Annotated in this window: 57 protein-coding genes, 2 tRNA genes and 1 pseudogene (2 of these 60 running past the window's edge); 45 read left to right on the forward strand and 15 right to left on the reverse strand. The window is 34.6% G+C overall.

The genetic code is table 11. The features are described from left to right. The 26 genes from ACFPVY_RS06680 to ACFPVY_RS06805 form a co-directional block, all read left to right on the forward strand. On the forward strand, positions 1-41 hold the end of the coding sequence (locus ACFPVY_RS06680; protein WP_379791196.1) for a hypothetical protein. Its footprint begins 1,021 nt before the window's first position; the window shows 41 of its 1,062 coding nt (coding positions 1,022-1,062); its start codon lies beyond the left edge, outside the window; the stop codon is at positions 39-41. A gap of 188 nt (positions 42-229) precedes the next feature. Then, positions 230-748, forward strand: coding sequence for a hypothetical protein (locus ACFPVY_RS06685; RefSeq protein WP_379791197.1), 519 nt, complete (start codon positions 230-232; stop codon positions 746-748). 160 nt (positions 749-908) lie between these two features. Continuing rightward, entirely contained in the window at positions 909-1,505 is a 597-nt protein-coding gene (locus tag ACFPVY_RS06690) for a hypothetical protein (RefSeq protein WP_379791198.1), read from the forward strand. Positions 1,506-1,682: 177 nt separating this feature from the next. Continuing rightward, the gene (locus ACFPVY_RS06695; RefSeq protein ID WP_379791199.1) at positions 1,683-2,294 is read left to right on the forward strand and encodes a hypothetical protein; all 612 of its coding nucleotides are present in this window, start codon (positions 1,683-1,685) and stop codon (positions 2,292-2,294) included. Positions 2,295-2,487: 193 nt separating this feature from the next. Next, positions 2,488-2,560, forward strand: a tRNA-OTHER gene (locus ACFPVY_RS06700). 55 nt (positions 2,561-2,615) lie between these two features. After that, the gene (locus ACFPVY_RS06705) at positions 2,616-3,308 is read left to right on the forward strand and encodes a hypothetical protein (protein WP_379791200.1); all 693 of its coding nucleotides are present in this window, start codon (positions 2,616-2,618) and stop codon (positions 3,306-3,308) included. Between the two features lie 168 nt (positions 3,309-3,476). After that, on the forward strand, positions 3,477-3,947 hold the full coding sequence (locus ACFPVY_RS06710) for a hypothetical protein (protein ID WP_379791201.1): 471 nt from the start codon (positions 3,477-3,479) through the stop codon (positions 3,945-3,947). A gap of 341 nt (positions 3,948-4,288) precedes the next feature. Further along, on the forward strand, positions 4,289-4,708 hold the full coding sequence (locus ACFPVY_RS06715; RefSeq protein WP_379791202.1) for a hypothetical protein: 420 nt from the start codon (positions 4,289-4,291) through the stop codon (positions 4,706-4,708). Between the two features lie 160 nt (positions 4,709-4,868). Further along, complete coding sequence (locus ACFPVY_RS06720) at positions 4,869-5,126, forward strand: DUF7660 family protein (RefSeq protein WP_379791203.1); 258 nt, start codon at positions 4,869-4,871, stop codon at positions 5,124-5,126. Then, complete coding sequence (locus ACFPVY_RS06725; protein ID WP_379791204.1) at positions 5,119-5,466, forward strand: hypothetical protein; 348 nt, start codon at positions 5,119-5,121, stop codon at positions 5,464-5,466. Before ACFPVY_RS06720 ends, ACFPVY_RS06725 begins: the two co-directional genes overlap by 8 nt. 147 nt (positions 5,467-5,613) lie before the next feature. Beyond that, positions 5,614-6,729 (forward strand): DUF6794 domain-containing protein, encoded by a 1,116-nt coding sequence (locus ACFPVY_RS06730; RefSeq protein WP_379791205.1) that lies wholly within the window; start codon positions 5,614-5,616, stop codon positions 6,727-6,729. Positions 6,730-7,949: 1,220 nt separating this feature from the next. Continuing rightward, positions 7,950-8,405 carry a hypothetical protein gene (locus tag ACFPVY_RS06735; protein ID WP_379791206.1) on the forward strand — a complete coding sequence of 152 codons (456 nt, stop codon included), beginning with the start codon at positions 7,950-7,952 and terminating at the stop codon, positions 8,403-8,405. Positions 8,406-8,595: 190 nt separating this feature from the next. Further along, positions 8,596-9,129: a hypothetical protein gene (locus tag ACFPVY_RS06740; protein WP_379791207.1), complete on the forward strand. Its 534-nt coding sequence runs from the start codon at positions 8,596-8,598 to the stop codon at positions 9,127-9,129. A 259-nt stretch (positions 9,130-9,388) separates the two neighbouring features. Beyond that, entirely contained in the window at positions 9,389-9,829 is a 441-nt protein-coding gene (locus tag ACFPVY_RS06745; protein WP_379791208.1) for a hypothetical protein, read from the forward strand. A 179-nt stretch (positions 9,830-10,008) separates the two neighbouring features. After that, positions 10,009-11,103, forward strand: coding sequence for a hypothetical protein (locus tag ACFPVY_RS06750; RefSeq protein WP_379791209.1), 1,095 nt, complete (start codon positions 10,009-10,011; stop codon positions 11,101-11,103). A 514-nt stretch (positions 11,104-11,617) separates the two neighbouring features. After that, positions 11,618-11,980 carry a zinc-ribbon domain-containing protein gene (locus tag ACFPVY_RS06755; protein WP_379791210.1) on the forward strand — a complete coding sequence of 121 codons (363 nt, stop codon included), beginning with the start codon at positions 11,618-11,620 and terminating at the stop codon, positions 11,978-11,980. Between the two features lie 34 nt (positions 11,981-12,014). Continuing rightward, positions 12,015-12,458 carry a hypothetical protein gene (locus ACFPVY_RS06760; protein WP_379791211.1) on the forward strand — a complete coding sequence of 148 codons (444 nt, stop codon included), beginning with the start codon at positions 12,015-12,017 and terminating at the stop codon, positions 12,456-12,458. Positions 12,459-12,698: 240 nt separating this feature from the next. Beyond that, entirely contained in the window at positions 12,699-13,013 is a 315-nt protein-coding gene (locus tag ACFPVY_RS06765; protein WP_379791212.1) for a hypothetical protein, read from the forward strand. Between the two features lie 122 nt (positions 13,014-13,135). Next, positions 13,136-13,831 (forward strand): DUF1826 domain-containing protein, encoded by a 696-nt coding sequence (locus ACFPVY_RS06770; RefSeq protein WP_379791213.1) that lies wholly within the window; start codon positions 13,136-13,138, stop codon positions 13,829-13,831. Between the two features lie 243 nt (positions 13,832-14,074). Beyond that, on the forward strand, positions 14,075-14,887 hold the full coding sequence (locus ACFPVY_RS06775) for a hypothetical protein (protein ID WP_379791214.1): 813 nt from the start codon (positions 14,075-14,077) through the stop codon (positions 14,885-14,887). 108 nt (positions 14,888-14,995) lie between these two features. Further along, the gene (locus tag ACFPVY_RS06780; RefSeq protein ID WP_379791215.1) at positions 14,996-15,700 is read left to right on the forward strand and encodes a hypothetical protein; all 705 of its coding nucleotides are present in this window, start codon (positions 14,996-14,998) and stop codon (positions 15,698-15,700) included. 96 nt (positions 15,701-15,796) lie between these two features. Beyond that, positions 15,797-16,819, forward strand: coding sequence for a hypothetical protein (locus tag ACFPVY_RS06785; protein WP_379791216.1), 1,023 nt, complete (start codon positions 15,797-15,799; stop codon positions 16,817-16,819). Between the two features lie 58 nt (positions 16,820-16,877). After that, the gene (locus ACFPVY_RS06790) at positions 16,878-17,909 is read left to right on the forward strand and encodes a leucine-rich repeat domain-containing protein (RefSeq protein ID WP_379791217.1); all 1,032 of its coding nucleotides are present in this window, start codon (positions 16,878-16,880) and stop codon (positions 17,907-17,909) included. Positions 17,910-17,970: 61 nt separating this feature from the next. Beyond that, positions 17,971-18,369: a VOC family protein gene (locus ACFPVY_RS06795; protein WP_379791218.1), complete on the forward strand. Its 399-nt coding sequence runs from the start codon at positions 17,971-17,973 to the stop codon at positions 18,367-18,369. 245 nt (positions 18,370-18,614) lie between these two features. Next, complete coding sequence (locus ACFPVY_RS06800; protein WP_379791219.1) at positions 18,615-19,283, forward strand: suppressor of fused domain protein; 669 nt, start codon at positions 18,615-18,617, stop codon at positions 19,281-19,283. Between the two features lie 113 nt (positions 19,284-19,396). Further along, positions 19,397-20,041: a hypothetical protein gene (locus ACFPVY_RS06805; protein WP_379791220.1), complete on the forward strand. Its 645-nt coding sequence runs from the start codon at positions 19,397-19,399 to the stop codon at positions 20,039-20,041. A gap of 65 nt (positions 20,042-20,106) precedes the next feature. On the opposite strand, the gene ACFPVY_RS06810 is transcribed toward ACFPVY_RS06805, so the two are convergent. Further along, entirely contained in the window at positions 20,107-21,861 is a 1,755-nt protein-coding gene (locus tag ACFPVY_RS06810; protein WP_379791221.1) for a mechanosensitive ion channel family protein, read from the reverse strand. 1,033 nt (positions 21,862-22,894) lie between these two features. Here ACFPVY_RS06810 and ACFPVY_RS06815 point away from each other — a divergent pair. Together ACFPVY_RS06815 and ACFPVY_RS06820 are read left to right on the forward strand one after the other, a co-directional pair. Next, a complete protein-coding gene (locus ACFPVY_RS06815) occupies positions 22,895-23,215 on the forward strand; it encodes a hypothetical protein (RefSeq protein ID WP_379791222.1) in 321 nt (106 codons plus the stop codon). 615 nt (positions 23,216-23,830) lie between these two features. Next, a complete protein-coding gene (locus ACFPVY_RS06820) occupies positions 23,831-24,928 on the forward strand; it encodes a slipin family protein (RefSeq protein WP_379791223.1) in 1,098 nt (365 codons plus the stop codon). Positions 24,929-24,964: 36 nt separating this feature from the next. Here ACFPVY_RS06820 and ACFPVY_RS06825 read toward each other — a convergent pair whose 3' ends face one another. Then, positions 24,965-26,740 carry an AMP-dependent synthetase/ligase gene (locus ACFPVY_RS06825; RefSeq protein ID WP_379791224.1) on the reverse strand — a complete coding sequence of 592 codons (1,776 nt, stop codon included), beginning with the start codon at positions 26,738-26,740 and terminating at the stop codon, positions 24,965-24,967. Between the two features lie 230 nt (positions 26,741-26,970). Between ACFPVY_RS06825 and ACFPVY_RS06830 the strand changes: the two genes are divergently transcribed. The 3 genes from ACFPVY_RS06830 to ACFPVY_RS06840 all read left to right on the forward strand — a co-directional run bounded on the left by ACFPVY_RS06830 (position 26,971) and on the right by ACFPVY_RS06840 (position 29,377). Further along, positions 26,971-27,276: a GNAT family N-acetyltransferase gene (locus ACFPVY_RS06830; protein ID WP_379791225.1), complete on the forward strand. Its 306-nt coding sequence runs from the start codon at positions 26,971-26,973 to the stop codon at positions 27,274-27,276. 152 nt (positions 27,277-27,428) lie between these two features. After that, a complete protein-coding gene (locus tag ACFPVY_RS06835) occupies positions 27,429-28,934 on the forward strand; it encodes an aldehyde dehydrogenase family protein (protein ID WP_379791226.1) in 1,506 nt (501 codons plus the stop codon). Between the two features lie 68 nt (positions 28,935-29,002). Then, positions 29,003-29,377, forward strand: a complete 375-nt coding sequence (locus ACFPVY_RS06840) for a DUF779 domain-containing protein (protein WP_379791227.1) — start codon at positions 29,003-29,005, stop codon at positions 29,375-29,377. Between the two features lie 4 nt (positions 29,378-29,381). On the opposite strand, the gene ACFPVY_RS06845 is transcribed toward ACFPVY_RS06840, so the two are convergent. Beyond that, a complete protein-coding gene (locus tag ACFPVY_RS06845) occupies positions 29,382-30,305 on the reverse strand; it encodes an AraC family transcriptional regulator (RefSeq protein WP_379791228.1) in 924 nt (307 codons plus the stop codon). A 283-nt stretch (positions 30,306-30,588) separates the two neighbouring features. On the opposite strand from ACFPVY_RS06845, the gene lpxD reads away from it, so the two are divergent. Beyond that, entirely contained in the window at positions 30,589-31,581 is a 993-nt protein-coding gene (lpxD, locus tag ACFPVY_RS06850) for a UDP-3-O-(3-hydroxymyristoyl)glucosamine N-acyltransferase (RefSeq protein WP_379791229.1), read from the forward strand. Here lpxD and ACFPVY_RS06855 read toward each other — a convergent pair. The 6 genes from ACFPVY_RS06855 to ACFPVY_RS06880 all read right to left on the reverse strand — a co-directional run bounded on the left by ACFPVY_RS06855 (position 31,578) and on the right by ACFPVY_RS06880 (position 39,829). Next, on the reverse strand, positions 31,578-32,348 hold the full coding sequence (locus ACFPVY_RS06855; RefSeq protein ID WP_379791230.1) for a DUF3667 domain-containing protein: 771 nt from the start codon (positions 32,346-32,348) through the stop codon (positions 31,578-31,580). The two genes, lpxD and ACFPVY_RS06855, sit on opposite strands and share 4 nt — an antisense overlap. 10 nt (positions 32,349-32,358) lie before the next feature. Beyond that, positions 32,359-33,111, reverse strand: a complete 753-nt coding sequence (locus ACFPVY_RS06860) for a DUF3667 domain-containing protein (RefSeq protein WP_379791231.1) — start codon at positions 33,109-33,111, stop codon at positions 32,359-32,361. Positions 33,112-33,162: 51 nt separating this feature from the next. After that, complete coding sequence (locus ACFPVY_RS06865; protein ID WP_379791232.1) at positions 33,163-33,552, reverse strand: ribosomal maturation YjgA family protein; 390 nt, start codon at positions 33,550-33,552, stop codon at positions 33,163-33,165. A gap of 52 nt (positions 33,553-33,604) precedes the next feature. Further along, positions 33,605-37,330 carry a phosphoribosylformylglycinamidine synthase gene (gene purL, locus ACFPVY_RS06870; RefSeq protein WP_379791233.1) on the reverse strand — a complete coding sequence of 1,242 codons (3,726 nt, stop codon included), beginning with the start codon at positions 37,328-37,330 and terminating at the stop codon, positions 33,605-33,607. 231 nt (positions 37,331-37,561) lie between these two features. Continuing rightward, the gene (locus ACFPVY_RS06875) at positions 37,562-38,221 is read right to left on the reverse strand and encodes a DUF1579 domain-containing protein (RefSeq protein WP_379791234.1); all 660 of its coding nucleotides are present in this window, start codon (positions 38,219-38,221) and stop codon (positions 37,562-37,564) included. A 75-nt stretch (positions 38,222-38,296) separates the two neighbouring features. After that, a complete protein-coding gene (locus ACFPVY_RS06880) occupies positions 38,297-39,829 on the reverse strand; it encodes a hypothetical protein (RefSeq protein ID WP_379791235.1) in 1,533 nt (510 codons plus the stop codon). Between the two features lie 188 nt (positions 39,830-40,017). Between ACFPVY_RS06880 and ACFPVY_RS06885 the strand changes: the two genes are divergently transcribed. From ACFPVY_RS06885 to ACFPVY_RS06910, 6 genes are all read left to right on the forward strand, one after another. Next, positions 40,018-40,443 carry a PaaI family thioesterase gene (locus ACFPVY_RS06885; protein ID WP_379791236.1) on the forward strand — a complete coding sequence of 142 codons (426 nt, stop codon included), beginning with the start codon at positions 40,018-40,020 and terminating at the stop codon, positions 40,441-40,443. 1 nt (position 40,444) lies between these two features. Continuing rightward, the gene (locus ACFPVY_RS06890) at positions 40,445-41,506 is read left to right on the forward strand and encodes an isochorismate synthase (RefSeq protein ID WP_379791237.1); all 1,062 of its coding nucleotides are present in this window, start codon (positions 40,445-40,447) and stop codon (positions 41,504-41,506) included. 41 nt (positions 41,507-41,547) lie between these two features. After that, positions 41,548-42,264 carry a bacillithiol biosynthesis deacetylase BshB1 gene (bshB1, locus tag ACFPVY_RS06895; RefSeq protein WP_379791238.1) on the forward strand — a complete coding sequence of 239 codons (717 nt, stop codon included), beginning with the start codon at positions 41,548-41,550 and terminating at the stop codon, positions 42,262-42,264. Between the two features lie 64 nt (positions 42,265-42,328). Beyond that, positions 42,329-42,402, forward strand: a tRNA-His gene (locus ACFPVY_RS06900). 122 nt (positions 42,403-42,524) lie between these two features. Continuing rightward, entirely contained in the window at positions 42,525-42,779 is a 255-nt protein-coding gene (locus tag ACFPVY_RS06905; protein WP_379791239.1) for a hypothetical protein, read from the forward strand. A gap of 107 nt (positions 42,780-42,886) precedes the next feature. Beyond that, a complete protein-coding gene (locus tag ACFPVY_RS06910) occupies positions 42,887-43,216 on the forward strand; it encodes a YegP family protein (protein WP_379791240.1) in 330 nt (109 codons plus the stop codon). 46 nt (positions 43,217-43,262) lie between these two features. Here the strand turns inward: ACFPVY_RS06910 and ACFPVY_RS06915 are convergent, their stop codons facing one another. The 4 genes and pseudogenes from ACFPVY_RS06915 to ACFPVY_RS06930 all read right to left on the reverse strand — a co-directional run bounded on the left by ACFPVY_RS06915 (position 43,263) and on the right by ACFPVY_RS06930 (position 45,917). Further along, on the reverse strand, positions 43,263-44,264 hold the full coding sequence (locus tag ACFPVY_RS06915) for a M28 family metallopeptidase (RefSeq protein ID WP_379791241.1): 1,002 nt from the start codon (positions 44,262-44,264) through the stop codon (positions 43,263-43,265). Positions 44,265-44,273: 9 nt separating this feature from the next. After that, a complete protein-coding gene (locus tag ACFPVY_RS06920) occupies positions 44,274-44,936 on the reverse strand; it encodes a hypothetical protein (protein WP_379791319.1) in 663 nt (220 codons plus the stop codon). Positions 44,937-44,996: 60 nt separating this feature from the next. Then, positions 44,997-45,227 (reverse strand): annotated as a pseudogene (locus ACFPVY_RS06925) (DUF3667 domain-containing protein); the annotation flags it as partial. A 141-nt stretch (positions 45,228-45,368) separates the two neighbouring features. Then, positions 45,369-45,917, reverse strand: coding sequence for a type 1 glutamine amidotransferase domain-containing protein (locus ACFPVY_RS06930; RefSeq protein ID WP_379791242.1), 549 nt, complete (start codon positions 45,915-45,917; stop codon positions 45,369-45,371). Between the two features lie 153 nt (positions 45,918-46,070). Between ACFPVY_RS06930 and ACFPVY_RS06935 the strand changes: the two genes are divergently transcribed. From ACFPVY_RS06935 to ACFPVY_RS06965, 7 genes are all read left to right on the forward strand, one after another. Next, positions 46,071-46,763, forward strand: coding sequence for a DUF421 domain-containing protein (locus tag ACFPVY_RS06935; RefSeq protein WP_379791243.1), 693 nt, complete (start codon positions 46,071-46,073; stop codon positions 46,761-46,763). Continuing rightward, complete coding sequence (locus tag ACFPVY_RS06940) at positions 46,764-47,255, forward strand: GNAT family N-acetyltransferase (RefSeq protein WP_379791244.1); 492 nt, start codon at positions 46,764-46,766, stop codon at positions 47,253-47,255. It abuts the gene before it with no gap. Between the two features lie 224 nt (positions 47,256-47,479). Further along, positions 47,480-47,857 (forward strand): SpoIIAA family protein, encoded by a 378-nt coding sequence (locus ACFPVY_RS06945; protein ID WP_379791245.1) that lies wholly within the window; start codon positions 47,480-47,482, stop codon positions 47,855-47,857. Positions 47,858-47,874: 17 nt separating this feature from the next. Further along, positions 47,875-48,381: a pyridoxamine 5'-phosphate oxidase family protein gene (locus ACFPVY_RS06950; RefSeq protein WP_379791246.1), complete on the forward strand. Its 507-nt coding sequence runs from the start codon at positions 47,875-47,877 to the stop codon at positions 48,379-48,381. 145 nt (positions 48,382-48,526) lie between these two features. Further along, positions 48,527-51,028 (forward strand): AsmA family protein, encoded by a 2,502-nt coding sequence (locus ACFPVY_RS06955; RefSeq protein WP_379791247.1) that lies wholly within the window; start codon positions 48,527-48,529, stop codon positions 51,026-51,028. Positions 51,029-51,596: 568 nt separating this feature from the next. Further along, entirely contained in the window at positions 51,597-52,550 is a 954-nt protein-coding gene (locus ACFPVY_RS06960; RefSeq protein ID WP_379791248.1) for a tetratricopeptide repeat protein, read from the forward strand. 145 nt (positions 52,551-52,695) lie between these two features. Then, complete coding sequence (locus ACFPVY_RS06965) at positions 52,696-53,094, forward strand: hypothetical protein (RefSeq protein WP_379791249.1); 399 nt, start codon at positions 52,696-52,698, stop codon at positions 53,092-53,094. Positions 53,095-53,155: 61 nt separating this feature from the next. Here the strand turns inward: ACFPVY_RS06965 and tamL are convergent, their stop codons facing one another. Continuing rightward, entirely contained in the window at positions 53,156-55,480 is a 2,325-nt protein-coding gene (tamL, locus tag ACFPVY_RS06970; RefSeq protein WP_379791250.1) for a translocation and assembly module lipoprotein TamL, read from the reverse strand. Next, positions 55,473-57,671: the end of a translocation/assembly module TamB domain-containing protein gene (locus tag ACFPVY_RS06975; RefSeq protein WP_379791251.1), read on the reverse strand. The gene runs 2,919 nt beyond the window's last position; only the last 2,199 of its 5,118 coding nucleotides appear in the window; its start codon lies beyond the right edge, outside the window; it ends in the stop codon at positions 55,473-55,475. Before ACFPVY_RS06975 ends, tamL begins: the two co-directional genes overlap by 8 nt.

Below are 57,671 nucleotides of genomic sequence, written 5' to 3' on the forward strand. Positions count from 1 at the left end.
AAAAACAACTTGAAAAATGGAAACAATTTGGTGGAAAATAACTGCCACTAACACACGCTACAAGCGATTTGGGCAATTGGTTTAACGGGAAAATTGGTTTGTATTTGGAAGTTTTGGCTTATCCGAAAATTAACGCTAATTTAGACCCAAACCGCGTGTAGCGCGAGAACGTTGTGCGTCACCTTTGACCGACAGAACTAAACCGAAACGAACTGACAAATATTAAGAAATGAAAAATATCCAAACGCATCTTGACAATTCTTCTGACAAAAAATATTACGAACATATTATCTCAAAACTTACGGACGAACAAAAAGAGGAATTTGAAAGTTTGGTAATTAGGCTTGACAATTCGGGAGCAAAAAATCCTTTGCAATGGGCATCAAGTGAAGTAAGAGAAAAAATTCCACAATTTGGACGTTTTTTGGTACTAAAATCTCTATTTGACATTGCAAAATCGACAAAAGATAATATTTCTATGGCAGATGATTTTGACGAAGATTTTAACGAAAAATATACCGAAATCGAAAACATTCTTGGACAAGAAAAATTATCAGACTTTCTTAAATCTTACTCAAAAGGTATTATTTACAGTGTAATTGGACTTTTAGACGAGGGAAATATTAACTCTGACCGAGATAAAATAAGTTGGACACTTATGAAAACTGACGAAAATTTTGAAACAACAGGACAAATTATTTCAGGACTGCACGAAGATTTTTTAGAATTTGAAGATGAAATAAAATAAGGCGAACGCACAACAAGGGTTTTGCGTCAGGCGGGCTGAAGTGCAAAATTCAACGGCAGTTTTTCAATTGAACTTTAGTAATAATATCAGCTTTTGTGCTTCGATTTCCCGCCCGAACGCAAAGCCCCGAAACGTTACCTGCCATTATTCCAAACCGACCGTGAAAAACGAAATAGACATAAAAAGAGCTGACATAAAAAAGTATTTTGACGAGACTGCAAAAATTGTAGGGACGGACGAATTTGGATTATCCGAATTTGGAATATATTATTTCGAAACGCAACAGTATCTACAAACCGACCCAAACAGAAACTGGAGAGTAACAAAAGTTCAAATCGGAAATATTGAAAAAGACGTGCCTTTTTTTGAGTATTTAACCGACAACGAAGACACTTGCTCATTATGGGTTTACAAGGACAAAAAAGACTACTTATTACTTCCTGAATTTCAAGGCGGACAGTCTATATTTGACGTTGAAGCGCGAAAGTTGCATAGTTTTTATTCGGAGGACGCCCCATTTATTTGGACAAGTATTTTTCTTTCGCCTGATAAAACCAAACTTGCGGTAACGGGTTGCTATTGGGCTTGTCCTTCTGAAATCGTAATTTATGATTGTACCAATTTGACAGAATTGCCTTATCCTTGCATTTATCGAAAACTATTGGACAATAATTTTGAAATAAAGGAATGGGAAGACGATGAAACAGTAGTTCTAATGACAACAAATAAAAAAGAAGAACAACGTGTGAAAATATAACGGCAGGTAACAAGGGTTTGGCAATAGCGGGCGGAACGTCAAAAGTTCACGTTTTGTGCTTCGGTAGAAATTTGTATTTTAGTTGAAAGTTTCGGCTTCGATTTGCCCGCCATCGCCAAGCCCCGAAACGTTAGCAGAAATCTCATGGAAAAATCGAAAATTAAGCAAAAGACAAGAATGAATACAAAAATCAAATTATTATTGACCTTTTTAGTGATATCTAATATCGCATTTGCCCAAAACATAGTCAAAATGACTAATAACTATGGAAGTGAAAATTCCGAAATACAAGATATTATTGACTTTGAAAATATTTATATTGAAAAATTGAATTTTGAAAGCAAAGAATTAAATGGAAAATTTATCACGATAAGTATAGACGAATACAAAAATGGAAAATTAAAACAAACATCGATATTATTTGATGGTTCTGAAAGTGATTATTTTAAAATTAGTTCCGATAAAGAATCCATAAAATTCTTTTTTAAAATGAACGATGGAAAACTAAAAACATATATAAGAGGACAAAAATTCGGAAGTAAAAAATCATTTTTCAAATTATTTAAAGAATCTGAAAAATATGCTTTGAAAGATTTTTTTGGAAGTAAAACAGAATTGAACTTAGATATTAGCAAGAAAAATGCAGTTTTTGCAATTATAACACCTACAATTCATAAGGATGGTTCGGGTTCATATTGTGAAGTTGCACAATCAAATATCGAAGCTGAAAAACTTGGAGAACATTTTAGTATTCCACATTATTTCATAATCAACATCGAATTTAAATAAAGAGACTTCTGCTAACAGGCGTTTGGCAAGATTGCGAATTTTGTAGTAAATTCACGTTCACTTTTCGCAAGAAATTTTATCTTAAACAGAAAATAATCAGTTCCGAAGTTCGCAACCTCGCCAAGCGCCGGAACGTTATAGGCAATCTTAAGAAAAATCGTGAAAATTAGAACTATTTTTCATACATTTGCAACGCAATTGTAGCTCAGCAAGGTTAGAGCACTTGAGAAATCAAGCGGTCGCAGGTTCGATTCCTGCCAGTTTATGAAATACTTTGTCTAGATTTCATAAACTGGCAAATCAACAAATTAAATAAAATATATGCCAGACTCAACTTCCTTAGATTTTTATAGAGCATATGTAGTAAATACAACTGACTTCCTTACTGCAGAAAATGAAATAAGAAGAACAATAAATAGAGCTATTAAAGAGAATAAAGCAAATACTGTTAATATTCAAACAAAACTTTATGCTTTATTATATTCAACTTATTCTGAATCAAGCTTTATGAAAATGGTATTAACTCCTTATGGTTTTGAACAAAAACATTTAGATGAAATTCTCATACAAGGAAGTATTCAAGAGAAATGGCATAAAGCAATAGAAATGGCTTTCTTAAAGTTTAGTACATATTCAAAAGGCTCTGAAATACCTAATAAAAGTCAGGACCTAAAAAGAATTATATTAAAATACATTATTGACCCAAGTGTTATTAGGAACAAAATTGCACACGGACAAATTACTGTCGCTTTAAACAGTAAAAACACTGCCTTAAATACTGATTTGACACAAAAAATAGAAGTTTTAGATGTTGTCTATGTTTATAGACTGTTTGAAATAAATAAAAAACTAGTTTCAATAATTGAAGACCTAATTGAATCTCCTGATAAAGCACATTACAATTATTATTACAGTAAATTTCAAGAATTAGAATCCTTCATTTCAAAATCACAAAATTGGAATTTATCGTCAAAAAAGAATACGATAAGTATGTCTAAAAAAGTTATACGATAAGAAAGACTGCCTATAACAGCCGTTTGGCGAGATTGGGGTTTTAGGCTGAGTTTAAAGATGGTTTTGTATTTTGAAAATTTATGTTTAACCGAAAAATCTCGCATCTTTAATCCCCAACCTCGCAAAGCCCCGAAACGTTAACGGCAATACTACACAAACTGCTAAAAAATGAAATGGATTAACAGATTGATAATAAGTATTCTTACAATAGTTATTTTATTATTGGCTTTCTATAATCCAAAGAAAATTAATTTGGACGGTAATTGGGAAACAAAGAAAATTGTCATAGATGGAAAGAAAATTTATCCAGATGCTTTAGCAAAGTTTATTTCAATTGCTCCAGAAATTGTAATAAATAATTGGTCAAAATCAATTTCAATTCCAGTAAATAGAGAAAATATTGAAGTGCATTTAGAATATTTAGAAGCTAAGAAGCCAAATTATAAAATAAAATTATCATCAAGTGAAAAATCACTGAATGGAATTTTTGACGTAAAAATTGATACATCTGATATTCAGCCGAAATCATATACTGTAGATGTCGAATTAAAATCTCATAAAACCTTAATAAGCTTTCAAAAACACGTAATTATTCAACCATGGAACCCTGGTAGACATAGAAGAGGAACACCATATTAAAAGTACAGCCGTTAACAGCGGTTTGGCGCAATTGCGAATTTTGTGGTAAGTTCACGTTCACGATTCACAAGAAATTTTATCTTTAACAGAAAATAATTCGTTCCGAAGTTCGCAACTGACGAGAAGCGGTGGAACGTTGGGAAAAATCGCCCTTCGGGACAATTTTTCCCAATGACCGCTCGGCTACGCCGACAGCCGGGAAACCATCGTTGCTTTCGCACGACGTTCTCCCAACAGTCGCCTTTGACGCATTTCTCTTGGGAGAAAAAACTCCCAGAGAAACGACGACAAAGCCGAGCGGTCATTAGCACTCATTTTAGAAACCCGCAATAAAAGAAAATATGACCGAAACCGAATTTGAGCAATCTTTCCAAAAAGCAACAAAATTATTATTCATAAAAACTATTGATTACAGTAAAGAACCTCCTGTAATTGCAATAATATTTTCTAATGATATTGACGGAATAGAATCATATAAGTTTTTGCAAAATGAATTTACAAAAGATGAAATAAGCATTGTATTTCGACCAACAGAAAACGAAAAAATGAACTTGTCAATAATAGATAACAAAAATTCTAAAGTGTTTAATATTTATGATTTGAATTACTCAAAATCTGAATTGAATGATTTTAGACAAAATGGAGAGTTTGGCAAATATTGTGTTTTCTGTGTTTCTCAAATTATAGACAATCAACTTATTTTATCATCTGTTGTTAAAGAAAAACCATTAATGATCTCTGGGCTTGTTTTCTCTGAGTAATTATAAAAACGTGTGCTAACAGCGGTTTTATGGGATTGCTAGGCTTGGTTTGTGTTTGGAAAATTCTCCGAATTTTCTAAGATTTTTTCTTGTACTTGTAATCTTTTGTGATAAATTTACGCAACCGCCATAAAGCCGGCGGGACGTTATAGCCAATTTTATGAACGACACACTTAACGACTTTAAAGTATCGGACAGACAAAGCTTCATTAAGTTTCTTGACTTATTACGCCACGACTTTTTGGACAATCCTGAAAGCTGGGAAAACAAATCATTACCCAACTTTTTAGAAGCGTTGAGTGCTTACACGGAAGACATTCAAGGTTATTACGATAATACAAATCAAAACATAAATGCTGACAAACCAGACTGGTCAACATTTGCAGACATTTTCAAAGGTGCTAAAATCTATGAGTAAAATATCGACAAAAATTAATTTTAAACTGTGGTTAGAGTTTGAAGAAGTTGACCCGAATAACTGGGACATTGAAAATGAATTTTGTAATATTCACGTTGACTTGGAGGACGGGCGACATTATGGAATTAACGTTTGGACTTATAAGTTTTTAAAAACTGCAATTGACAAAGACAAGAAGTCAGGACAGAATTTAAGCGGACTTTATCAAAAGCCACCAGACTTGTTTGTAAAGGAGTTAACAAGAGAGTGTATTCAGCAGACTATTGAAGATTTACTCAAAATTGATGATTTAGAAAAAGTCCTGAATTCGAGTATATATGAGAAACAACAACAGAAATAAAAACTGGCTATAACAGTGGTTTTGCAATAGTGGGGCGAAACTGCAAAGTTCAACGGCAGTTCTTCGAATGAACATTTGTGCATAATTGAAGATTTGTGCTTCGATTGCCCCACCATCGCAAAGCCTCGAAACGTTATGCACAATGCTATGAGAACGCTAATACAAATATTGACACTAACTATTCTGACATCCATAAATTTGTTTGGACAAAATAAACTTCCAAAAAATTTAACGCAGGCTGTAAAATATTTGGACAAGGATTGTTCAGAGAGTGTGAAAAATGAGATTAAAACTATTCACGAGGACAGTCTTATTTACTCGGTATATCCATTTGCCAAAAACGAACCCTACAAAAACTATAAGACAATATTCAATTGGACAAGTGACGAAAATGGCAATCCCAAAATCACTAAGTATTTAGAGAATAAAGGAGTTTTGGATTATCATTCAGAGGTACTGCTCTATACTTTCAGACAGTATTTGAAAAATGGAACAATAAACGAAAAAGAAATACTAAATAAGTTCTCATTAAAACAGAAGAATGCGGAAGAAAAAGACAAAATAAAATTTATAACAGACACTATTAATGGCATTTATATTCCTAAAGATTTAGAAGATTGCTTTGTTCAAATAAACTCATTTTGGAATGATAGTACAAAAATTCAAGTAAAAAATTGGGAAGAGAACGAATTTGCAGGTAAAGTACATTTAGGTTTCGGAATGTGGATGAGGAATAATTGGCGACTTTGGGGAGGTTCTCGACTTTCAAAGTATTTCAACGATTTAGGAATTCATCATCCAGATGATATGTCAGGAATTATTTTAGACAGTTATCACAGACATTTGAATAATAAAGAAATTAAACTTGAAGAACAAATTAAATACTATCAAGATTATTGGGAAAACTCTAAAAAAGCAGAACTGAAAAGAAAACAAGAAGAATTTTCAGAATATAATATCGGAGATACACTTGAATTCAATTACAACAAGGGTTATGTAAGTAAAGAACAAGAAGATAAAGATGATGATGACATTTGCATTGCCAAAGGAATTATAATCGCACGTAATGAGAAAGATTTTTTAGTTAAAGTGAAAATTATCGAAACCTGCGACAAAAAAGGAATTATTTATTTTGACAATGACGGACACAGAATTTATGACCCAAAAACGAGACGATGGAGCAATCCACCTAAACGAATAATAAAAAAAGTAAAGAAAAACAAAGAGCAGTGGTTTGAATATAAAGATTGGGAAACTTTATAATGACAGAAGCACTGTGCATAACAAGGGTTTTGCAATAGTGGGGCGAAACTGCAAAGTTCAACGGTATTTCTTCGATTGAACTTTTGTGCAAAATTGAAGATTTGTGCTTCGATTGCCCCACCATCGCAAAGCCCCGAAACGTTAGTGGTAATTTTACGACCGACCCCTTAAAAACAGATTGATTTTGTAAATGAAAATTAAAAGTAAGTATAACGGAATTATTCTTTTAGCAATGTTGCTTCTAACGGTTGTTGTAGTTTTGATAGTAAAAAATGCTAAAACTAATTATTACACTATCATCATAGACGTATAAACGACAACCATTTTACAGGTTGTTATTTAAAATGGAACGGAAACAATTATTTGATAACCGATTATTACAAATACAAAAATGATGGGTTAATTGAATATAAATCACCAACATCATCAGGTTTTGCAATTTTCAATCTTACTGATAGTACAACTTTTTATGGAGGAAGTCGAGACCGATACAAAAAGCTTTATCGTAAACAAAAAAGCGATGGTTTGCAATTAGACGAAGAAAAATTTAACATAGACTATATAAGCAATGACACAATTGTTTCAAAAATTGACGATACATTCATAAAAGTTACAATACAAAAGTTTATTGACTAGAAGCAATAATGAAAAAAGCACTACTAAAAATTATACTAAAAACATTTGCATCGAGCTTATTGACTACTTTGTTTGGCTTGACAGTTTTGTTGATGTTTCAACCAAATGACGATGCAAGTTTACATTTCAATGCAACCGGAATGATATATGGAATTGGTGTATTGTATAACTTGTTAATGCTAATTTTTTCAACTTCAATTTTTTTAAACGATAAACACAAAATAAGAGAATATTCATTTTTTTCGATGCTCACATTTTTGCTAATTCCATTTCTTTCGGGACTGTTGATAGTACTTTTGACTTTTAAGGGTTTTGATAAAAATTTTTGGACTTTGTTTGTAATAACAATTCCTTATTTGACAATTATGACGTTCCAATTTATAAACTTTAGAATGAGAAAATTACCGAACTTGAAATAAAAAACTACCGCTAACAAGGGTTTTGCAATAGTGGGGCGAAACTGCAAAGTTCAACGGCAGTTCTTCGGTTCAACTTTTGTGCAAAATTGAAGATTTGTGCTTCGATTGCCCCACCATCGCAAAGCCCCGAAACGTTGGCAGTAACCCTTTAGAAAAACCCCAGAAATGAATGACGATAAGCAAGATTTTAAATTATTAAAAGTTAAGAATGGAAAACCATTCTTTGCAATAATAAATCTTGAAGTTTATAAAAGTGATTTTGAAAATGAAATCATTGAAGAATATTGCGGTGAAGGTTGGTTAAGACAAAGTGTTATCGAAAGTGTTCCGATGAAAGGTTATGAAGATTGGAAAAAAGCTGTGAAAAATGGTTTAGAATTTGCCTTTTCAAAAAGTACCGAAAAATGGAAAGTCAAAATAAAAAAAATGGAAGGTAGAATTGCCACAGATACAAATGCAACAATTGTAGGTTTTGCTACAATTTTAGCATTTTGTGAACAAACAAATTTGAAATTAGATAATGATGCAATGGAAAGAATTGAAAATTTCACATTCAAAAGTTGGGAAAATAAAAATGATGAAAAAATACCGAATTTTTTAAATTTGGACTACGAGAAATAAAGGCTACTGCTAACAGGCGTTTGGAAAGATTGCGAATTTTGTAGTAAATTCACGTTTACATTTCGCAAGAAATTTATCTTTAACAGAAAATAATCAGTTCCGAAGTTTGCAACCTCGCCAAGCGTCGGAACGTTGGCAGACACCCTCGAGCGACAGAAACCAAATACGTAAAAAAAAACACTTTGACAAAATGCAATTAAAATCGAAATATGGTTTTCTAGTAATTATAGCACCTATTTTTATAATATTCGGTTTATTATTTTTCTTTTGGCTATTCGAAATAAATTTATCAAAAAGTGAAAAATTACCAATTGGAGGAATGCTCTTTTTTATAACATTGATTTCACTTTTAATCTCAGTATTTGTTTTTATGCTCATAGAATTAAAAGAAATTACAATAACGGAAGATAAAATCTATTTTAACTTTATACTACAACGAAAAACCTTTGAATATAAACTTAAAGAAATTGAAGGTTGGAATGAATTAATAACATCAGACAAGTTTGGCCAATATTACACATTTAATCTCAAAATGTCGGATAACAAAATATTTATGATACAAGGTCGAGTGTACAAAAATTATAACAAAATTGTTAGTCACCTAATAAATTTTGGACCTCAAATCGAATTGGGTTTTTATCAAAACTTAATTCCATTATTAAAAATATTTATTTTGACTTTTTTAGTTTTATTAGCAGTTTTCTATATTTCCTATGCTAATTAAACCAAATTGTTGAATATTAGAATAATGCGGAAATGAAAAAATGTACGGGAAAAACAAACGAAAAAAAAGGGCGATCTGCCAACAGCCGTTTCTCGCAATTGCGAATTTTGTGGTAAATTCACGTTCACGTTTCGCAAGAAATTTTATCTTTAACAGAAAATAATCAGTTCCGAACTTTGCAACCTCGCCAAGCGCCGGAACGTTAGCGGTAATGCCCACGCAAACTTCAGAATTTAACACAAATTTTAAAAACAAAAAAATGAAAATACTTAAATATATATATTCGTTTTTTCAGTCAAATGAGTTTGAGCAAACGGATGAGGAAGTTTTAAAAATATTAGAAGATGGAGCAAGTAAGGCAATTGAAATAGGAAAAGATTTAAATTATAAGCTAGATTATTCAGAAGGATCTATTAAAACTGTTGACAAAATATTGAATAGAATAAAGACCGTTTTTGAAGATAAAAATGATTTGTCTGGATTTGCGCTTGTTTATGGTTTATACATAATTGAAGTGTTTGAGAGAAACCACCAAAAAGGGTATTTAAAAAAAAGATATAATAATCATGGACCTGACGATTTCCCCTACTACAGAAAAAAGGAATTAATTTTTCCATGTTTATGGTGTTATGATATAATATTCCAAAGTGATGCTAATGATATTTGGTCTCAATATCAATCGGCTATTTTAGAAGATTAGATATAATTAGCACTGCCAGTAACAGCCACTACAACGGATTTGGGCAATTGGCTTAATGGAAGTTGGTTTTGCATTTGGGATGATTTGGCTAACCCGAAAACAGGGCTTAATTTAGTGCCAAACCCGCTGTAGTACCGGAACGTTAGCAGTAATATTACCAAAAAATAGCAAAAAAATAAATGGAGGAAAAATTAAAAATTTACGAAAAGACGATTAAAAAGAAACATAGTTTTAATTGGACACCCAATTATAAAGAAGAAGTTAGAACTTCTCTAAGCAAAACTGTTTTTATTCCAATTGCAGAAAAGACATTTCAGAAATTAGGTTGGGATATTGTTTTTAAAGATGAAAATAAAATCGAGGCCAAACGAAGAGAAAAAGCATTAGGAATTGAAAAATGGACTGAAATAATTACTGCAACTTATAATTTCGGCAATTTAGAGGTGAAAAGTGAATCTTTGGGTAACGAAATGTGGGACAATGGCAGAAACTCTAAAAGAGTTAAACTATTTATTCACGCTTTAAAAGAAACCGAAAACGAGCATGACAGAAATGCTTTAAATGAACTTGAACAGGAAACCGAAAAGAAAAATAATTGGGATGATTATGTAATTCCAGAAACTTTACCTAAACCGAAAGAATCTAAAAAACCAAGTTTATTAATTCCAATCGTTGGAGGAATAATTAGTTCTCTAATTTTTGGCTTTGTAATAGCAGAAGTTTCAATTCACGGAATATACTTTATTGGTTTGTTTGAGTTTCTAGTTGGATTAGCAATTGCTTTTGCTTTGAAAATTTTAATAAAATCATCAAATTTCACAGACTTTAAAAAATTACATTCTTTGTTAATTGCAATGATAATTGTTACATATTTATCAAATCAATATTTTCAATATGAAATTATTCTGAATCAAAACAATTATGATAGAATTGGTTTTTTTGAATTTATGAAAATTAGATTTTCGGAAGGATTAACAATCAAAACATTGAATACAGGTTGGATCGGATTAGTGATAAGTTGGCTTCTACAATTAGGTTTAACATATGCTATTGCCTATCTGAGATTAGTGTCAACTATAACTTCTTACCAATTGGAAAGAATTCCAACAGAAGTTTTAGATTTTTCATATTACCATTTGATCAAAGGAAAATCTGAAAAAGAAGTTAGAATAGAACTTAACAATAAGGGCTGGACAGCGGTTGAAAATCAAAATGAAGTTTTTGAAGCAGTCCAAGCAATTTACGGAAAAATAGAATTGGGTAGAATCAAATGAAAATACTACTGCCAACAACCGATACACGCAATTTTAGTATTAGGCTTAATTTAAAATTGGTTTGTATTTGGGATGATTTGGCTAATCCGAAAGATAACGCTTATTTAACCCCAAACTGCTTGTAACTGGAGAACGTTGCCGCTATCCAGTGGTTTGTAAGAAAAAATATTTTTTTCTGGCGATAAATTAGTACTTTGGTAGCAGTTAATTTTTGTAGAATTTAATATTAAAACCAAGTGACATGAGTTTTTTCAAAAAGATATTTGGGCAGAAAGAAAATGAATCACAGTAAGTAGAAAAGAAGACTTACTGCCTTTACCATGCGGTGAAAGCGCGCAACTTGGGCATGACAAGATTCCAAAGGATTTTCACCCTGTGGGAAACGGTGGGGTCATCCAAGGCGCCGACATTCCTTGACTTGGACGTTGTCTAAAGAGACTGACTGGGACGCTACCGATTTGAGTACCTAAACAACCAAGGTAATTTACAATAGAAACTTTTAATAAATAAAAATATGATTTGTCCACGCTGTAATACACCAAACGAAGCGAACACCGAATTCTGTAAAAGTTGCGGCATGGATTTGGCTTATACTCGTTTAACAGAAAATAAGGCTTCAGACAAGTATCTGATTATTTTTATCAGCATCGCTTTTTTTGCTGCTATCTCTCAATTTGCGATACGAATGCTGGTCGGCAACTGGTATGAAGGTTCGACTAAATATATTCAGGGCTTTTTGTGGCTTATTCAAAATTTAAGTTTTATGCTCATCCCGTTAGCAATAAAAAATCAGACATTGAAAATTGTCGGATTTGTCATTACAGCAGTGATGGTTATTTATTGGGTGTATACGACTGTTGAATTTTTGAAAAATTAGCAGTTTATCTTAACAGATAACAATAAAAAACAGCATGCGATTTTACCTTTTACTTTCTACTGTCTTCCTGGTTTTGACCGCTTGCAATTCAAAAAATCAGGCGGTGGTCTTGCAGGTGAAAAATGACTATGGATTTTCAAATAATTCTGAAGTGTTGGTCGGCGAAAGTGAAACAGGAAAATTTGAAATAGATACAGACGCTTCTTATATTTCCCTTGTTATTGCATCTAAAAATGGGGCATTGCCAAAAATTCCGATCGATTCTGAACTGCAACTTTCAGAAGAAGCAACATTGGAAATCTTAAAAGCCAAATTAATTAAAGGAACAAGTGAGGTGTATCTTAAATCAGGCGATACATTAGCGTGGGGAAAAACTGATCAAGAAAAAGAACTTGAAAAAACAATATTGGTTGGGGATTTTATATTTGTTTCTGACAAAAATTCTGTTTTTAAAAAGGTTCCGTTGAAAAAAAAATAAAAGCACCAATACCCATTTTTTCAAAAATAAAGGAACCATGAAACATACTATAGCACTGCTTTTGGTTTTAGTCACCAGTCTGTCTTACGGACAATTTAAAACGGTTCAGGACAGCGTGGATTATATGGAAAATTATGGCAAGTATTTCGACTGAAAGTATGAAAAAGGCAATGTTTTGATCGTCAGGAAAAAAGGCAAAACCATCGATCCAAGCAAAAGCTGGAAGCCTACACGTCAACGATGAACGAAAACACGGCAAAGTTCGAGGGAATCAACTATGAGATCATCAAATATGCTTTAAAAGATCTTAAAATTGCACGCTTTATCAACGACCGAAGCCTGGGGCTGTACAGCAAAAAAAAGATTGATGACGATTATGAAGTGTATGCGGAGCCAGTTGACAAAGCCAAACTGTGCCCGGCCGTGCTGACGTTTCCAAAAAGAAACAATGAGGTGAAAGTCTGCTATTATTTTTTAACCGACCAAGGCTATGATATTATTTTTGAGACCAACGGTTTTATCGATTATATGGAATATCCGATAAGCTGGCAGTAGAAATGACTTCGAATTCCTACGGCGACTTACGCTGTTTAAATATGTTAAAGCGAACTATTTCGTAAGTAAATCATATCTTCTCAATTGACCTTTTCTTATTTTTGCTAATCATTTATCTTACTATGGAAGCCACTTTTTTTCGACACCGCCAGATTACATCGGTTGGTACTTTTGATGACCTTGTCACTACTGTTTTTAGCGGTACTACCAATGCGATCTGTTGGAACCGAAAACTCGAGGGCGATTTTCAGGAACTTGTCGCTAAACTTACCTTAAGGGAAAATATTACGGAAGTGTCGGTTGCTGAACTTAGGTCACTGCAACTGTCCGAACATGGTAATTTGGCAAGGGAAATTATCTTAAATGACTTGAAATTATTGACTGATATCGGCGCTTCGCCGTCGCTCAATTTATTGAAAAATTATGAGCGCGATGAAGAGCTAGATTTCTTTTCAACCGACGTTTATTCGTATCACGTCGATCGTTCAGATATTGGAACCGATACTTTTTTAAGCACCTATTATGGCCCGGCGAGCGACATATTGCCCAATGACGAAGCGATACAAAAGATTTTAGTTCCTGAAATTCGGGAAAAGCTTAAAGAGTTGCACGACGGACCTGATGATGAATTTGACGATTTTTTAAAGGAATATTATTTTGACCTGCATTATGCGCCTTTGCCAAATGCAAAGCCGATAAACCTCGGAATTGGTCACTTATGGAAAATTGCAATCGACCATCCAGAGCAGCAGGTTTTGCCTTGCATTCACAGAGCTCCCGCAGAAAATGGACACTGCCGGCTGTTGCTGATCTGCTGATAATGGAGTTAGTTTGGAGAAAATCAAAAGCTTATTACAACGCCCTGAAGAGGGCGTTTTTTTATGTTCAACAAGCACTTTCTTTAATTGCGTCTGCCTCGATTTGTAAGAAAAAAAATATTTGCAGGAAATAATTTGTTACTTTAGTAAAAAATAACGCTTTGTATTTTCACAAGAATTTATCTTGATTTGTTGCGGTCATTTTTGCCATGGAAATCGAATTATAGCGCTACCAAACAAAAAATGAAATACACATTTACCATATTCCTGCTTTTGGTTTTTAAGGCTGGTTTTTCTCAGAAGGTCGAAAAAACAAAATTGTATATTATCGGAACGGTTCACGAATCTTCTGAAATTTTAAATCCGAAGATGCTTTTTGATATATTGGATGTCATCAAGCCAGATATATTGTTGCAAGAGAACGATACCGAACAGATTGCCAATTACTTCAAAGAGATTCGTCCTAATTCGAATGAACAGGGCGCGTCATTACTCTATCTAAAAAAATATCCGAAGACATTGAATTTGCCCTTTGAATTTGAGGGAAGAAATGGCTATAGAAAAGAAAACGGCATGACCCCGACAGACAATCTGACTGTTAAGTTATTGGATAGCCTCTATCAAAAAAAGGCGCTGGATCGTAATAATATTGCTATTTATGAAAAATATCTTGATGCCAACCAAGCGCTATTGGGTTTCATGAAAAGAGATTTCAAAAGCTTAAATTCCATTGAATTTGAAACATTGAACCGATACCGCCAGAACATCCAGCACCATGAACTGCCTAAAATCACTAATTCGGAAGAACTTTTTGCAAAACGATTTGTCGTCAAACCAAACGGAGAGAAAATTTCCTATCGTTTGGGCTACCAACTGTGGTGCAACTTTTGGGACATGCGAAACAACACGATGGCTTTAAATATCGTCAAAACCGCCAATGTGCACAAAGGAAAAACAATCGTAATTTTAACGGGCGTTCAGCACAAATACTACATCAAAGAATTATTGGAGAAGTATTATGATGGCAATTATGAGCTGGTGGATTATTTTAAATAGGCAGACAGGATAGATAACGGCACAGCGGGAATTTTGAAAAAAAACTAGATGAAATAGAAATTGAGTTTACAAGATTTAAAGGAGTTATTTAAAACTAAAAAAAATCAGATGAATAAAACACTACTCTTACTGGCTGGCTTTTTATGTTTGAGCTGTACTTCAAAGTCTCAAAATAAAGCTGCTGAAAGTATTTCCCAAAAACCGCAAGAAGTTGCTAAAGTTAAATTGACAGGAAGTCAAATTATAACATCGTTAGAAAAACTTCAGTTTTTTAATCTAACGGAAGAAAAAGATCTGGTCGAAACCAAAGCGCAATTTGAAAACGCTTATACCAAACTAGATTTCTTTGAAGGCACTATGGCCGGAGAAAGCATACTTTTCACTGACAACAGATTTTATGCAATCGACAGTGAAGCCTTATTTGAAGGCGGTGGCTTGATTCCCTATTTGAAAACGGTAAAAAAGACATTTGACAAACTGAACTTAAAACTTGATTTTTCAGGTGAATTCAATAACCAATCAGAAAAACATTGGACGCATAAAATAAAGCTGAACGGAAAAGAATACACTGCGTTTGATGCGGTTTTTGGAGCAAACGACTGGAATATTTCATTTGTAAATTTCATTGAAATGCTGAACGACCAGCTCAGATTGCAAAAAAGCAATGAACAATTTTATCCGATAAGTTCTGGAAACGACGGACGAATGGTGTTACTCACGCCAGAACAATTTGAATTTGTAAAAGCAAATTATCCCAACGACAATGAACATCCAAAAGAAATAAACGATTGGAAAAAAAATAACGGTTTTTGAAAGGATAAATTTTAAATGGACAAAAAGGAAGGCTATGTCCGAAAAACTTTGGGATAGAAGGATTTTATCTAAAAATTATAACTGACAAAATAATAAATGAAAAACATCACCCTAATTTTAATTCTAGCTTTTTCGATACAATCTTGCGGGCAAGAAAAAGAAACTTTTTGGGAAATTGAAAACATACGCAGGGAAGATAACAAGCCTTTCATCGGACTGACAAGCGCTTACATGCAACAAATGTTTGACTATAATTTTCATTTTGTGAAAAGGAATGAAATGCTGTATTTTGAGCTTCCTGAGAAATTTCAAGTGGATCTGAAAAATTTTAAAAGCCTTCGTCAGCTTCAGATTACTGATAAAGATTATTATGAAATGTATGATTATAAATTCGATGGCGATCGCTTTTTAATCAAGTTTAAGGACAATGCGACTACTTCTGAATCAAAAAATACTGTAATCGAGTTTAAAAAAATATCGAAAGAGCAATTCGAAAAAAACATCGCTGAAGCCATTGCCGATCAAAAAGAGATAGCAAAAAAGATAAGCGATTTAAAAAGCGAACTACAAAAAAAATCGCCAATCGTTTTGAATGCGGTCAAAAAATTACCGTCGAAAGAGGTCGAAATATATGATGATAAATACGACGATGATTTAAAGTTGGTTGTTCCGGATGAAATTGAATTATGGGAAACAGGATCTATTAAAAACGAAAAATTTGGGTCTATAAAAGTTGGGACGCTCAAAGACAATTCTAAAATCTATGATGTCAGACATCCTGAAAATAACTATGGACTCAAACAGCTTACGGTTTATGTTTCCAGCGATCCTTCGACTTTTAACCTAGAAAAATATGTTTCTGAGAACCCAAATATCGTGCTTGTAAAGAAAGAAAAAGACAATATTGTTGGATACACGATTACTTATGATTTCGAAAATGATAAGGCTGTAGTGGGATCGTTTTTTACGCTAAAATATTTTAAGTTGCGTAAATCTCATATTTTCATCCATTCTGATGTTTATCGGTCTCAAATAAAAAATTATCCAGATAATGAAGAAATGAATAAAATTCTTAATTTCAATTATTTAATGTCTGAAAATATACATCTGAAAAAATAATTATGCCTTGCTAAAAAGATAATTGCATCAACTTTACAAAAATTTAAACACAGATACTATGAACAAATATTTTTTAGTTTTTGCATTTTCAGTCGTCACATTTTCAGTGTTTGCTCAAAAGAAAAAGACGAAGCAAATACCTCCGCCGATTAAAAAAGAGATTATTATTTCTACTGAAATTCAAGAACCAAAAACACAAAATGAACTTGAATACAACATTGTAATGCCTGAAAATGCTGCAACTCAAATAACGGCAAAGAAAATAAATGGTAAAGATATTCAAATCAAGAGCTTAAAAGAATTTGAAAATATCCATTTTTCTGAACTGAAAGAGCTTCGTTTTAGTACAATGGTTTCTGGTAAGTATTTGGATAATACTATTTTAGATAAAATTTTTAATGAGGGTACTCAATTAGAGGTTTTAGAAATTGACAATTTTGCAATAGAAAGTTTTCCTGAAATAAAAATTCCCAATCGTATTCTTAAAAAACTGATGCTTGAGAAAAATAACCTAAAAGTATTGCCTTCGAGCTTATCAAATTTGGTTGCTTTGGAAAATTTCAGTTCTGGAAATCCGTTAGAAAATCTTCCTGAAAATTTCTCGCAATTGAAAAATTTGAAAGAATTAGGCTTGCATTACACTGAATTTTCTGAATTTCCTAAAAGCATTTTTGGCCTAAATAAATTGACAGTTTTATACGTTTCAGGAAATTATGGTTCATCCAATAAAATAAAGGAAATTCCAGATTTGTTAGACCAATTGCCCAATCTTACAGAGTTTGGAGTTACAAACGCTTCACTTTCTTCAGTTCCAAAATCATTTTCTACGCTGAAAAAAATTGAAAAAGTTGACTTTTCATACAATCAATTCGCTGATTTTCCGGAAGTTTTAGCCTTAAGCTCAGATGTTCAATATGTTCCTTTTGCGAACAATCCTTTAAACTGGGGTAAATTTTTTGCTTCCATTAAAAAGATAAAATGGAGCGGTTTGTTCTTCCTAAATGAAACAGGATTTTCAAAAAAACAATACGAAGAAATACAGAAAATTCTAAGTAAAATAGATGTCTATTACGATGGTATGAATGATTAAAATCAATTGATTGACAATACATTCAATTGATTTTCATAACTTTAATCTAAACTTTAAAATTATGGAACCAAAGTTAATATGGGCAAACTTTGCCTCAAGTGATTTGAACCGAACGCATACATTTTACACAGCTTTAGGCTTCAAAACAAACGGAAAATACACAGACACTGATGGAGCCAGCTTTATGTTTGGACAAAATAATTTTATCATCAACTTTTTTACCGAAGAACGACTGAAAAAAGATGTCAACGGAAATGTCAAACTCCCAATAAGCACCAATGAAATCATCTTTTCGCTTTCTGCAACCGATAGGGAAGAGGTTGAGAGTTGGGCAGAAAAAGTAAAACTGGCTGGAGGCATCATTATTTCAGGACCACAAAATTATGAAGAAGGATATACTTTTTGTTTCGCTGACCCTGACGGGCACAAATTTAATGTTTTGTATTGGCCAGGAATGTAGCTTTTTGGTCTGAGTTTAGGGATTTATTTTAGCCAAGACAGACAAATTTAATTTTTATCTCCCAATGTAAAACAAAACCATTGGCAAAAACGTTTTAATAAACCTCTCTGCAATTATTCGCAACCAATTTTATGCGGAACAAAATAAAATCTTGTTTTTGTAATAAAATATTTACTATTTTAGTATCTTTATTTGTGAAAATATAGCGTCTATTGTCAAAACCAAAAATATTTAAACATAAGATTATGAGTTTTTTAAAGAAATTATTTGGAGGAAAAAGTAAAGAAATCGAAGTTCCAGCAAGAGAATTTACGGATGAAGAATTTGAAAGAGATTATAAATTAAAAGAGCAAGGTTTAGAAAATGTGCTTGGAGCAATGCACGGAATCGTTGGCCATGCTATCATTCCGTTTTCTATTGGTGGCGCTGTGGATATGTATTATTTTACCAATGGTATAAAAGGAACTGGATTTGCAACAATGGAATTACTTGATCCTGATGGAAACGGACCAAAACCAAATCGCATTGGAACCTATGAACTTGTTGCCTTTACAAAATTAGATTACAATGATAACGAAGAAAATCCAACGGAGTTCAACACGATCGAAAGAAGATTTTGTGGCATTTTCACAACCATCGGAAATTATTCTTCACAAGCAGTTTTAAATCCTTTCGAAACGATTGAAGTTCCAAACGGAACGGATGAAAACAACTGCTTGATTTTAGATAATTATGCGCCAGAAGGCAAGGAGTTTGTAATTGGCGACAGAACACACCATTTATTGCTTTGTTTGGAAGTTTTTAGAAGCGAAATGGAATTTGCCAGAAAGAACGGAAGTGTTAAATTAATTGAGCTTTTGAAAGAAAAAGGGTTTTATCCATACAGTGATTTAGATAGAGATCCAGTGGCTTAAATTTGGTTGTTGAAATGGGAATAATTTTATTGAGAATGATCCAATATTTCAAAATTCCAACGCAAAAACTTACAATCAAACAGTATTAAGTTGCATTAATTAAGAATAGATATATGAAAAAAAGCATTTTAGTTATTGCCATCGCCTTGAGCACATTCTCTTGTAAAAAAGCTTCGGAAAACGGAGAAACAGCACCTGAAAAAACAGCAACGCAAACACCGTCAGAAAATATAGAAACGACGGAAATCAAAGTAGACACAGCGAGTTTTGATATTAGCAAAATAAAAGAATCTACTGCGAAATTAGGCGAGTTTCCGTATGTGAGTCCGCCAGAGATGTACACTTATGATTATGAAAAAAAGATCAATCCGGCGAGTATAAAGGATGTTGACAAAGAATATTTTGCCGTGAACGGAAAATTACTTCCCGTGGAAGGAAAGAGTTTTAAGGCGCGAATCGAAAAAGACAGAAGCGACGGAAAGAGATTTAATAAACTGGTTGTTGAAAAAAGTTATGAAGCATCTATTTTGGCTTTAGGTGGCGTCAACGTTAACAATGTCAGCATACCCAATTCAGAAATTAAAAGAGTAGGTGATAAAGAATTAATCGATAATAAATATGGTTTTTCTATAGATTACAATATGCTAGACGATATTAAAACCTACATTATTAAAACAAAAGACAAGCAAATTTGGATTCAATATAATATTATGAAAGATGAATCTGGAAGTATAACGGTTTTAGAAAAGTCGCTTTAAAGCCTATTTCAAAAATAAAAATAAAAAACCTCAGTTGAAAACAGCTGAGGTTTTTTTTGTTGATCTTATTCTTTCTTCTTATTAATTGCCGAGCCGTCTGGAGGATAAACAATTGAATCTTCAATTTCATCAATTTTATCCTGATGAAAACGAGGCACTTGAAGCTCTTGATTTTCTTTCCAAGTTTTCACTTTTTCAGAAGATATTTTACTTTTTTCTTCAGAAACACCTTCGTCTTGGGCAAAATAAACCGTTTGCGATGGAAATGCAAATCCAGAACCGCTTTCTGCCACAATATCCATAATGCGCAACAGCAAATCTTCTTTTACTTCCAATGACGTGTCGAGCGTGCTCACCATTACATAACAGTTGATTTCCATTCGCAACGAAGAAGCGCCAAAACCGATAAATCGCACGCGTGCATCTTCGGAATTGACCATCGGGTGGGAAATTAAAATCGACTTGATTTCCACCAATAAAAACCGAATCTGGTCTGGCGTGGTTTCGCATCTCAAATCCAATATAGGATTAAAAAGAAAACGATCGCGGAACGCATAATTTTCAATATTATTCGCCGAAAGCAAACCATTCGGGATCGTAACCACGGTTCTTTCGCCGGTTCTTATTTTGGTCGAACGCATTCCAATTTGCTCCACATTTCCTTTGATATCATTTATCTTGCAAAAATCGCCCACCCGAATCGGCTGGTCAATAACCAAGGTAACGCTTCCCACAAAGTTTTCTACGGTTTTTTGCGCTCCCAAAGCCAAAGCGATACCTCCAATTCCCAGTGCGGCGAGCCCGGTAGTCACGTCAATTCCGATGGCGCCTAAAATGGCAATTCCTCCAAAAACAAAAATGGCGACTTTAAATGTTCGTCTCAAGAATAATATCACAGAAATCGTGGAAACACGGCCACGAACCGTCATTCGGTTTTTGCTCAATTCACTCACAAAATCGGTGATTCTCCACAGCAACATCAAGAACGCGACAATCCCAACAGTTACTGTCAGATAGCTGAAACGTTGGCGGATTATAATTGAAATGCCGACGCGTTGCGAGAAATCGATGAAAACCCAAAGCGCAATATAAAGTTGAATCGGTAAGGAAAGGGCTTCAATAATTCCGTGTGTGGGTTCGGTTCTGGCTTTTTTCCAAAGTTTTGTGATCAAAAAAGTGATGAGCGAAATGATTCCCCAAGACAGAAAATAAGCACCCGCAATTAAAACAATGATAATTAACCATTGCCCAATCGGGACACCGGCCAGCAGTCTCTCTTTTAATGATTCTGGTAAAATTTTATTAACCAAAAGATTGTCTTCCAATTTTACCGAAGCAATCGCGCTGACGGTTTCTTCCGAGAAAAGCCAAACTGGCGGTGCATCTGCTTTTTCGTTATTTTCAACGTATAGATTTACGTCTTTCTCGTTTATTTTTAAGGTTCCAACAAGCTCTAATTCGGGTTCTAAATCGTCATCGAGAGTTCCTGTATTTTTATTGTTAATCAATGAAGTTGGGATGATGTTTCCGCTTTGATCCAGAAGATTCTGCATCAATTTGACAATTCGTTCTCGTTCTTTCGCTTTTCTAAAAGATCTTTTTAAGTATAAATATTGGCTTGCGCGAAAGTAATTTTGCTCAGAAACTGCTTTTAAAAAACCGTTTACCGTTCCACGCGGATTTCTCCTGCCTAAAGAATCATCGGGAATCTTGACTTCTTCTTTTACTTCAGAAGTGCCTGGCAACAATTGCGCATTTAAAGTTGTGGAACATAAAAATAGTCCGAAGAGAAACGCGAAGAATTTGTTTGAAATGCTCATATTCATTGATTTTGTGTTGTAAAAAAGAGGTGTTTACAGCATCTAAATTTACGTCTAATTCCTCTTAAATAAAACCCAAATGTTAAATTGTGGTTCCGTTTTTGGAACTATTGCCTCAAAAAATATGTTGCTCTTATAAAAAAAATAGTACATTTGCCACGATATGAAAAATAGTTGCACACATAAAAGTCTGTCTTTGAGACCAGTTTTAGATCGTTTTGCGGGAAAATCTCCTGTAAAATGTAACGGACGCGTGGTGTATTCTAACGATTTTTGGCCTAACTAATAAGCTATCCAATCAAAATAAATACAAGAAAGCGTCCTTAACCGGGGCGCTTTTTTTGTTTGAAGTGGTTCCAATGGATGAAAAAACAAAAATAATTTAAAAAATAAAAAGTAAAAATGTTTAATGACTAACCAAAATACAGCAATACAATCTTGAAAAGTAATCTGATGAGAGACAGTCATTTGATTCGATTTAGGCCTCTACTGAAAAAGTGGACAGGGATTTTATTGCTATAAAATTACTATTAAGTATTTGATTATCAATAAATTAATTTTTAAAAAGATTTGGATGTTACTTTTTTTTGACATTATCTTTGCAGAGGAAAATTTAGTATTACGAATTGATAATTACTAATTACAACAAATTGTTTCAACCTATAAAAATAAAAGGCAATGGCTTTACATAATACATCAAATAAAACACAATTAACAAATCCGAGACTTGATAGCGGGTTTACAGAAATGCAGGTGCATCAACCAAAGCATATGGGATAATTATATTTTCCAAATGTTATGAAGCACCTTTAACGAGGTGCTTTTTTTGTGCCTTGAAGTCAAGAAAATGTTCTCTAGAACACAGGCTCATTGCGACGGCGACTTTTTCGACTGTCTCTCGAAAATTTCCAATGAGCCAAAATGGAATAGTGGTGTATGTGGTATGCACGTTAGTTTGAAGCACTGAAGGTATTCGTTCAACTCGAATCTATTCCGCTGATGAAAATGAAGTTTAATTTAAAAAGTGAAAATTATGAGACCAGACATTTTAAAAAGGTTTTTAACCAATACAGACGAAACAGGAAGATTTTTAATGAAGTCAAGGCTCACCGGAATTACCTATTTCGTGGAACCAATTTACAACGGAAAAACGCCCGAATGGGGCGATGTCGATCCGGTAACCAAGAAGCTTACGGGAAATTATGGTTCCAAATATACCGGCGCCGTAACTAAGAAAGAATCCCTGATCACCGAAGAAAATGGCTTTGAAAACATCGGCTATTTTAAAGGAAGTCCGTTTGGTGCGATTGACATCAGAGATCGAGAGCATCAAAAAAAGATGGGGCTTTTTTAAATTTTAATTCACTGCGCAGAATAATTGCGCAGTGGTTTTGAAATCTTTGTTCAAGAAATAAAAGTTCATTGAAATAAAAATATCAAACAAGTCCTGTTGCGTGTTTCTGAATGGCACCATTGTGGAAAACTTTGCCGAAACGCATTATGTTTTTCTATGCAACTTGATTTGGAGGTTTTAGTTAGTTTTCCAAAAAACTTTCACACTCTATTTTGCGTGGGTTCGAATCCCACTCCGTCTTTTACGGATCAGTCAGGTTTGAACAATAGGGCTACACTTTGGATGTAGTTTTCGCAGATCAAAAATCTGCCTTGGAAGAGTCGCGCTACTCTTTAAAATGGCGCTCAAAAAAGAAAATGGATTTGTCTTAATCAATAAATTCTTGAAAAAGATTTTATGCTCGTGACAAAACCTGCGTGTTTAAAACCTGTTTTAAGCCATCAGTTTTTCTTTTCGATTTGACAAAATAATTTTAGATTTTTCTAAAAATTACGTTGAAAATAGTCGCAAAATAATTACTGCTTGCTGGAATAAATTTAAGCTCCCGTTTTTGAAAGAGGATTTCGAAAATTCATTTTCTTATTATTTAAAACAACAAATAAAAACAAAATAAAGATGATTAAAAATGTAAAAATTAATGCCTACCAAGTTGGTTTGGTATTTGAAAACAGAAAATTAGTTAGGGTTTTAGAAGAAGGTAATTTCTGGATTTTTGGCAACAAAGAAGTGAAAATCTACGAAAAAAACCAATCGTTCGTGGCGCCAATCGAATTGAATATTTTATTGCAAAACCAAGAGTTGGCTTCGTTATTAGAAGTCGTTGAGGTTGCCGATAATGAAATTGCGTTGTACATCGTCAACGGAATTTTTAAAGACGTTTTAGTGACCGGAAGATACGCTTTCTGGAAAGGCTACTTCAATTATGAATTCGTCAAAATCGATTTGTCTAAAGTTGAAATTACAGAGAATATCGCAACAGCTTTACTTGACAACGTGAAAATCAGACCTTACGTTAGAAAATTCCAAGTGATGAATTTTGAGACAGCCTTATTATTTATGAATGGTTCATTTGTAAAAGAATTGACTGCGGGAACGTACTACTTTTGGCACAATTCAATTTCTGTTGAGGTAAAATCCGTGGATGTCAGACAACAACAGTTGGAAATTTCAGGTCAAGAATTACTGACAAAAGACAAAGCCGGCTTGAGAATCAATTTCTTCGTGAGATATCAAGTAACCGATATTTTTAAAGCTTTGGTTGATAATAAAGATTTTGAAAAACAATTGTACGTTTTGATGCAATTGGCTTTGAGAGCATTTATCGGAGGTTTGACTTTGGATGAATTGTTGACTAAAAAAGATTCGATCGCCAAAGAAATCTTGGAAAATGTGGAAGCTAAAATCGCTGATTTAGGTTTGGCCGTTTCAGATGCGGGAATAAGAGATATCATTTTGCCAGGCGATATGAAGGAAATTATGAACCAGGTTTTGGTTGCCGAGAAAAAAGCGCAAGCCAACAGCATTATGAGGCGTGAGGAAACAGCTTCGACAAGAAGTTTGTTAAATACCGCCAAATTGATGGAAGAAAACGAAATGCTTTGGAAATTGAAAGAGATGGAATATGTCGAAAAAATCGCGGATAAAATTGGTGAAATCACCATTTCTGGCGGTGGCAATGTCATCACGCAATTGAAGGAAATCTTCGTTAAATAAAAAACCACGAATCGTTATCGGTTCATGGTTTTTCGTTTATGATTGTGGATAAATCTTTTCGTATAATTTCTGATAAATTTCCTTGACATTTTTACGTTTTAGTTTCATTGTAGGAGTAAGGTGGCCAGCGTCAATCGACCAAACATCAGGTGTCAGTTCAAATTTTTTGATTTGTTCCCAATGTCCGAATTTGGTGTTGATTCCGTCAATTTCTTCTTGAAAACGTTTTCTGACATCTTCGTTTTCTACCAATTCTTCGTTAGAACCTGCTTTAATTCCTTTCTTTTTTGCCCAAGATTTCACAAAGTCAAAATCAGGCTGGATGAACGCCGCCGGCATTTTTTCACCATCGCCAATTACCATGATTTCACCAATAAAACGGGACTGTTTCATTGCATTTTCAATTAATTGTGGCGCAATATATTTTCCTCCAGAAGTCTTGAACATTTCCTTCTTTCTGTCGGTAATTTTCAAGAAACCATCTTTGTCAATCTCACCGATATCTCCTGTGTGAAAATAACCGTCAACAATGGCTTCTTTCGTTTTTTCCTCGTCTTTATAATAACCCATCATTACATTTGGGCCTTTGCAAAGAATTTCTCCGTCTTGCGCGATTTTAACTTCTACATTGTCAATTATTTTTCCGGCCGTACCAATTTTAAAGCCTCGGTTTCTTCGGTCATTTACTGATATTACTGGCGACGTTTCAGAAAGTCCGTAGCCTTCCATAACATAAATTTCTGCGGCTGCAAAAACTCTTGCCAATCTTGGTTGCAATGCGGCGCTTCCGTTGACGATTAATTCTAGATTGCCGCCCAAACCTTCTTTCCATTTGCTGAAAATCAGTTTTCTGGCCAGTGATAATTGAACGCCATACCACCAACCGTTGGCGCCATCTGGTTCGTATTTTAATCCGACAGAAATTGCCCAAAAGAACAATTTCTTTTTGATTCCTGTTAATTCTGTGCCTTTTGCGATGATTTTTTCATATACTTTTTCGATAAGCCTGGGAACGCCAGTCATTACGTTTGGTTTCACTTCTTTGACATTGTCGGAAATTTTTTCGATTGATTCTCCAAAGTAAATTGCAACGCCATAATATTGGTACAAATAAGTAACCATTCTTTCATAAATATGGCAAATCGGAAGAAAACTCAAAGCTTTGCTTTTTCCTGCATCAAACGGAATTCTTTTTTCGCTTCCTAAAACGTTGGAAACAATATTATTGTGCGAAAGCATTACGCCTTTTGGTTTTCCCGTAGTTCCCGAAGTATAAATTATCGTGGCCAAATCTTCTGGTTTTACCGCTTCTTTTCTGGCATCGACTTCACTTTGGTTGCTTTCGTCTTTACCAGATTCTAAAAGTTCTTCCCAGTTTTTACATCCAGAAATGGTATTGAAACAGAAAACTTCCTTTAAATTCGGAACATTTCCTTTGATAGCATTTACTTTTCTCAAAACTTCTTCGTCTGAGACAAAGCAATAAATCGCACCAGAATGATTTAGAATAAATTCATAATCTTCCTCGGTAATAGTTGGATAAATTGGAACATTTTGTGCCCCAATTTGCAAAATCCCAACGTCCATAATGTGCCATTCGGTTCTATTGTTTGAAGTGATGACTGCAATCTTATCGTCTTTTTGGATTCCCATTCTCAAAAGCGCGCGCGAAATCGTATTGGCTTTCTTAATATATTCATCTGTGGACGTCTTAATCCACTGACCGTCAACCTTTGTCGCCAAAGCATCTGGGATGTTATATTTTTCTTGCTGATGATACGGGAAATCAAATAATCTAGTAATTGAAGCCATCTTTCTGAAAATTAAATTCCCTGCAAAATAGGAAATTATAAATATATGACCAATCTTTTTATCATTTTCGAAATGATATTTATAATATTTTTCACACTTAATTATTTAGTGGATTATAAATCATTGTTTTAATGAAAATTTGAATCAAGAAATTAAACATTTTCTTGAACTGGTTCAATGCTCAAAAACTTTACTTCGCCTAATTTTAAACTACTAAAAAAATAGAAATTATGGGCTACACAGTAATTGATAATAAGGAAGAAAATAAATTTGAAATTCACCAAGATGGATTTGTCGCTTTTGAAGATTACAAACTTTTTGACGGCGGAATTTCTTATCTGCACACCGAGGTTCCGAAGGAATTGGAAGGAAAAGGGATTGCTTCTGCCTTGGCAAAATACATCTTGGATTATGCGATTGAAAATAATTTAAAAGTAAAACCCTATTGTCCTTACATCAAGGCTTATATCGACAAACACGAAGAATATCAGTTCAATTCTGTGTTTCATAATCCTGAATTGGCTCACTTAAAATAAGCTGGTTTCGCTCGTTCTTAATTTACTCATAAATAAAATGCTGTTTAGTTATTTTCTTCTTAAAATTAGAATTGTGCTATTTTTTGACACAATAATGCTATTATCAATAATTTTTAAGTGTGAAATTTGAGAAAATTAAAAATTATAAAACAATGAGCGATATTTTAAAAAGACCAGAATTTAAAGAAAAGTACGATAATTATATTGGCGGAAAATTTGTTCCACCAGTGAAAGGAGAATATTTTGACAACATTTCGCCGATCGACGGAAAGGTGTTTACAAAAGCGGCGAAATCAAGCAAAGAAGATTTGGTTTTGGCAGTTGACGCTGCTCACGAAGCTTTCGAAAGCTGGGGAAAAACTTCGGTTACTGAAAGAAGCATTTTGTTGAACAAAATCGCGCAAGTTCTTGAAGACAATTTAGAATATATTGCGACTGTGGAAACGGTTGATAATGGAAAACCAGTTCGTGAAACTTTGGCAGCAGATATTCCTTTGGCGATTGACCATTTCAGATATTTTGCGGGCGTAATTCGTGCGGAAGAAAGCTCGATTGCTGAACTAGACTCAAATACAGTTTCAATTGCTTTGAGCGAAGCTTTGGGTGTAATTGCACAAATTATCCCGTGGAATTTCCCAATTTTAATGGCCGTTTGGAAATTAGCTCCAGCGTTGGCCGCCGGAAATACGGTAGTTTTAAAACCAGCAGAAAGCACGCCGGTTTCCATTTTAGTAATGATGGAATTGATCGAAGGAATTCTTCCTCCGGGCGTTGTAAATATCGTGAATGGTTTTGGAGCTGAACTAGGAAGAGCTTTGGTTACAAATCCAAAAGTTTCAAAAGCGGCGTTTACAGGATCGACTGCAACAGGTCGTTTGGTGATGCAATATGCTACTGAAAACATCATTCCGGTGACGTTAGAATTAGGCGGAAAATCTCCAAATATTTTCTTCCCTTCTGTAGCAGATCACGATGATGATTTCTTTGACAAAGCGGTGGAAGGCGCCGTAATGTTTGCCTTGAACCAAGGAGAAATTTGTACGTGTCCGTCAAGATTATTGATTCACGAAGATATTTATGACAAGTTTATTGCAAAAGTAATTGAAAGAACTGAAGCGATTATTGCTGGAAATCCTTTGGATAAGTCTACGATGATTGGTGCTCAGGCTTCAAAAGTGCAATATGAAAAAATACAGTCGTATATCAAGTTAGGAAAAGAGGAAGGCGCTGAATTGTTGACTGGAGGTGATGTCAATCAATTGGAAGGCGATCTTGCCGGAGGTTATTATATCAAGCCGACTTTGTTTAAAGGCCACAACAAAATGAGAATTTTCCAAGAGGAAATCTTCGGACCCGTTTTAGCCGTAACGACTTTCAAAACTACGGAAGAAGCCATCGAGCTTGCAAACGACACGATGTATGGTTTGGGAGCCGGAGTTTGGACGCGTGATGCCCACGAAATTTACCAAGTTCCAAGAGCGATTCAAGCGGGAAGAGTTTGGATTAATCAATACCATTCTTATCCAGCTGGAGCTCCGTTTGGAGGTTACAAACAATCTGGAATTGGTAGAGAAAACCACAAAATGATGCTTGGCCATTACCGCCAGACAAAAAATATGCTGATTTCTTATGACAAAAAGAAATTAGGATTCTTTTAATTTTAATTGTTTATAATTGTTGGAATAATACAGCCGTGAAACCGCGGCTGTATTTTAAATTTAGAGCTATGGTAAAAAGAGTTGACGCAACAGAAGAAGCAAGAGAAATTATAAGACAATTGCACAAAACCCACGGAGATTTGATGTTTTATCAAGCTGGCGGATGCTGTGAAGGCACGCAACCGCAGTGTTTTGAAAAAGGCGGTTTTTACTTGAGAATGGGCGATGTTTGTATCGGAACTGTGGAAGGTTTTGAGTTTTGGGTGGACCGAGATTTATTTCAATATTGGAAAAATGCGCATTTTACAATGGACGTTTTAGACGGAGTTCCAACGGGCGGTTTTTCTTTGGAAACACCACTGGGAAAAACATTTAAAATCCATTATCGCATTTTTACTCCCGAAGAAATTGAAAATTTAGAGCCCGTAAAATTGGAAGAATAAATGATTAATTTGCTAATTTTTGGTATTGTTTTGGAGTAATTCCTTCGTGTTTCTTGAACAATCTGATAAAATAATTGCTGTCTTCATAACCCAATTCATACGAAACTTCATTGATATGAATATTGGGCTCGCTTAAAAGTGTTTTTGCCATCTTAATTTTTTCTTGGGCAATAAATTCAACCGGCGTAATTCCGAGTTCTTTTTTGAAAAAACGATGAAAAGCTGTCGTGCTCATATTGGCCACATCTGATAATTTTTTCATATTAATCGAATTTTGGATATTTGCTTTAATGTAAGAAATAATCGGCGAAAGCGAAGAATTTGAATCTGAAAAAGTATTGTTTTCAAGTGATTTTTGGGTTTGCAATTGAATGATCTGAATCAGCATTTCCTGCAAAGTTAAATCGGCAATTACATCTTTCGTAACCGAATCGCTCAAGCAAACTTTAATCAATTTTTGGATGGATGTTGCCAATTCCACATTGTTATAAAAGAAATAATTATTGGCGTTTAATTGCCAGAAATTATTGGAGCCTTCCTTTGGATATTTTTCGTTCAACAAATTTAAAATCTCCGAAATTTTAGTGTGATCTAAAGCCAAAGCCAAACATTGTGTAGGATTTTGTCTGGAAGCTTCTGGAAAATCAATCTTCATTTCCACATTTGACGGCACAATAACCGTTTCGCCCGGAAGATAATCAAAACCTTCCTTATCAAAAAGATGCATCACTTTTTTACCGCGAAGCATACTTGTCACCACCAAATCATTAAATTTTAACGGAACCAATTGCGCCTCTTGATAGGTTTCAAAAATATTCAATTCACAATGATTGAGCGTATGAATCGTTCTGTTTTCAACCAAAGTCTTGAGCGAAGTTTCTTTTGAAAGGCTTGGAGCATTGAGAAGGATTCCGTTTTTTGAATTCATGATAGCTGAATTTTTTGAATTAAAGCAATTCGATAAATTTAGTACATTTTATTCTTAAAACAATTTTTATTAACGCTCGATGTGTTCAATGATAAAGCGTCTCAAATTAAATAATAACATTTTTAGTTCTTAATGTGAAATTTTAAAATTTATATTATAAAAAAATAAATTAATTTTTAATTTTTAACAATTTTTCTGTCATTTATCCGTTTTAACTAAATAATTATGCGATATTGCGGCGCTAATCGTCAAGAGATGTCATTCGCATAAGCCCCAAATTAATATGAAAAATTATTCGGTTCAAGAAATAAACGAAATTTTAAAAGGTGAGATTATCGGCTCTACATCTCAAAAAATATCTTCACCAGAGCAGTTGGAACTCGCCACCAATATTCAGATTTCTTTTATTGGAAATAAAAAATACGAAAAATTTTGGGCGCTTTCAAACGCTCCAATTGCAATTGTAAACAATGATATTTCAATTGCTCCCGGAATAAATCGCGCCTTTATCAAAGTTAAAAACGCAGATTTGGCGATGACTCAAATTTTGTCTCTTTTCGCGCAATGTGCTCCAAAATTTGACGAAGCTATTCATCCAACTGCCGTAATTCATACTTCTGCGATTATCGGAAAAAATTCATTTATAGGAGCTGGCTCTTATATTGGACCCGACGTGGTTTTAGGAGAAAACGTAATTATTTATCCTAATGTGACCATTTTAGACAGTTGTACTATTGGAAAAAATACAATTATTTGGTCAGGAAGTGTGGTCAGAGAACGATGTCATATTGGCGCACATTGTATTTTACATCCAAATGCAACTATTGGCGCCGACGGTTTTGGATTTCGTCCGTGTCCTGAAAAAGGTTTGGTGAAAATTCCACAAATTGGTAATGTGATTATCGGAAACGGCGTTGAAATTGGTTCGGGTTCTTGTGTCGATAGAGGAAAATTCAGTTCAACCATTTTAGGAGACGGTTGCAAAATAGATAATTTGGTGCAAATTGGACATAATAGTGTTTTGGGCAAATTCTGCATCATGGCCGGAAACAGTGGCTTGGCAGGTTCTGTAACTTTAGGCGACGGCGTTATCATTGGCGGAAGCGCGTCAATAAAAGATCACGTTACCATTGGAAGCGGTGCGGTTGTTGGTGCAGGTTCTGGAGTAACTGGTGATATTGAAGCAGGAAAAACGATGCTGGGATATCCGGCGGTTGAAGCCAGAAAAGCTTTGAAACAATGGGCCATTTTAAAGAGAATGGTTAATGAAGCTTAAATATGGATTTCCAACGGCGCATTTACGTCTTTTAGTATTATTACAGTTATAAAGGCGAGTAACAATATAAATTCTACTATGGTTAATAAGTAAAAACAGAAAATTCGCCAAGAGAATCCCCAAGTTTTATAAAGATTTTTTGTAGCATTGAAATAAGACCACCCTGGAAATAAAAAGATAAAAAGGGCGATTATCATTTTGGAAATTCCAAAAATGATGATATCAAAATTTAAATCTAAAATACTAAAGACGAACAAAACAGAACTGCTGATCAGCAATCCTAAAAGTGTAATACCGCCAAGTATAAAATGCTCTGCGATATTTAATTTTAGTCGTTTAAAAATTAGTTTTGCGTTCAAAGAAAAAATTGGAACGATACAAAACAGAATTATTTTTGAATATTTTGAAATAAAATCATTGAATGTGCTTTTGTTATTTTTCAATACTTCTACAGTTTCTTTAACCTGAGTTTCTTTAAAATGAAGCAGTAAAATATTTAAACCAATAACCAAAAGTGCTAAATAGAAAACATTGTAATAGCGGACTCTTTTTCCGTTGATGTAATCTAAAGCTGCCTGCCCCGGACGAATAATTGTCTCTTTTAATGTAAATAAAATTCCTTTTTCAAGGTGCCAAACGCCGTGAAGCAAGTCGTGCATCACAAAATGTTTCATGACAATTCGATGCGTATCCGTTTTTTGACCGCAGCTTGGACAAAATTTGTTATCAACATCGAAGTTGCAGTTTAGACAGTAGTTTTGGTTCATATTATATTTTTTAGTGGTAATTTTTAATATAAAATTTCAGAATTATTGCTAATAATCGCAACTCCAGAAACATTAAAATTATATAAGCAGCCGTTCTCAAGGCAAAACCAATTTTTGTATAATTCTTACCAAAGGCTCCGTAAAGTCCATTTACAATATAAGGGAATAATAAAAAGGCGACTAAAACGCTACTCCAATCAGCAATAAAAGCAAGACTTTCAACAAATTCCGTAAACATTATTATATTCTGAAAGAGCGTAATCAAAATTATTCCTAAGAAATACATTCCAAAAATAATCAGATGCTCGCTGTACAAATATTTCTTTTTATTAAATAATAGGTAGCTGTTAAAGGCATAGACGGGAATTGCCAAAAAGAGAAAAAATTTCACATATTTTCCTAAAATATCTAACACGGGACTTGACACTGATGGTTCAATATACGATATGTAATTAGCCGTCGCAGTTGCATAAATATTTTCGATAAAAATACCGAATGCAGTGAGTAAAAGGATCAAATAAAATACATTGTAATAGCTGATTCTTTTTCCGTTTATGTAGTCTAACGCCGCTTTTCCGGGTCTAAACATCGCCTGTTTTAAAGTAAACAAAATTCCTTTTTCTAAATGCCAAACGCCATGAAGTACATCATGTAAGAAAAAATGTTTTAGAGTAATTCGATGTGTTTCATTTTTCTGTCCACAATTTGAACAGAAATTTTTTTCGGTGGATTCGTTACAATTCAAGCAGCAATTATGTTCCATAAATTATTATTGTGAAACCGCTAATTTAAGAAAGTGAATGAATTATCTGAATTATTTTTTGATAATATTTCGCTCTATTCTGCTATTAAAAATAAATTTTTCTACGATATAACAAAGAATAATTCCGAAAGTGTACGCCAGCAAATCGCTCCACAAAAATCCTTGTCCTAAAACCAAATGTCCAAAAGTTGTATTTCTAATTTCAACAATCCAATTGGCTTGATATAATTGCAATATTTCAACTCCGTAACAGGTTACTATTGAAATGAATGTGATGATTTTTAAATCAGATTTTAAAAGAAAAAAACGAACTATGAAATAAATCATTACCGCATAAAAAATGTCTCCCATGAAAAGCGGAACGAAATCTAATTTTCTTGATAAAAGTCCAAGAATTATGACAAGACAAATGATGAAAAAATATAAAATTCTGGTTTTCATGAGTGTAAAGAAATAAAAAATCCTTTCGTTTTGAAAGGATTTTTTTATAATTCTATTTTTTGTTCTCCACCCATTTTCTGGCATTGACAAAAGCTTCATGCCACGGTGAAACTTCGTCGTTTCTGCCTTCAGGATAATTCGCCCAGTTCCATTGGAAAGTTGAACGTTCAATATGAGGCATCATCGCCAAATGTCTTCCGGTTTTATCACACATCATCGCAATGTTGAAGAACGATCCATTTGGGTTGGCCGGATAGTTTTCATAGCCGTATTTTCCAACAACATTGTATTTATCTTCCGTGTAAGGCAAGTCGAATTTTCCTTCACCGTGCGAAATCCAAACCCCTAGAGTACTTCCTGCCAAAGTGCTCAACATCACCGAATTATTTTCTAAAACAGAAACCGATGTAAAGCCACTTTCGTGTTTGTGAGAATCGTTATGTCTTAATTTTCCGTGCACTTCATGCTCTGGATTGATTAATTCCAATTCCATGAACAATTGTGCTCCGTTGCAGATTCCAACCGACAAAGTGTCTTCTCTTTTGAAGAAATTATCCAAAGCCGTTTTTGCTTTTTCATTGTATAAAAATGCTCCAGCCCAACCTTTTGCAGAACCCAAAACATCTGAATTGGAGAAACCTCCAACCGCTCCGATGAACTGAATATCTTCTAAAGTTTCACGGCCTGAAATCAAGTCGGTCATGTGGACATCTTTTACGTCAAAACCTGCGAGATACATTGCATTTGCCATTTCTCGTTCAGAATTACTTCCTTTTTCACGAATAATTGCTGCTTTTGGTCTTGGTTTAGAAAAATCAACAATTGGTTTTTTTCCTGTAAAGTGACTTGGGAATTCAAAACGCAAAGGTTGGTTTTTGAAATTATCAAAACGTTCCTTGGCTTTCAATTCACCCGATTGTTTTCGGTCTAATAAATACGAAGTTTTGTACCAAGTATCTCTAGCTTCTGTCACATCAATCGAAAGATTTTGATTTCCGTTTTTAATAGTAACAGTATCGCCTTCTTTTACTTTTCCGATGTTGAAGAACGCCACATTATTTTCATTCAGAACAGTTTCAACCGAAGCATCTGCTTGGAAAACAATTCCGATATTTTCTGAAAATAAAACTTTTATGGTATCGCTTTCGCTTAATGCACTCAAGTCGTAATCAGCGGCCAAATTCACATCAGCAAAACACATTTCCAATAAAGTGGTAATCAAACCACCGCTTCCAATGTCGTGTCCCGCTTGGATTTTACCGGCTTTAATCAAATCTTGAATTACGTTGAACGTATTCTTGAAATTTGCTCCGTTTTTAATCGTAGGAACTTCGGTTCCAATCTTATTCAAAACCTGAGCGAAAGAAGAACCTCCTAATTTGAAATCGTCTTGAGAAAGGTTAATGTAATAAATATTTCCTCCGTTTTTCTTTAAAACGGGTTCCACCACTTTTTGAATATAGGTACAATTTCCGCCTGCAGAAATAATCACCGTTCCAGGAGCAATCACGTCTCCATCAGGATATTTCTGTTTCATAGATAGTGAATCTTTTCCTGTCGGAATGTTGATTCCCAATTCAATAGCAAAGTCAGAACAGCTTTGAACGGCTTCATACAAACGAGCATCTTCGCCTTCATTTTTACAAGCCCACATCCAGTTGGCCGAAAGCGAAACGCCTTTCAAACCGTCCTTAATCGGAGCCCAGATAATGTTTGACAATGATTCTGCAATTGCAGTTCGGCTTCCAGCTGCAGGATCAATCAACGAAGCAATAGGCGAGTGGCCAACAGTCGTGGCAACACCTTCTTTTCCTAAATAATCCAATGCCATCACACCAACGTTATTCAAAGGCAATTGCAACGGACCAGTACATTGTTGTTTCGCAACTTTTCCACCAACGCAACGGTCAACTTTGTTGGTCAGCCAGTCCTTACAAGCAACAGCTTCCAATTGCAATACTTGGTCAAGATAATTTTTAAAGTTTTCTTGCGTATAGTCTAAGTCTGTATATTTTCTATCAATCGTAGTATCGTTCATCACGACTTTTGGAGAACTTCCGAACATATCTTCCAAAGCAAAATCCATTGGTTTTGCACCCGTAGTTTTTGATTCAAAAGTAAAACGGTGATTTCCGGTCACGTCACCCACTTGATACATCGGCGAACGCTCACGATCAGCAATTTTTTGTAGAGTTTCAATATCTTTCTGACCGATCACCAATCCCATTCTTTCCTGAGATTCGTTACCCACAATTTCTTTTGCTGATAAAGTTGGATCGCCAACAGGCAATTTATCCAAATCAATCAAACCGCCCGTTTCTTCCACCAATTCTGAAAGACAGTTCAAATGTCCACCAGCACCATGATCGTGAATCGAAACAATTGGGTTTTCGTCGCTTTCCACCAATCCACGGATGGCGTTTGCAGCACGTTTTTGCATTTCAGGATTCGAACGCTGGATGGCATTCAATTCAATTCCAGAATTAAAAGCACCTGTATCTGCTGAAGAAACCGCAGCACCGCCCATACCAATTCTGTAATTTTCTCCGCCTAAAATAACAATCTTATCGCCTTCTTTTGGTTTTTGCTTAATGGCTTGATTTAGTTTTCCGTAACCAATTCCACCGGCAAGCATGATTACTTTATCGTAACCAAGTTTTCGATTTTCTTCAACTCTGACAGGGTTTGAAACCCTGTCAGAGTTAGTATTTGACGCTTTTTCATCGTGTTCGAAAGTCAAAATCGAACCTGTAATCAAAGGCTGACCGAATTTATTTCCAAAATCAGAAGCTCCGTTTGAAGCCTTGATCAAAATATCCATCGGTGTTTGGTACAACCATTTTCTTTCGTTCATGGCTTCTTCCCAAGGACGATTTTCTTCCAAACGAGAATACGAAGTCATATAAACTGCAGTTCCAGCCAATGGCAATGAACCTTGTCCACCAGCCAAACGGTCGCGAATTTCTCCACCAGAACCGGTTGCAGCTCCGTTGAAAGGTTCAACCGTTGTTGGGAAATTATGGGTTTCCGCTTTAAGCGAAATTACCGAATCAAAATCTTTAGTTTCGTAAAAATCTGGTTTGTCAGCTGATTTTGGTGCAAATTGCTGTACTCTCGGCCCTTTTACAAAAGCCACATTATCTTTATAAGCCGAAACAATATCGTTCGGATTTTCAGCCGATGTTTTCTTGATTAATTTGAATAGGGAAGAAGGTTTTTCTTCGCCGTCAATCACAAAAGTTCCGTTGAAAATCTTGTGACGGCAGTGTTCTGAATTTACTTGAGAAAATCCAAAAACTTCTGAATCTGTTAGTTTTCGGCCTAATTTTTTAGCCAAATTATCTAAATATTCTACTTCCTCTTTGCTTAAAGCCAAACCTTCTTTCGCATTAAAAGATGCAATATCTTCAATTTCAAGAATTGGTTCAGGTTGAATATTTATAGTATAAATTTCTTGGTTTAATGCAACGTATTTCTGAGAAAGCATCGGGTCAAAATCAGAAAAAGCTTCAGTAACTTTTTGAAATTCTTCAATTCTAATAATACCGTCGATGGCCATATTTTGTGTAATCTCAACAGCATTCGTACTCCAAGGAGTAATCATTGCGGCACGAGGACCAACAAAAAAATCCGCAAGGACGGATTTTTCTATTTTATGTGTGTTGCCAAAAAGCCAGTTTAATTTTGAGATATTTTCTGCCGAAAGCTCTCCCGAAACTTCGGGATTCGTTTGAACTGCAAAAACGGTGTTGCTTTCGTTTCCGAAGAAATGAATCATTGTGTTTATTTTAGTTGTTGTTGTGGTGCAAATTTAGTTCAAAAAGTTTAAAGTCAAAAGTTTTAAAGTCAGAAATTGGAAAGTCATAAAGTTGAAAGTCGAAAAATAAATTGGGACAAAAAAAAGTAGCAGTTGGTAAAAAATAATAGCCAAGAATTACACTAATTTTCACCAATAAAGTCGCGAAAATTCGTATAATTCTTGGCTAGAGAAAAACTTATTTACAAAGAATTATTTTTTGCGTTTCATCAAGATTTCCATTGATTTGAATTCTTTTCCGTCAGGCGAAGTGTCAAAAGATTCCATTTTTTGCGTGTCATTGTCAATTATAGTAACGACTTGTCTGTATTTTTTAGATTTTTTAGTCATTGGATCAACCATTTCTCCGCTGAAAGTTGTTGATTTTGAAGAAGGATCAAATTTTCCTGTGGCAATCATCATTCCGGTCGCCATATTGTCAATCCAAGTAGAAGTATATTCTTGCGAAGCATTGTTGAAAGCCATAGTTGAAACGCCTTCAAAGTCCATTCCCATTACTTTTCCTTTGTGTTTTTGCTCTTGGTATCTGCCGCCTAAAATCATTTTTACATCTGCAGTTGCCGTGTATTTCTGAGGATTTTTATCGTCGGGACCCATCCAAAAAGTCAATTCTTCGTTCCAAGTTCCAGCTTCAGAAGCCATTCGTTTGTGCGGTTCTGTTGGGGTTGCATATTCTTCCCAAGCTTTCTGCATTGCTACAGAATCCATTGGAGCTTCAGGAGTTTCAGTCGTAGTCGTAACTTCTGGAACTGTGTCAGCTTCGATAACCGTTTTTTCTTCGATTTTCACTTCTTTTTTGCAAGAAGCAAAGCACAGCATCAGCGCGCCTAAATACAAATAAGTTGTTTTCATGATTTATTTTGTTTTGATTGTTCAACCAAATTTACAAAATAAATCAATTAAATAACTGAAAATGAAATTGTTGATTTATTCAGGAATGTAATTGTAAGCGCCAACATCTGGAGTCGTTGTTCGCAAATTTCCTTTGATATCGTTTCCACCTAAATTATTTCCAAAATTTCTCGCAGCAGAATCTTCTCCAATCATCAAATTATTTTGGTTGGCATTGAGAAACCTTGGATTTTCTCTTGTAATATTGGTTTCGTCAGCCATAAATGCATAAAGCGGATTATTGGTGACATTTGACGAAGTACTCAATTTGATGATACATTTGCTGAAAATCGGAGAAAAAGGCTGTCCGTCATCTTCATAATCTAAAGCCAAACCGTTTTGATTTGTACTATAAATAATGCAGTTTTCAAATTTGGTATCTATTAAAGGATATGTCGTTTCGCCTTGATTAATGTAATTATCAATTCGCAAAGCAAATTTATTTGTTCCTGACCAATTGTTATTAAAAGTCGAATGTGTGAAGTTGTATTTTCCTCCTAAATTGCAATATAGAGCAGATGATCCAGCATAATTTATAACTACATTTTTTCCGGAAATATAACCTCCTTGTGACAAAATTCCTGAGTTTGCCGAATTATAAATTTGTACGTTTTCTAGTGTCAAATCAGCCGTTGGGTTTTCCAAACCGTTATTTCCAAAAAGTAAAAATCCGATTGTCGCATTTTTTAAAGTCAGATTTGTGACTGAATGTTCCTTGCTTCCTTGGCGCAAATAAATAAATCCCCATTGACCAGGAACGTCTGAAAAAGCAGATTCCAAGCGATCTCCTTCCAAAATCACTTCATTTTCTAAAGCTTCAGTCGTCGATTGACTTCCGTTAATTTTTAACGAACCGCCATCTTGAACAATAATTCCAGAATCAGCGTGAAAATGTATTCTGGCACCGGCATTTATGTTCAACGTTTTGTCTGCGGGAACTGATGCATAACCATAAATTACATAAGGTTTATCATTGTTCCAATTAAATTCATCGCCGTTCACAGGATGGTTTTCCTGAAGCGTTCTGCCTATGATTTGCGTTGTCGCGCCATTTTCGTCTTGACCAAAATCCACGGCTTCATAAACGCCATTCACACGATTTGGATAAATAAAATAAGCGTCTTTCACTAAAGTCACCAATTCCACGGTTTGCAGATTGCTTCCGGCATCAAACTGAATTTGATCGGTATATAAAAACTGCGCGTCAGCACCAGCAAATTCGTTGTAATCGATTGTGGTTTCTATGAAAATAAACAGGCTGTCTTTTGCCAAAAGTTCTACATTATTGAATGTTTTTCCGTCGATTCCTTGTGCTCCGTCGATCATCATTCTGTATTTTGAGTCGCTTCGGCCTAATTTAATCGTAGGAATACTGATGTCTTTATTACTTCGATTATAGACTTTTAAACGGTATGTGCTGGATCCTATATTCGTAAAAACGGTATCCAAATAAACTGTATCCCTAGAAAATTCTAGGTTTCCGGAACTTTGTTCAAAATCAAAATCTTCTCGACACGAAGTCAATGAAATAGCAAATACAATAAAAAGGAAAAATATAGAATTACGCATCGGTTTTGAATTTTGGTAAAAATAGTAAAAATCTGATTTGGATTTGACTTAATCTCAAAAATCAGAATTTGCTTTAGCTTAAACTTCAAAATGTTAAAATTAGTGTGTTCGTTTTAACTTTTTTCTATAGATCACAAAACTTATTACGCAGTATTTTTCCGTAATTTTGGAAAATATAAATAAACAGAATGGCAATCGATAAAAATACAATGCTTGAAAACTGCAAAAAGTGGTGCCAAAACACGCTGATGGAGACTTTAGAAATCGAATTTATTGACGCTGGAGACGGGTTCTTAAAAGCCCAAATGCCAGTAAATCCAAGGGTTCACCAACCAATGGGATTGTTGCACGGTGGCGCTTCGGTTGCATTGGCCGAAAGCGTGGGAAGTGCGGCTTCGCTAATGTTCATCGATCCTGAAAAACAAGAAGTGAGAGGCATTGAAATTTCTGCAAATCACGTGAAAAGCAAACGTGCTGGAATGGTTTATGGAACCGCAAAAATCATCCACAAAGGCAGAATGGTGCATCTTTGGGAAGTTCGAATTACAGACGAAAATGACCTTTTGATTTCGCTTTGCAAGATCACTAATATTGTATTGGATAGAACGAAATAAGATGTCAGAATTACTTCAAAAAGCTACTAAATATTTACAGGAAAAATTGCCTTTCGTGATTTATTCCAAGCCAAATGAAGCCAAGATTGTTGGTGTTTTCCAAAAAGATGCAACTTTAAATTTTACCGAAGATTTCACAGAAACCGGATTTGTTTTTACCTCTTTTGATGGAGAAAAACTTGTGTTAATTCCAGAAAATAATTCAGATGTTTTCGTGGAAAATTTTGAAACTATTGATGTTGAAAATGCTTCAATTTTTGATTCGGAAATAAATAATGAAGCCAAAGGAAATTTCGAGAATTTGGTTCAAAAAGGAATTGACGCTATTAATTCAGAAAGTTTTCAAAAAGTAGTTTTGTCTAGAACCGAAGCAGTTTCCGTTGAAAATGCGGATATAATTTATTTATTCCAAAAATTAGTTTCGAGTTATCCAACGGCTTTTAAATATTGCTTTTTCCATCCAAAAGTAGGTTTGTGGCTCGGTGCGACTCCAGAACAGCTTTTGAAAGTAAATTCAAACGAAATAAAAACAGTTGCTTTGGCCGGAACCCAAGTTTTTAAAGAAGGCAAAATTACGTGGGAAAATAAGGAAAAAGAAGAACAGCAATTTGTGACTGATTTTATTCTAGATAATTTAAGCGAATTTGTTTCTTCCAAAACTTTTACAGAGCCTTACACTTTCAAAGCTGGAAATATTGTGCACATTAAAACAGATATTTCGGCAACTTTAAAGGATAAGAAAGACGTCAAAAAAGTGCTGAAGATTTTGCACCCAACGCCAGCCGTTTGCGGACTTCCGAAGAAAGAAGCAAAAGAATTTATACTTAAAAACGAAGGTTACGATAGAGAATATTATGCCGGATTTTTGGGCGAACTGAATAAAGATTTCGCAAAAAATGAAACAGAAAAATCCGATTTATTTGTCAATTTAAGATGTATGAAAATTGAAGAAAAAACGGCAAATCTTTTCATAGGTTGTGGCATTACAAAGGACAGCAATCCTGAAAAAGAATTTTTTGAGACGGTTAATAAGTCGTTGACAATGAAAAAAATACTGAGATAACGCCGAAAAATTTCTGCTTATCTTTAAACTAAACAAACAAAATGAAATTAGATATATTATTTTTTGGCGCACATCCTGACGATGTTGAATTGGGTTGCGGCGCAACAATTGCAAAAGAAGTTTCACTTGGTAAAAAAGTGGGAATTGTTGATTTAACTCGAGGCGAATTAGGGACGCGCGGCACCGCAGAAATTAGAGACGAAGAAGCGAAAAATGCAGGAGAAGTTTTGGGAGTTTCTGTTAGAGAAAATCTGGCAATGCGCGATGGTTTTTTTGTTAATGATGAAAAACATCAATTGGAAGTCATCAAAATGATCAGAAAATATCGTCCAGAAATTGTGATTTGCAACGCAATCGACGACCGTCATATCGATCACGGAAAAGGAAGCAAATTAGTTTCTGACGCTTGTTTTCTTTCGGGATTAATTAAGATTGAAACACAATTTGACGGAAGTTATCAAGACGCTTGGCGACCAAAGTTAGTTTATCATTATATTCAATGGAAAGACTTAAAACCCGACTTTGTTGTGGATGTTACTGGTTTCATGGATAAAAAAGTGGAATCGTTAATGGCTTATAAATCGCAGTTTTTTGATCCAAATTCTGACGAACCGACGACGCCAATTGCTACAAAAAACTTCCAAGATAGCATATTATACAGGGCTCAAGACCTTGGACGACTCATAAATTCAGAATATGCAGAAGGTTTTACTGTTGAAAGATATTTGGCAGTCAATAGCTTAGGAGATTTAGTGTAAATTTTTGAAATTTTTATTTGCAGAAATCAGTTTTTGCAGTATATTTGCACTCGTTAAACAAATGGTGGTTGTAGCTCAGCTGGTTAGAGTATTGGTTTGTGGTGCCGAGGGTCGCCGGTTCGAACCCGGTCAGCCACCCATTTTTACAAAGCTTCAGAGAAATCTGAAGCTTTTTTTTTGCGCTTATTTTTGCTAATTAAAACTTAAATCAAATGCTTCTCAAGCCGATATTGATTAAATTAGTAATAAAAACAAACACTATGTCAAAGCAAATTTTTATAGGAAGCGCCATTTCTTTCAAGTCACTAAGAGATTATATTTTTGATCATAAAATCAATAAAGGAGATTCAATCATTCTAAATCCGATGAATTATCAAGCTATTATTGAGGAAATCAAAAAGTCTGATGAAGAAATTGAAATCCCAATTAATATTTTTGGAATTTTATTGGTGCAACACGATTCAGTAGAACTAGGAAAAATTCAAATTGTAAAAGATGAAAATTTAAATTCTTAAAAAAATAATTCTTAAATGTTATAAAATTCAAATTATTTGTTTAGTTTGGCAAAATATTCCGTATGGAATGAAATATGTCAATATTATAAACACTTAATTTTAATTTTATGGGTACATTTTTGGTTACTAAAAGAAAGAATGACGAATTTCAATTTGTATTAAAAGCAGGAAATGGCGAAGTTATTCTTTCAAGCGAAGGATATTCTAGCAAGGCAAATTGCCTAAACGGTATTGAATCGGTTAAGAGAAATTCTCAAGATGATTCAAAATTTGATAAATTGGAAGCGAAAGACGGAAGAATGTTTTTCAACCTAAAAGCGACAAACGGTCAAATTATTGGTTCAAGCCAAATGTATGCTTCTGCTTCAGGAAGAGATAACGGAATTGAATCTGTAAAGAAAAATGCTCCAGAAGCAGAAACAAAAGAAGAATTATAAAAAATACGCATAAAAAAAGCTCCGAAGAAATTCGGAGCTTTTTGTTTTATTTTCCATCGCGATCGACTTTTATTCTTTCAGCACGATTCGCCAATTCCCAAGCTGTTGCAAAAACCAATTGTGCTCTTTTTTGCAATAAATCATATTCAATTTTATCAGGAGTATCACTAGCTTTGTGATAATCTGCATGAGAACCGTTGTAATAAAATAACGAAGGAATTCCTTTTTTTGCAAAATTATAATGATCAGAACGGAAGTAAATCTTTTCTGGATCATTTCTATCATTGAATTTATAGTCTAAAGTCAATTTGGTATAATCTTTATTTGCTTTTTCAGAAATTGCATGTAAATCACTGCTCAATCGGTCAGAACCAATTAGATAGACATAATTTCCGTTATCTTTATGAAGGTCATCACGACGGCCAATCATGTCAATATTTAAATCTACAACCGTATTTTTCAAAGGAAACAACGGATTTTCAGAATAATATCTCGAACCGTGCAAACCGTGTTCTTCTCCGGTTACGTGCAAAAACAAAATCGAACGCTTTGGTCCGTGTCCTTCTTTTTTTGCTTGTTGAAATGCTTTGGCAATCTCCAGCAAGGCCACAGTTCCAGAACCGTCGTCATCGGCGCCGTTATATACTTCGCCATTTTTCATTCCCACGTGATCATAATGCGCAGAAATTACAATTACTTCTTCTGGTTTTTCAGAACCTTCGATGTAAGCCCAAATGTTTTCTGAATCGCCTAATTTTGGGGAAAATGCGCGTGTCATAAATTCAGAAGGAACTTTTTGATACCAGCCGTTTCCTTCTTTTGGATATGAAATACCCATTTTTTCATATTGAGAAATCAAATATTTTCCCGCTTTTTTCTGTCCGGGTTCGCCGGTATTTCTTCCTTCCATTTCATCGGAAGCCACAATATAAAGGTGTGTTTTTAATTCGTCAGCCGAAATGGTTTCTAAATATTTATTTGGTTTTACCGAAGAACAGCTCGCTAAAAATAGCGAAAGAACGAATCCGGTTATTAGTGATTTTTTCATAGAAGTAAATTAGTGAGTCGTATATACTGTGTATGCCAGCAATGCAACTGAAAGAAATGAAATTAAGAAAACGTTTATGATAAATAAAATTAAACCTTTTAAACGAGAAATGTATTTTTTCTCCCCAAAAAAAGTGCTGTGTGCTCTAAAAAAATAAAAGAAAGCATAGGAAACTGTAGCTATTCCTATTAAAGCTGAAATGGTATCACCTAAATAAACAAGCGCAAAAAGCCAATCTAAAACAGTACTAACGGTAAAAAGAAGTAGTAAAGATGCAAAATAGTGTAAAGTAAAAACCCCGCTATCAAAATAATACCATCGTTTTTTGCCATGAAAAAGCCATACAAAAAATGCAAAAAGTGGCATGTAAAGAAATAATACTTTTGGAATGTTGTGCTTCAGGTTTTCTTTAACTTGTTCCTGCGATTTTTTATCCCCTGCATTTTTTAAAGCATATTTATAGATATAATATTCCAGACCAGACAGCTTTTTTTCCTTAGTTGCACTATTTTGAATAGAATCGAGCTGTTTTAAATTAGTAAGTTCTGGGCCATTATTTACTGAAATACCTTTAGAAGCTATTTTGTCCTGGGTTATTTCTTGAGATTCGGTTTTCGATTTAGGATTTGGTTCTTCAACAAAAGAATATTCCGGAAGTATATTTGGAATCAAAAAAGTTACAAAACTTATAAAAATATACAACTTTACCGGCGGAACATATTTTAATCGTTTTCCTTCGAGATATTCCTTCGTAAGTCTTCCGGGCTTAAACAATAGCGCTTTAATCGTTTTCCAAAAACTTCCATCATAATGAGTCAAATCTTCCACAAAATGGGTAAATAAATAATGAAAAGATTGGCGCGTTTCTGTGTTTTGCTGGCCACAGTTGGGGCAAAATTTATTTTCAACCACATAATTGCAGTTCAAGCAGGTTTTATCAATTCTTATTTTGCCGTGTCCCATTTTAAGCTTCAGATTTTAAGATGCTAAAACTATTAAATTTTAAGGGAAAATGAGGCAAAACAGTAAGAATTTTGCACAAAAAAGTAAGGCCTCGTCACCTTAGTGTCGAAGCCTTACGCATGAATTACAACTAACTCTAAATTAACGTGATTGTAACTCGTGTTTGCCTTCCTTAATCTCTTCCACCATTTTTTTATTAAATGCGGGAAGATCGTCAGGATTTCTGCTGGTAACTAAACCGTTGTCAACAACCACTTCTTCATCTGTCCAAGTTGCTCCGGCGTTGATCAAATCTTCTTTCACAGAGAAAAAAGACGTCACATTTCTGCCTTCAAGAACATCGGCATTGACAAGAATTTGTGGTCCGTGGCAAATGGCCGCTACCGGTTTTTTCTCGTCGAAAAAGTCTTTCACGAATGAAATTGCTTTTTCTTCTCTTCGCAATAAATCAGGATTGATAACGCCTCCAGGCAAAACCAATGCGTGATAATCTTTTGATGAAACTTCGTCAAGCGTTTTGTTTACATCATATTCTTTTCCCCAATTTCCGTCAGCCCAACTTTTGATTTTTCCACTTTTTAAGCTTACAATATCTGCCGTCCAGCCTTGTTGTTCCAAATGTTCTTTAGGGGATTTTAATTCGCTTTCTTCGAATCCGTTAGTTGCTAAAATCGCTACTTTCTTAGTCATAATGTTTGGTTTAAATTATAATATTCTGTTGGTTATTATAAAGTTACGACAACAAAAAAGCTTGAACTTTTAATGCAGTACTAAAGTTGTCTTAATGTTTGTTAAGGATTTTTAGAAATTCGTAATTTCAATAAATATTCTAAGAAAAAAATTATGCACGATATTTTTGAGTGGCAACGCGTTTTAATAAATGATCATCCTTTTGAATTTTTATTCGAAGTTGTTTTTCGATCGGTTGTGATGTTTATCGTTTTGTTAATCACACTCAGATTTACCGGAAAACGTGGCGTAAAACAACTTTCAATATTCGAAACCGTGATCATCATAGCTTTGGGTTCCGCAGCTGGAGATCCAATGTTTTATGAAGATGTGGGCATAATTCCGGCAGTAACGGTCTTCGCCGTAATTATTTTGCTGTATCGATTTGTAACAATGCTTACCGGAAAATTCAAGTGGTTCGAACAATTGGTCGAAGGAAAAACCGAATGTCTTATTCAAGAAGGAAAATTTTCGATCGATACTTTTGAAAAAGAAGGCTTGGCGCAAGATGAGTTTTTTTCGGAATTAAGAGTGAATTCTGTAGAACATTTGGGACAAGTCAGAAATGCCTACTTAGAAACTTCGGGCGAAGTCAGCGTTTTTTATTATTCTGATGAAGATGTAAAATTCGGATTACCTATCTTGCCACAATTATTTGAACAAAAAAGCAAAACCATTCAAGAAAACGGAATTCACGCTTGCACATTTTGCGCACACACGCAGGAGTTAAATTCAGGAACTGCGACGTGCGAACGATGCGGAAAAGGCGAGTGGGTTAAAGCCATTAACACAACAAGAATAGCATAAATGATCACAATTTCTCCAACAGACAACTATAAAGCGATTCAAGATATTGCCGGAAAAACGTGGCCGGTAACGTATGGCCCGATTCTTTCTTCAGAACAAATTCAATATATGTTTTCGATGATGTATGACTTAGAAGCTTTGAAAAACCAAGCTGAAACTAAGAATCATCATTTTATAATTGCAGAAGAAGACGGCAATTTTTTAGGATTTGCTTCCTATGAATTTGATTATCAAAATGAGCCGAAAACAAAAATCCATAAAATCTACATTCTTCCTGAAACACAAGGAAGCGGTATCGGAAAAAAAATGATTTATTACATTTCTGAAAAAGCGAAAAATAACAAACAAGAATTTCTTTCCTTGAACGTAAATCGTTTTAACGAAGCGATACATTTCTACACAAAAATTGGCTTTGAAAAAGTAGGTGAAGAAGACATCAACATCGGAAACGGCTATTTGATGGAAGATTATATCATGGAGAAAAAAATTTAGATTTAACATATTCAAATTCATCAAAATCCATACAATTCAAATTTCATTCAAATTTCATTCAAATTTATCAGAAGACAAACTTAAATGACCTACAATACCTTATATAGTAAATCACAAATTCAAATTTTATGTCTTAATTATATAAATCTTCTCTCAAAATCAATAACATAATTCTCTATTTATAAAACTAACTTTGAGTGACAACCAAAAAAATACTCAATGTTATGATAGAGCAAATTAAAAATTTACCCGATAATATGGTCGGTTTTCGAGCGAGCGGCGAAGTCTCAAAGGATGATTTCGAAATCGTTCACAAAAAAGTCGAACAACTTGTTGACAAAACAGGAAAGTTAAATTATATGCTGTTTCTTGATACGCCACCGTCTGAATTTACAGTAGGAGCGTGGTGGGAAGACGCTTTGCTCGGAATCAAAAACATCACAAAATGGAACCGCGCTGCAATCATTTCTGATTCAGAAACGGTTGACAAATTCACTGCGGTATTCAGCAAAGTGATGCCTGGCGAATTTAAAGTTTTTCAAAAAAATGATTTGGAACGCGCCATCGACTGGACATCCGAGAAAATTGAAGTAGAAGATTAACCACCAAAAAAGATATTATGGGAGATTTAAAAAATTTAAACAACGAAGAAGCGATTGCCAAATTAAAAAAATTGGCTGAAGATATCAGAGTTTGCATGTTTTGTACAGATTTGACACACGTTCCGTTTTCCACGCGACCAATGAGCATTCAGGAAGTTGATGAATTTGGAAATATCTGGTTTTTAAGCGGCGCCGATTCCGATAAAAATTTCGATATAAAACAAGACGAAAATGTTCAGTTGCTTTTTGCAAAAAATTCAAGCAACGAATATTTGAATGTTTTCGGAAAAGCATACATCTACAAAGATAAGTCGACAATTGAAGACAAATGGAGCCCAATTGCAAAAGCGTGGTTCAGCGAAGGAAAAGACGATCCAAATCTGACAGTAATTCGTGTTCAACCTGATTACACTTATTATTGGGATACCAAAAGTGGAAAAGTAGTTTCATTACTAAAAATCGCAGTCGGAGCCGTAATCGGAAAACCGCTTGACGACGGAATCGAAGGAAAATTATCAGTGTAGTATTTTATATTTTCTATAAGAAAAGCTTCTGAGAAACCAGAGGCTTTTTTGTTTTATTACTCTTCATATTTCAAAACTTTAACACCAATTATACATTTTCCAAAATCTTCTCCCTTAAATTTAAGTTTGCGTTTAATTTCCCCTTATGAACAAAACTACTTTCCCAAAAATCTTAGAAAAAAGACACAAATTGCCACGTTGGTTAAAGCTTTTGCTTAAGATTTTATTTGGCATTTTTCTCTTCATCATCGTCGCTTATATGGCGTTGGCATTCTACGTAAACACGCACAAGAAAGAAATTTTGGCTTCAATAACCGCAGAAATTAACGAAAATATCAACGGAAAATTAGTTGCTGAAAGTATGGATCCCACATTTTTGCAAGGCTTTCCAAGAATCTCATTGCGATTGAAAAATGTAATAGTAAAAGACAGTCTTTATAACGATCACAAACACACTTTGTTAGAAGCCAACGAATTTAATATCTCCATAAATTCTTTTGCCTTTCTTCGAGGCGCTCTTGAAATCAGAAAAATTGAAATTGAAGATGCCAAAATTTACTTATTCGTAGATGAAAATGGTTACAGCAATTCTTCAATTTTTAAATCAAAAGCAGAGAAAAAAGCAGAACAGCCAGACGGAGGTTCTTTTGCCGAAGTCAAAAATTTTCAGCTTCATAATGTAAGTTTTGTTTCTGACAATCAAAAAGGAAAAAAGCTTTTTCAATTCATAATCAATGATTTAAACGGAAAATTAAAATATGATTCTGACGGTTGGGATGCCGATATAAAACTCGATGCTTTCGCCAAAAGTCTTGCTTTCAATACTAAACACGGAAGTTTTATCGAAAATAAAAAACTCAACGGAAATTTTGATATTCGGTACAATGAAGAAGCAGAAAATATCGTGATTTCTCCAAACGATTTGGATATCGGCGACGATGAATTTAATATCAAAGGAAAATTTAATATCGGAAAAAAGAATTCTGAATTCTCAATCGGAATTGTAGCTGACGGAATCTTATGGAAAAATGCTTCGAATTTGCTTTCCAACAATATCAGCAAACAATTGGACCGTTTTGACTTAGAAAAACCGATCGATGTGACTTGTGATATCGGGGGAGACTTGAATTCAGAAGGCGATCCGCTGATTTATGTCAAGGCAAAAATCAAAGACAACCGACTTCATATTCCGGATGGAATTGTGGATAATTGCAATTTTACGGGAATTTTTACCAATGAATTTGTAAAAGGAAAAGGTTTTAACGACCCAAATTCTGCGGTGAAACTTCTGAATTTTACAGGAAATTACAAGGAAATTCCGTTTACTGTCGATACTGCGATTATCAATGATTTCAGTAAACCAATTGCTTCTGGAACTTTCAAATCCCAGTTTCCTTTAGAAAAATTGAGCAACGCAGTCGATAAAGATTTGTTAGTTTTTTCCAATGGAACTGCCGATGTAAGCTTAAAATTCAAAGCAGATATTGTAAATTTAGAAATTACAAAACCCATTTTTTCTGGTTTGGTCAATATAAAAGACGGCGATGTGACTTATGCGCCGAGAAATTTAAGGTTTAAAAACACAAATGTGGCTTTAGATTTTACTGAGAAAGCGCTTTTAATCAAAAATATTACGTTGCAAAGCGGTAAAAGTGTCGTTAATATGGAAGGCGATATTGAGAACTTTTTGAATTTATATTACACTGATCCTGAACGAATCGTACTGAACTGGAAGGTAAAAAGTCCGCAGTTGCATTTGGGTGAATTTCTCGGATTTTTGGGAAGCAGAAAAACGACCCGAATTGCGAAAAAGAAAACAAGCAAAAGCACACTTTCTGAAAATTTAAATTTTCTTTTTGAGAAAAGTAATGTGGCGATGAACGTGCAAGTTGATAAATTTTTTTACAATAAATTTTATGCAACCGATGTGAAAGCCAACGTTTTATTATCAGAAACCGGAATGTTCATCAAGAACGCGAGAGTCAATCACGCTGGCGGTTTTATGGACGTAAACGGATCATTGACGCAAGGAAAAACGTTAAATAAATTTGCCATAAATGCGTTGGTCAAAAACGTAAATATTGAGAAATTCTTTTATGCCTTCAATAATTTTGGGATGGAATCGATGTCGTCTAAAAATTTGAGAGGATTTTTATATTCCCAAGCAAATATCACAGGAAGCATTTCAAACGACGGAAAATTGGTCACAAATTCAATGAACGGAACGATCGATTTTGACTTGCAAAAAGGAGCTTTGGTTAATTTTGAAGCTTTAAAAAGTGCCGGAAAATTTGCATTTCCATTTCGTGATTTGGATAATATTACGTTTACAAATTTAAATGGAAAGCTTGATATTACTGGCGAAAAAGTAAAAATTCATCCGATGAAAATCAACTCCAGCGTTTTAAATATGGATTTGGCCGGAATTTATTCCTTCGGGAAAGGAACAAATATTGCGCTCGATGTTCCGCTCAGAAATCCAAAAAAAGACAAAGATATTACTGACGAAGAATTGCTTGAAGAAAGAAGAAATCGCGGTATTGTAATCCACCTTTTGGCAAGCGATGACGAAGACGGAAAAGTAAAAATTAAATTGGTCAGTAAAAAAACCAGCGAAAATGCGGTTGAAACTAATAAATCTGAATAGAAATTATTTATATTAATTGTGTTTGTTGTAAGTTTTTTTAGATATTTGGCAGAATTTAAAACAAAACAACCAAATGAAATTAAAGGAAATAAATGAATTGAAAATGGTAAAGATTTTATCGACAATTTCAATACTCTTAACCAATTTGATAATTATTTCTATTTTTTTGCATTATTATAATGTAAAGTCAAACTTAACAAATCCGCTAATTCCAGAATCACTATTTTCATATGCATATGAACCGTATGTGAAAAAAGGGGTAATTCTAAGTATCGGATTATTAATTTTTATGATCTTTAAATCAATAAAGCAAAATTTGTTTGTTGTAATCTGTTTTGTAGTTTTAATGGTCTTGAATCAGTTTATTTATTGATTATCTGATGGATAAAAGAACTCGAAATTTAATTTTGTCGCTACTACTGATTCCATTTGGAATTTTGTTAATTGGAATTGGCTTTACTATGAAGACTGGGCATCCAGTTAATACAATCGTATTTATGTTGGGATTTTTGGCTTTTATTTTAGGAGGCGTTTTATTTCTATATTTTGCAATAAAAAATTAATCAAGATGAACAACGAAATTCGCCAAGCCTATCCATTATCGCAAGAATTAGAAACCCAAATATTTGATTTGCAAGACAAAGCTTGGGAATTTTTAGAACAGAATAAAATCGAAGAAGCTTTATCAAAAATTCAAGAAGCTTGGAATTTACTTCCAGAACCAAAATTCAATACTTCGTGTTCACACATTATTCTCTGTGATTTAATTCCGTTTCTCAATGTTTCTGGGAAATATTCTGAAGCAAAATCTTTGGTAAATGATTGGATTTTTGACCTAAAAAATTCGGGTTTTAGAATCTATGAAACTACGCCATTTCTGCTTTTGGGAGAAACCAACTTGCATTTATCAGAAATTGAAGAAGCAAAAAATGCTTTCCAAGAAGCTGTAAAATATGGAGCAACCAAAAGAGATTTTAGCGAAAAGCCAGATTTTTATTTTGAAATTGCAAAGAAAAAACTAATCGATAATGACGAAATCAAAAAGTTATTTGAGTTGGAAATTGCCAAAGATTTTGAACCAAAAGCTATTGCTGTGGAACTTTCCGACGAAGTTTCAGACCAAATCGAATCGTTAAGTGAAGAAGGAAATGAATACTTTGACGATGAAAATTATGAAAACGCAATCAAGGTTTGGAAACAAGCTTTGGCTTTAATTCCGAATCCGCAAAATACCTACGTAGAAACACTTTGGTTGGAAACTTCCATCGGAGACGCTTATTTTATGATGGGAAATCACCAAGAAGCATTTCCATATTTCTTAAACGCGAAAAGCAATATTGAAGAAAATGCGTATGAAAATCCTTTTATCATGTTGAGAGTAGGACAGTTGTATTTTGAAGCAAATGATTTTAAAAATGCTAAAGAATATTTGCTGCGCGCTTACATGTTTGAAGGAGAAGAAATTTTTGAAGGAAGCAAAGAAAAGTATTTTGAGTTTTTAAAGGAAAATGTGGAATTGTAATATTCAATTTATTCGGCAAAATCTGTTAACAACTCTGTCAATAATTATGCTATAAATTACTGAAATAATATAAGTTGATATATCTAAAATCTATTACATTTACTGCGTTATATTCCCATAACAAATCTAATAAATTATAGAAATTATGAAACTAAAATCAGTTTTGTTCCTGGTGGCTTTTGCAATTGGAACTACTGTGAATGCCCAAGAAGTGAAGATTAAAAAAGAAATTGCTTCTGTCGATGGAAAAGAATATGTGAGAGTGGGCGATTGTGGAATGTTTGCCAAAGAATGTTACATCAGTAACCTTGAAGGCGAGCAACTGATTTTAATTAAACCGCTTGATGATCCCAGAACGCCGGGAACGTATTTTCAAGTTACATTCATAGAATCTGGTACCAAAGTCGAAATTAAAAAGACAATCAAACCATTCATAAAAATGCTTTATGAAAACAAAATTGTCACTGAAGAAGGAAAACTAAATCTGCAAAGAGTAAAATCTTTTTCAGAAAAATATGGAAATCAAATTTCAATTAAGAAATAAAAAAATTCGAAGTGAAAGCTTCGCATTTTTTGTATTCGTAATTTTCGTAAACCTTAAACCCTTAAAACGGATATCCAATCGCCAAGTTAAACACCAAGTTTTCCTTTCTCCAAGCTCGATCTCCAAATTGAATTTGGTCTAAAACCCAGCGGTTTCCTTCAGGTAAATAAGGTTTCCTTAGTGGAAATGCCAAATCCAATCTTAATACCAAGAAAGATAAATCAAAACGCAAACCAGCTCCGGTTCCAACGGCTAACTGTTCGTAGAATTTCCCTGTAAATTCAGCTCCAGGTCTAGATTCGTCTTTGTTCATTAACCAAATATTTCCAGCATCTACGAAAATTGCTCCGTGAACAATACTGAATAATTTGGCGCGATATTCGGTGTTTAATTCCAATTTCAAATCGCCCGATTGATCAGGAAGAAATGAGTTAGAAGCAACACTGTCTTTAAAAGTTCCAGGTCCGATGGATCGCGCTCTAAAGGCACGAATACTGTTTGTTCCGCCAATAAAAAACTGTTTGATAAATGGCATTTGGTCTGAATTTCCATAAGGAACGCCAACGCCCGCAATGATTCTGCTGGCAATTTGAGAATCTCTCCCCAATTTATAATAATGGCGAAATTCGTGTTCCATTCTGGCAAATTGGCTAAAAGGAACGCCCAATATTTCTTTTGGTTCATTTTTGTCTCCGCCCATAACCAAACCAGTTATTGTTGCTGAAAGATCCAAACTTCCTTTGTAATAGATAGTGTTTTTCTTTCTTCGTTGCATCGTATTCGTGTAGGTGTACGAATAATTCGGACCAAAAATTAACTGCTTGTCAATTACTCTTTGCAAAGCCGGATTTCCTGGATTTTCAGGAGTTCCGTCACCGTCAATTTGCGCTTGATATTCTGCGGTCACATTTCCAGAAGTCACATACGTAATTTCGGTTACATTTAATTGGTGTTCTTTTCTAGCGTTTTCCTTCCACAAATAACCAAACGAACCTTTAAACGTATTCAAAGTATAAAGTCGCTGTCTTTCTTGGTGTTCAAAGCCAATCAACGCTCTGGTTTTTGGAACAAATCCTTCACCAGATTCCATTTTAAACGGACCGATAAATCGTGGCCAAACCAAACTTGCTTCGCCTCCAAAACGGAAAACATTGTAGCCTTTATTTTGCCCAGAAACTTGAACTTCCATTCCACCAAATCCTGTTAAAGTCAATAATTCTGCGCCTTTAAAGGTATTTCGGTTGCTCCAATTTACGTTTAATTCTGTTCCGGTATAATTTGCGGAGTTGGTTTTAGCCAAAACTTCTACACGAATTGATTTCTTTGGAAGCGGTGTCAAATAATAAAAAGCATTTAACCCATTTTCAATAGAATCACTCGGACGAAATTCATTTTTTACAAACTTAAAAGTTCCCAAATTCACCAATCGATTCAACGAAAGATTGTGGTCAGTTCTGTTGTAAACATCGCCTTTGTGGAAATAAAGTGTTCGGTCATAAATTCTTGGGTCGAAGGTTCTGGTCGTGTCAATAATCGTGAAATCTTTATATTTTTCAGGTGTTGATTTCGCGATAATATTCGTCGTATCACTTGCCGAAAGCGTGTAATTTGGATAAATCGTAATTTGGTCAATCGTATAAATCTGCTTCGCTTTCGCCGGAGTTTCGTCCTTCACTTTTACAATCAAATCCACTTCTTTTGTTCCAACGGTGCTGTCAACTTGAATCAATAAATAATCTGGGCTAAAATAATAATAGCCTTGCTCTTTCAAACGCGTGTCGATTCGTTCTCTTTCAGTTTTAATTCTGTCTAAATCATAAGGTTGGCCGACTCTCAAACGACTTCTTCTGCCTAATTTTGCAATATCTCTTTCTAAAGTATTTGTTGTATCCGTAGGAAAAGTGACGCTTTTGATTTTGTATTGATAGCCAGGGCGAACGGTATATTCTGCCGTAACTTTTCTGTTTTTGCTTTTTCCGGTAGAATCTGATTCAGTTCTGACTTTGTAATAACCTTTGTTTTCAGCGTAATTTTGAAGGATGCTTTCGTTGTAAGCCAAATCTACCTGACTGAATAAAACTGGCGGTTGTCCCACTTTATTTCGCAACCAATAACGGAAACCTTTGTCTTTTGTTGGTTCTCCGGCAAGATTATAAAAGTATAATTTCGGACGAAGTCCAAAAAATGAAGCATTTGGTTTTGGGCGAAGCAAAGGTTCTAGTTCCGATTCCAAAGCTTTTCGCTGTTTTTTAGACATTGTTGTATCTTCAACCTTCACAGAACCGCCCACATACAAGGCATCGCCTTCGGGAAGGTATTTCAAATTGCTACAACCGCACACAAAAAGTGTTGCAAAAAAGAGATAATATATTGTGCTTTTATTCATTGTCTTTGTCTTTTTTGGCATTTTTATCAGTTCGTTCTTCTTGTTCTTGCGCCGATTTTTCATTGTCTGCTTTTTCTTTTTCGCGTCTTAATTTGTCTTTTTCCTTGATTTCTCGGTCGATTTTCTTTTGTTCTTCGGTCTTGTGAAAAAGTTCTCTGAATTTATTGTAATCCATCGTGATGATAAATCCAACTCCTGTTTCAATTACCTGACCTTGCAAAGCCACTTGGTACTGGTTTTTTCTATAAGCACGCACCATATAACGGCCGTCTTTGGTCAATTGGTAATCGGCAGAAAGATCGCCGGCAATATTGTTCGTTTCTTCATTTGCTTGTGAAGGTCCTTCCAAACCAAAACTGCTTCCAACGGTCACTTTTAATCTGTCGTTCAAAAGTCGTTTTGAAAGCCCAACATTTAAGTCGGTTCTGTCTTCACGAGACCCTGTTGTGTAATCTTCTCTTGATTGCAAATCAAAGTCTAATTCAACGCCTTGAACCAAATCTCCAGCCAGATTATTCAACTGTTGCGAAAGGATTTTGCTCACACTTTGACGTGCCAAAGAACCGGCAGAAGTACCGCCAGCTTCACTAGCGAAAGGATTTTCTCCAATAAATCTTCCTAATAAAAGCAAGGCAAAAACCTGTTTGTTCAATTCGCCTTCTTGCTGACGAAGTTGTGCCAATTTGGTTTTCGTCAAATTCGTCACTTCCGTGGCAACGGTATTATTTCCTTCGGGCAAAGTGATGTCAAAACTAATTTCTGGTTTCAACAATTCGCCCTTCATTTTAAGCAAAGTTTCAAACGGAATTCGTTGTTTGTAGATATTTCTGTTCGTTGTAATTTGGTTGTCCACCAAGTCAATCGGAGCCGTTTCGATTTCATAAACCGCCGTAATATTGATGTCTGCAGAAGTCGGTTCGCCCGTCCAAAGAATGTAACTTCCTTTCTGGATTTCAAAACGTCTTCTGATGAAATTGAACGACATTTCATAAGCGCCTTCGTCAAATTCATAACGTCCTGTCAGAGTCGTTTTTCCAGATTCATCAATGCCTCCAGTCAATTGCGCTTCACCCTTTAGGTTCAAATAATCGCCGTTTCCTTTGTCAATAATCATCGTCAATTCGGCTTCTTTTACAATTTCAATATTCACTGAAACATCCATTCCTCTAAATTGCGATTGGTTCAACGAATCGGCAACTATAAAACGCTTGTCAATCTGCATCCCATCTTGGTCAATAAATTCCACAATTCCTTCACGGTCAGTAATTGACGGGTCAGATTGTGGCAATACAATCGTCAAATCGGTATCTTCATTTATCTTCAAATCACCGCGAACCACCGGCTTATTCAAATCACCTTTTACGCTCAAAGCGGTGTCGATGAACAAATCTCCGTAATATAAATCGTTGTCTTTTGCAACAGAATTTACAGCTTTAAAGTTTTCAGCGTTTACAGTTAAATCAAACCCAAAGTCTGTGTAATTAGTAGTTAAAACGCGTCCGTCAACAACCAACTGATTGTCGTCAGTATCAGAAACTGAGAATTTATCAAACGAAATTCCTTGATTTGTAAACGAAATTTTATCGTTCATTTCGTCAAAATAGGAGGCAAGCTGTGTCACTCGCAAACCAATTTCGTTGAATTTCAATTCGCCAATAACACTCGGACTCGTCGTGCTTCCGGTCACTCTAAATTGTCCCGATAAAAATCCGGTGCTTTGCGTAACCGCGCCCATTGTGAATCCTTGAATACTTTTCATATTCAATTTTTCGATGTCCAAATTCATATCAAAAGTCGAATTGTCAGTTCTGTAATTCCCAACTAAATTCACCTGATTTCCGTCTCCGCCAGTAATTGCAACGTCTGCGTTCAAAACATTTGCAGTATTATTGTCCACTTTTATAGCAATATTTCCAACGGTATCGGTTTTAAAAGTAAAATCTTCAATATTCAAATCAGCCGTGAAAGTCATTGTTTTGGTCAAATCTTTTACCAAGACATTTCCGTTGATTCTTCCGCCAGCCAAAAGCGTGTCTTTTGCAACTGCGTTCGTAATTGTGGCAATTTCAAAATCTTTCAAAGTAACATCCAACGGCGAATTAGCGCTTTCAGATTGCGATTGAATTTTGATGGAACTTGCATTATTGCTCAATTCAAAATTGTTGGCATAAATTCCTTTCGAACCAAACTG

The organism is Flavobacterium qiangtangense (assembly GCF_042658345.1).
Classification (GTDB): domain Bacteria; phylum Bacteroidota; class Bacteroidia; order Flavobacteriales; family Flavobacteriaceae; genus Flavobacterium; species Flavobacterium qiangtangense.

Bases quoted from the DNA above. Each gene is read 5' to 3' on its own strand.
- ACFPVY_RS06760 (WP_379791211.1), top strand. From the start codon at position 12,015: ATGCGATTTTACCTTTTACTTTCTACTGTCTTCCTGGTTTTGACCGCT.
- ACFPVY_RS06730 (WP_379791205.1), top strand. From the start codon at position 5,614: ATGAGAACGCTAATACAAATATTGACACTAACTATTCTGACATCCATA.
- ACFPVY_RS06750 (WP_379791209.1), top strand. From the start codon at position 10,009: ATGGAGGAAAAATTAAAAATTTACGAAAAGACGATTAAAAAGAAACAT.
- ACFPVY_RS06705 (WP_379791200.1), top strand. From the start codon at position 2,616: ATGCCAGACTCAACTTCCTTAGATTTTTATAGAGCATATGTAGTAAAT.
- ACFPVY_RS06875 (WP_379791234.1), bottom strand. From the start codon at position 38,221: ATGAAAACAACTTATTTGTATTTAGGCGCGCTGATGCTGTGCTTTGCT.
- ACFPVY_RS06740 (WP_379791207.1), top strand. From the start codon at position 8,596: ATGCAATTAAAATCGAAATATGGTTTTCTAGTAATTATAGCACCTATT.
- ACFPVY_RS06775 (WP_379791214.1), top strand. From the start codon at position 14,075: ATGAAATACACATTTACCATATTCCTGCTTTTGGTTTTTAAGGCTGGT.
- lpxD (WP_379791229.1), top strand. From the start codon at position 30,589: ATGAAAAATTATTCGGTTCAAGAAATAAACGAAATTTTAAAAGGTGAG.
- ACFPVY_RS06765 (WP_379791212.1), top strand. From the start codon at position 12,699: ATGAACGAAAACACGGCAAAGTTCGAGGGAATCAACTATGAGATCATC.
- ACFPVY_RS06725 (WP_379791204.1), top strand. From the start codon at position 5,119: ATGAGTAAAATATCGACAAAAATTAATTTTAAACTGTGGTTAGAGTTT.
- ACFPVY_RS06955 (WP_379791247.1), top strand. From the start codon at position 48,527: ATGAACAAAACTACTTTCCCAAAAATCTTAGAAAAAAGACACAAATTG.
- ACFPVY_RS06855 (WP_379791230.1), bottom strand. From the start codon at position 32,348: ATGAACCAAAACTACTGTCTAAACTGCAACTTCGATGTTGATAACAAA.
- ACFPVY_RS06960 (WP_379791248.1), top strand. From the start codon at position 51,597: ATGAACAACGAAATTCGCCAAGCCTATCCATTATCGCAAGAATTAGAA.
- ACFPVY_RS06770 (WP_379791213.1), top strand. From the start codon at position 13,136: ATGGAAGCCACTTTTTTTCGACACCGCCAGATTACATCGGTTGGTACT.
- ACFPVY_RS06720 (WP_379791203.1), top strand. From the start codon at position 4,869: ATGAACGACACACTTAACGACTTTAAAGTATCGGACAGACAAAGCTTC.
- ACFPVY_RS06910 (WP_379791240.1), top strand. From the start codon at position 42,887: ATGGGTACATTTTTGGTTACTAAAAGAAAGAATGACGAATTTCAATTT.
- ACFPVY_RS06965 (WP_379791249.1), top strand. From the start codon at position 52,696: ATGAAACTAAAATCAGTTTTGTTCCTGGTGGCTTTTGCAATTGGAACT.
- ACFPVY_RS06905 (WP_379791239.1), top strand. From the start codon at position 42,525: ATGTCAAAGCAAATTTTTATAGGAAGCGCCATTTCTTTCAAGTCACTA.
- bshB1 (WP_379791238.1), top strand. From the start codon at position 41,548: ATGAAATTAGATATATTATTTTTTGGCGCACATCCTGACGATGTTGAA.
- ACFPVY_RS06830 (WP_379791225.1), top strand. From the start codon at position 26,971: ATGGGCTACACAGTAATTGATAATAAGGAAGAAAATAAATTTGAAATT.
- ACFPVY_RS06800 (WP_379791219.1), top strand. From the start codon at position 18,615: ATGAGTTTTTTAAAGAAATTATTTGGAGGAAAAAGTAAAGAAATCGAA.
- ACFPVY_RS06685 (WP_379791197.1), top strand. From the start codon at position 230: ATGAAAAATATCCAAACGCATCTTGACAATTCTTCTGACAAAAAATAT.
- ACFPVY_RS06915 (WP_379791241.1), bottom strand. From the start codon at position 44,264: ATGAAAAAATCACTAATAACCGGATTCGTTCTTTCGCTATTTTTAGCG.
- ACFPVY_RS06710 (WP_379791201.1), top strand. From the start codon at position 3,477: ATGAAATGGATTAACAGATTGATAATAAGTATTCTTACAATAGTTATT.
- ACFPVY_RS06840 (WP_379791227.1), top strand. From the start codon at position 29,003: ATGGTAAAAAGAGTTGACGCAACAGAAGAAGCAAGAGAAATTATAAGA.
- ACFPVY_RS06715 (WP_379791202.1), top strand. From the start codon at position 4,289: ATGACCGAAACCGAATTTGAGCAATCTTTCCAAAAAGCAACAAAATTA.
- ACFPVY_RS06865 (WP_379791232.1), bottom strand. From the start codon at position 33,552: ATGAAAACCAGAATTTTATATTTTTTCATCATTTGTCTTGTCATAATT.
- ACFPVY_RS06820 (WP_379791223.1), top strand. From the start codon at position 23,831: ATGATTAAAAATGTAAAAATTAATGCCTACCAAGTTGGTTTGGTATTT.
- ACFPVY_RS06890 (WP_379791237.1), top strand. From the start codon at position 40,445: ATGTCAGAATTACTTCAAAAAGCTACTAAATATTTACAGGAAAAATTG.
- ACFPVY_RS06805 (WP_379791220.1), top strand. From the start codon at position 19,397: ATGAAAAAAAGCATTTTAGTTATTGCCATCGCCTTGAGCACATTCTCT.
- ACFPVY_RS06930 (WP_379791242.1), bottom strand. From the start codon at position 45,917: ATGACTAAGAAAGTAGCGATTTTAGCAACTAACGGATTCGAAGAAAGC.
- ACFPVY_RS06880 (WP_379791235.1), bottom strand. From the start codon at position 39,829: ATGCGTAATTCTATATTTTTCCTTTTTATTGTATTTGCTATTTCATTG.
- ACFPVY_RS06790 (WP_379791217.1), top strand. From the start codon at position 16,878: ATGAACAAATATTTTTTAGTTTTTGCATTTTCAGTCGTCACATTTTCA.
- ACFPVY_RS06950 (WP_379791246.1), top strand. From the start codon at position 47,875: ATGGGAGATTTAAAAAATTTAAACAACGAAGAAGCGATTGCCAAATTA.
- ACFPVY_RS06860 (WP_379791231.1), bottom strand. From the start codon at position 33,111: ATGGAACATAATTGCTGCTTGAATTGTAACGAATCCACCGAAAAAAAT.
- tamL (WP_379791250.1), bottom strand. From the start codon at position 55,480: ATGAATAAAAGCACAATATATTATCTCTTTTTTGCAACACTTTTTGTG.
- ACFPVY_RS06885 (WP_379791236.1), top strand. From the start codon at position 40,018: ATGGCAATCGATAAAAATACAATGCTTGAAAACTGCAAAAAGTGGTGC.
- ACFPVY_RS06825 (WP_379791224.1), bottom strand. From the start codon at position 26,740: ATGGCTTCAATTACTAGATTATTTGATTTCCCGTATCATCAGCAAGAA.
- ACFPVY_RS06810 (WP_379791221.1), bottom strand. From the start codon at position 21,861: ATGAGCATTTCAAACAAATTCTTCGCGTTTCTCTTCGGACTATTTTTA.
- ACFPVY_RS06755 (WP_379791210.1), top strand. From the start codon at position 11,618: ATGATTTGTCCACGCTGTAATACACCAAACGAAGCGAACACCGAATTC.
- ACFPVY_RS06935 (WP_379791243.1), top strand. From the start codon at position 46,071: ATGCACGATATTTTTGAGTGGCAACGCGTTTTAATAAATGATCATCCT.
- ACFPVY_RS06780 (WP_379791215.1), top strand. From the start codon at position 14,996: ATGAATAAAACACTACTCTTACTGGCTGGCTTTTTATGTTTGAGCTGT.
- ACFPVY_RS06745 (WP_379791208.1), top strand. From the start codon at position 9,389: ATGAAAATACTTAAATATATATATTCGTTTTTTCAGTCAAATGAGTTT.
- ACFPVY_RS06835 (WP_379791226.1), top strand. From the start codon at position 27,429: ATGAGCGATATTTTAAAAAGACCAGAATTTAAAGAAAAGTACGATAAT.
- ACFPVY_RS06695 (WP_379791199.1), top strand. From the start codon at position 1,683: ATGAATACAAAAATCAAATTATTATTGACCTTTTTAGTGATATCTAAT.
- purL (WP_379791233.1), bottom strand. From the start codon at position 37,330: ATGATTCATTTCTTCGGAAACGAAAGCAACACCGTTTTTGCAGTTCAA.
- ACFPVY_RS06845 (WP_379791228.1), bottom strand. From the start codon at position 30,305: ATGAATTCAAAAAACGGAATCCTTCTCAATGCTCCAAGCCTTTCAAAA.
- ACFPVY_RS06785 (WP_379791216.1), top strand. From the start codon at position 15,797: ATGAAAAACATCACCCTAATTTTAATTCTAGCTTTTTCGATACAATCT.
- ACFPVY_RS06735 (WP_379791206.1), top strand. From the start codon at position 7,950: ATGAATGACGATAAGCAAGATTTTAAATTATTAAAAGTTAAGAATGGA.
- ACFPVY_RS06940 (WP_379791244.1), top strand. From the start codon at position 46,764: ATGATCACAATTTCTCCAACAGACAACTATAAAGCGATTCAAGATATT.
- ACFPVY_RS06945 (WP_379791245.1), top strand. From the start codon at position 47,480: ATGATAGAGCAAATTAAAAATTTACCCGATAATATGGTCGGTTTTCGA.
- ACFPVY_RS06795 (WP_379791218.1), top strand. From the start codon at position 17,971: ATGGAACCAAAGTTAATATGGGCAAACTTTGCCTCAAGTGATTTGAAC.
- ACFPVY_RS06815 (WP_379791222.1), top strand. From the start codon at position 22,895: ATGAGACCAGACATTTTAAAAAGGTTTTTAACCAATACAGACGAAACA.